This is a genomic window from Acidovorax sp. LjRoot129, from assembly GCF_964253765.1.
GTDB lineage: Bacteria > Pseudomonadota > Gammaproteobacteria > Burkholderiales > Burkholderiaceae_C > Acidovorax.
Genome location: NZ_CAXUSE020000001.1, coordinates 55,383 through 110,839 on the forward strand (window position 1 = coordinate 55,383; position 55,457 = coordinate 110,839).

The window sequence follows — 55,457 nt, forward strand, 5'->3', positions numbered from 1 at the left end:
CCTTCCCCCTGAGGGGGACGACGCCCTTGCTGCGGGGCGGCCCTTGCTCGGCGTCCCTCGCCTGGGGCGCGCCAGTTTTTACCGTTGTGGCCCAAGAGTAGAAAGGTGTTCGCCCAAATCGGCCAGCGGCGGCTGCCCGCGTCCACGCGACAATCGGGGCCACCATGACCCACGCACACCGCTCCGCCACACCGATTTCTACCCACGACACGACGCGCATTGACGACACGCGCATCAAGGCCGTGCGCCCGCTCATCACGCCCGCCCTGTTGCAAGAGTGGCTGCCCACGCCCGGCGCCGCGCAGGCGCTGGTCGAAACCAGCCGCACCGCCATCTCGCGGGTGTTGCAGGGCCAGAACGACAGGCTCATCGTCGTGGTGGGGCCTTGCTCCATCCACGACCATGGCCAGGCAATGGACTACGCCCGCCAGCTCAAGGTGCATGCCGACGCGCTGCAGCAAGACCTGCTCGTCGTGATGCGCGTGTATTTCGAGAAACCGCGCACCACCGTGGGCTGGAAGGGTTACATCAACGACCCGCATCTGGATGGCAGTTTTGCCATCAACGAAGGTCTGGAACTGGCGCGCCAGCTGCTGCTGGACGTGTTGGCCCTGGGCCTGCCCGTGGGCACGGAGTTCCTCGATCTGCTGTCGCCGCAATTCATCAGCGACCTGGTGAGCTGGGGCGCAATCGGCGCGCGCACCACCGAAAGCCAGAGCCACCGCCAGCTGGCCAGCGGCCTGAGTTGCCCCGTGGGCTTCAAGAACGGCACTGACGGTGGCGTGAAGGTGGCCAGCGACGCCATCCAGGCGGCGCAGGCATCCCACGCCTTCATGGGCATGACGAAGATGGGCCAGGCCGCCATCTTTGAGACGCGTGGCAACCAGGACTGCCATGTGATCCTGCGCGGCGGCAAGCAGCCCAACTACCAAAAGGCCGATGTGGATGCGGCATGCGCCATGCTCAAGGCAGCGGGTCTGCGCGAGCAGGTCATGATCGACGTGAGCCATGCCAACAGCAGCAAACAGCACCAGCGCCAGATCACCGTGGCCGACGAGGTGGCCCAGCAGGTAGCGGCGGGTGACCGGCGCATTACCGGCCTGATGATCGAAAGCCACCTGCAGGAAGGCCGCCAGGACATCGTGCCCGGCCAGACGCTGCAGCCCGGCGTGTCCGTGACGGATGCCTGCATCAGCATGGCGCAGACCGTTCCGGTGCTTGAAGGCCTGGCGGCAGCGGTGCGGCAACGACGGTCCCACGCGCGGGCGTAGGCGGCGCACGGCGGGGGGCTCGACCGCGTCAGGCAGCTTGATTCGCGGGCCCCACGGGTGGGGTCACGCTGCGGCCCTGTCGCAGTGGACTGAAGGGTCAGTGCGGTCCCGGGGTGCGGCCCGCTTGCCGCTCGGCGAGGGCCGCCATATCCATGTTGCGGGCCGTGGCCAGCAGCGTGGCACACAGCGTCTCCTTACCATCCGCGTCCACCGCAAACACGTCGGACGCGCAGACGGTGAGCAGCCGCGCTGCATCCACCACCCGCCCCCTTGCCCGCAGGCATACGCCGCGCGCGGGCGCCACGATTTTCACGGTAGCGTCCACGGTGGCATTGACCCAGCCCGGTGGCAGCACGCTGCCGGCTGCGCCCACCGCAGCAAAGTCGGCTATGGCGAACACGGCGGTGGCCTGGAGTTGCCCGGGGCGAAAACAGAACGCCTCGCTTATCGGGATTTCCACCTCCACGAGACCAGGCTCGGCGCGGACAAAACGCAGGCCCAGCGTGCGCGCCATGGGCATGGCGAGAACCGCTGCCTGGAGCTGCTCGATGGGTGTGGCGGATGGGGCGGCCGCAGGTGCAGAAGAAGTCATGGCGTTTTCCTTGATCGGCTGGATGGGTTGGTTCGATGGGTACGGGGAACGGGCGTTGAGGGAGTTGGCGAAGCGGGCGCTTCTTGGACCACCGCTGGAGCAGGCGCACCAGCAGACCGCACCCGCGGCCAACCGCCCTGGGGTGCCGCTGGCGGGGGGCGCTTGGCTTTGGCCTGCTGGGCTTGCAGCCAGGCCTGGTGGTCCAGCACACGCGCCTTCTGCGCCTCAAGTGCAGCGATTTGCTGGTCCAGCGCCGCGGCGCGCTCGCTCAAGGCTTCCACCATGGTGTTGATGCGCAGCGTGCCGGCGCGGTAGGCCCCCAGGCGCTCCGCGATCTGCGGCAGGGAGAAGCCGAGCTGGCGCGACATGGCGATGAAAACCACCTCGCGCTGCAGGGCCGCGGGGTAGTCGCGGTAGCCGTTGGCGCGGCGGCGCGGCTGTAGCAGCCCCAGCCGCTCATAGTGGCGCAGCGCATGGACGGACACGGCAGTGCGTTGTGCAAGTTCAGAGATCTGCATGCCACCACACTAGCAAGCATGGCGCTGCACCAAGGTTGCCCAGGTGACTGCGTTTGGGGCAAACCCGCATGGCATGCGCCGCCGTGCAACGGGGTCTGCGGTGTAGCATCCATGGTTCGGGGTGGCAGGCACGGCTTTTTTGCCCAGCAGCGGGGCGACAATGCAGTGCGGGCTGCCCCCGTCCTCCTCCGGTTTCCTTCAACTGCCCGACCCTTTGACGACGACGCTGCTTCCGTTTGATGGCAACGACCTCCAGGCCGCCCGGGCTCTGGCGTCGAGGCGCGCGCCAGCAGGCACAGCGATCGCATTGGCCTGACCATGCCTTCCGCCCACGCACCCGACGAGGCAGCGCGGCTCAAGGCTCTGCAGTCCTACGCGATCCTGGACACCCCCTCCGAAGAAGGTTTTGACCAGCTGGCCACACTGGCCGCCCGCGTGTGCGATTGCCCCATTGCAGTGGTCAATTTTCTGGACGGCGAGCGCCAGTGGTTCAAGGCGGCCGTCGGCGTGCCGTTTCAGCAGACCGAGCGCGCGATCGCGTTCTGCGCCCATGCCCTCAGTGGCAGCCGCGAGCCGGTGATCGTGACCGACGCCACGCAGCACCCTGTGTTTGCCGGCAATCCGCTGGTGACAGGCGAGCCCCACGTGCGTTTCTATGCCTGCGTGCCCCTGGTCACGCCTGAGGGCTTTGCGCTGGGGACCCTGGCGGTGGTGGACACCGTGCCCCGTGCCCTCGAAGACGGGCAACTCGAGGGTCTCAAGATTCTGGCCGGCCAGGCGATGGTGCAGCTGGAGCTGCGCCGCCAAAAGCGCCTTCTGGCGCAGTTGGTCGAAGAGCGCGACCAGATGCACGCCGAGATGCTGGCCCAGGGCGACGCGCTGCGCGCCGCAGGGCGCATTGCCCGCATCGGCGGCTGGACGCTGGAGCTGCCTGGCCTGCAGTGGACCTGGTCGCAGGAGATTGCAGCGGCCTACGGCCTCGGCCAACGGCAAAGCCATCTGCCGCAGGTGCTGCAGCTTTTTGGCCCGCCACACCGGGCCGTGGTGCAGCGGGTGCTGGACGATTGCATCGAACACGGCACGCCGTTCGACATCGAAGCCGAAGCCCTGATGCCCGGTGACCGGCGCCTGTGGGTGCGCGCCGCGGGGCAGGCTGCACGCCATGCCGACGGGAAGATCGTGCGCATCCAGGGTGCATTCCAGGACATCACCGACCAGCGCCGGGCGCACCAGGCCCAGCGCGAAAGCGAGGAGCGCTTTCACCTGGTGTCGCGCGCCACGGCCGATGCGGTGTGGGACTGGAACCTGATCACCGACCACATCTGGTGGAGCGAGGGCATGCAGACCTTGTTCAAGGTACCGCCCGACCAGTTGCAGGCGGACAGCAGCTCCTGGACCTCGCGCCTGCACCCCGAGGACCACGACGTGGTCGTGGCCGGCATCGACGCCGTGATCGATGGCCAGGACAGCCACTGGTCGCACGAGTACCGCTTCAGGCGGCAGGACGGCAGCTACGCCTGGGTGCTCGACCGCGGTTTTGTGATCCGTGATGGCGCCGGCAGTGCGGTGCGCATGGTGGGCGGCATGACCGACATCAGCGCCCAGAAGTTTGCCGAACTCGATGCGCTGCGCGACGCGCAGAACCACGCTGAATTGCTCCAGGTGCAGCAGCGCATCTCGTCGATGGAGCTGCCCATGCCCGAGGCATTGCAGCTGGTGGCCGACACGGTGCTGCGCCAGACCCTGGCCAGCGGCGCGCTGGTGGAGCTGCTGCGCGACCAGCAGCTGGTGGCCCAGGCCGCGGCGGGTGACCACGTGCGCCCCGTGGGCCACCTGCTGCCGGTCAACCAGAGCCTGCTGTGGCCGGCGCTGCGCGAAGGCCGCACCGTGGTGTGCAACGACACCGAAGCCGAGGGCTGGGACATGGCCTCGCTGCCGCACCGCCACGGCGTGCGTTCCGTGATGGCCGTGCCGCTGCGCACGGCCGATGGCGTGGTGGGTTCGCTCAAGGTCATCTCGGACAAAGTCAACGCGTTCTCGCGCCGCGACCTGGCGCATCTTGAGATCCTCACCGAGTCGCTGGGCGCCATGGTGCAGCTGCGCCACGTGGCCGGGCAATTGAAGGCGTCGGAGCAGCAGTACCGCATGCTGTTTGACGAGCACCCGCACCCGATGTGGGTGTACGACAAGGAAACACTGCGCCTGCAGGCCGTGAACCAGTCGATGGTGACGCACTACGGCTACGCCGAGGCCGAGCTGCTGGCCATGCAGATGACCGACCTGTGGCCCGCCGAGCGCCGCGCCTTCATCAAGGCCAGCATCGACGCGATCCCGATGAGCCAGCGCAACAAGCCGGTCATCAGCCGCCACCAGAAGAAGGACGGCGCGATGATGGACGTGGAGATCACGGCCGGCAGCATCAGCTTCAATGGCCGCGCCGCGCGCCAGGTGCTGGCCACCGATGTGACCGAGCGCCTGCGCACCGAGCGCGAACTGGCGCGCATGGGCCGCGCCCAGCGCCTGTTGAGCGCCTGCAATGAGACCCTGGTGCGCGCCACGTCGGAAACCGCGCTGCTGCAGGCCATCTGCCAGATTGCGGTGGACATCGGCGGCTACCGCATGGGCTGGGTGGGGTTTGCGCTGGACGACGAGCGCAAATCCATCGAACCCGTGGCGCACGCAGGGCACAACCAGAACTACCTTGAAAACCTGAGGCTCTCCTGGTCCGAAGACGACCCCAACGGCCACGGGCCGGCGGGCCGGGCCGTGCGCTCGGGCAAGCCCGTGATCGTGCAGGACATCCGCACCGACGGTGACTTTGGCGAGTGGACCGGGCGCATGCTGGAGCACGGCTTTCACGGCCTCATTTGCCTGCCGCTGCGCCACCGCGATCGCGACCGTGAGCGCACCTTCGGGCTGCTGTACCTGTACGCGCCAGAAATCGTGCAGATCAGCCCGGACGAAGCTGCACTGCTGCAGCAGCTCTCCAACGACGTGGCCTTCGGCATCACCAGCCTGCGCGCGCACCAGGCGCAGCAGCGCATGCAGGCCTCCGTGCTCAAGGTGGCGGCCGCGGTGTCGGCCAGCACCGGCACCGAATTTTTTGTGCAGCTGGTACGCAACATGGCCGATGCCCTGGGCGCGCAGGGCGGGTGCGTGGTGCGGCTGCAGCCCACCACCGAGGGCAAGGCCCCCCGCGTGACCACGCTGGCCGCGGTGCTGGACGGGCAAATGCTGCCCAACGACGAGTACGACCTCACGGGCACCCCCAGCATCCTGCTGCTGACCCAGCGCGAGTACGTGGTGACCGAGAAGGTGCAGCAGGCGTTTCCGGATGCGCCAGTGCTGCGCGCGGTGGGCGCCCAGGCCTACGCGGGCCAGCAGCTGTGCAATGCCGACGGCGAAGTGGTGGGCATCGTGTTTGTGCTGTTCCGCCAGCCCATTGCCGAGACGGATTTCATCACCTCCACGCTGCAGATTTTTGCCGCGCGTGCCTCGGCCGAAATCGACCGCCAGCTGGCCGACGCGCGCATCCGCCACCAGGCCTCGCTGCTGGACAAGGCGCAGGACGCCATCCTGGTGCGCGACCTCGAGCACCGCATCATCTTCTGGAACAAAAGCGCCGAGCGCCTGTACGGCTGGTCGCAGCTGCAGGCGCTGGGGCAGTCGATCGAAACGCTGATCTACGACGACCCCACCCATTTCCGCCACGCCACGCAGACCGTGCTGGACCAGGGCGAGTGGACGGGCGAGATCATGCAGTACCACCGCGACGGCAGCACCATCGAGGTCGAAGGCCGCTGGACGCTGGTGCGCGGCGACGACGGCCAGCCGCAGTCCATCCTGGCCATCAACACCGACATCCGCCAGCGCAAGGCGAGCGAGCGCGAGATCCAGCGCCTGGCGTTCTACGACGCGCTCACCGGCCTGCCCAACCGCATGCTGCTGATGGACCGCATGGGCCATGCGCTGGCCAACGCCCACCGCCGCCACCAGGGTGGCGCGCTGCTGTTCATCGACCTCGACAATTTCAAGACGCTGAACGACACCCTGGGCCACGACCAGGGCGATCTGTTGCTGCAGCAGGTGGCGCAGCGCCTGAACACCTGCGTACGCAGCGTGGACACGGTGGCGCGCCTGGGCGGCGACGAGTTTGTGGTGATGCTCGAAGAGCTCAGCGCCAAGCCCCACGAGCTGGCGCTGCACGCCCGCGGCGTGGGAGAAAAAATCCTCACCATGCTGGCCGTGCCCTACGCCCTCGCGGGCTACCAGTACCGCAGCACGCCCAGCATCGGCATAGCACCGTTCACCGGCGAGCAGACCAGCGTGGGCGAGCTGCTCAAGCAGGCGGACCTGGCCATGTACCAGGCCAAGACGGCAGGGCGCAACACGCTGCGCTTTTTTGACCCCGACATGCAGGCCGTGGTGACGGCGCGCGCGGGCCTGGAGACCGACCTGCGCGCCGCCTTGGCACAGGATGAATTCTTGCTGCACTACCAGCCCCAGATGCACCAGTCGGGCCGCTGCGTGGGGGTAGAGGCGCTGGTGCGCTGGGCCCATCAGCAGCGCGGCATGGTGTCGCCAGCGCAGTTCATCCCGCTGGCCGAAGAAACCGGGCTCATCTTGCCGCTGGGCCGCTGGGTGCTGCACACCGCGTGCAAGCTCTTGGCCACCTGGCAGAGCGACCCGGCGCTGGCCCACCTGACCATGGCCGTGAACGTGAGCTCGCGCCAGTTCCGCCACGCCAGCTTTGTGGACGACGTGGCCCGCGTCATCGCCATCACCGGTGCGCCCGCCCACCTGCTCAAGCTCGAGCTCACCGAAAGCCTGCTGGTCGAGGACATGGAAACCACCATCGCCACCATGAGCGCGTTGCGCTCGTACGGTGTCGGGTTCTCGCTGGACGACTTCGGCACCGGGTATTCGAGCCTGAGCTACCTCAAGCGCATGCCGCTCGACCAGCTCAAGATCGACCAGAGTTTTGTGCGCGACTTGCTCACCGACCCGAACGATGCCGCCATCGTCGACACCATCATCGGCCTGTCGCGCAGCCTGGGCCTGGAGGTGATCGCCGAAGGGGTGGAAACCCCGGACCAGCGCGAACTGCTGGCCCGCGCGGGCTGCCTGCACTACCAGGGCTACCTCTTCAGCCGTCCGCTGTCTGCAGACGCGCTGGCGGGCTTTCTGAAGCCTTCGGCCGGCTGATCACGGCGGAGCGGGCCGGCCCCTTTCGGGCTGCGCCGCTCGCTGGTTCCTTTTTTTCCACTGGTTGCGGGCGTTCGCATGGCTTGCGCGCTGGCGCTCAGAGCCCCGAGCAGCGCCTGGGGCGGCTGGCATGGGGGAGGGGGCCTGTTGATCTCATCCAAGCGCCTGCTGACCCTCTCAGCCACGCTCTGCTCACCCACTGCGGGCTGAAGGCCTTCCACTGTCCAGGCCAAGGACCCTTCAGTTGACGGCAATGCGCCGACCCGAAGCTTCCCGAAGTTCTCCTCTGTCTTCTTATTGAAGTTCTTATAAATACATAGTCGTAGTAGTAGAGGCTGCCTTGCCGTGTGGACAACCCGCTTTTCCGGCGGCCAGTCAAGCACTTGCGTCGCTCGCAACCCTGTGCGCACCAGCCTCTTCCCGCTGTCGCGCCGGCGGGGACAAAAGAGGAAGAACGCCCCCGTCTGTGGATAACAGGCCAGTTGTGCCAGAACTATCCCCAGTCTTACGCACCGAGCCATGTCAGCATTTTTTTCGATAAAAATGGCCGCTAGCGCTTTATCTATAAGCGCTTATAGCTATCAAATTTGTAGCTACCGAGTCTGCTGACATGTTGAACAAGCGTTTGCAATCGCCATGGAGGGCCGGTTTGACCGCTGAGCCGCCAAGGTGTCCTGCCAAGTCAACCAAGCCTTTTCTTCACCGCGCCCACGGACCGTCATCAGCTTGGCCGGGCCCCGGGTTGGACTTTCTGTTATTCATTAATAGTTCTATTGATAAATAGCAGTAGTAGTAGAGCAAGCCACTTTCTGTGGACAAGGCTGGTTTCCTGAACCCTGGCGCGCACTTGCGTCGTTCCAAAGTATGTGGGGCGCAGGCCCTGAACTCCGGGGCTCGCAGACAACAACTTCCGGCGGCCGAAGTTTTCTGTGGATAACCATGCGGTTGTGCCAGAAGGGCCCCCAGGGTTATCCACAGGGCGGCTGAATTGACCCCAGCGGCCCGCGCCGGCACACGCGGACGCGCCCGTGCCGACCCTTGCGCCACCGACAGACAGCAAAAAGCCCGGGGCCCTTTCCAGGACCCCGGGCAGCCGGATGCGTGGCGTCTTGGCCGCGCTATTTACTTGGCCGGCGCGGCAGTGGCGGGTGCAGCAGGTGCTGCGGCCCGGCCGGTGTCGCCACGGTGGTGCCGCTCGCCGCCCATGCCATGGCGGCCCTCGCCTCCGCCGTGGGCGCCGCCACGATGGTGGTGGCGGTGTGCCTTGGCATCAAAGGTCTTTTGTTGCTCGGGCGTCAGCGTGGCGTAGAAGGCCTTGGTCGCTTCGCCGCGGCGGTCGGCCTCGGCGGCATGTTGTGCGCGCAGGGCCCGCATGCGGTCAATGCGCTCGGGCGTGGTCAGCTTGTCCATGTCCTTGCGGTCCAGGCGGGCGCCGCGTTCTCCGGGTTGCATGGCGCTGCTGAAGGTGGCCCAGGCCGGTTCTTGCGCCGGGGTCAGCTTGAGCTGGTCCTTCAGGGCGGCCATGCGCTGGGCCTTGTGGGCCTGGTGGCGTTCCCGGTGGTCGCGGCGTTCGCCTGCGGGCTTGGCATGGCGGCCTTCGGGGGCCGTGGCGCCGGCCGCCGGGGCAGCAGGTGCCGCAGCGGGCGTGGTCTGTGCCAGGGCCGGCAGGGCCAGGGCGGCGATCATGGTGGTGGCGGCAAGACGGTGTTGAAACTTGAAAACCATGGTGCAGGTCCTTTCTTTCTCTATCTCACGGGGTTGGAAGCTCGCCGGGACGACCGTTCCAGCGATGAAGTTCAGTGTCTGCGCCGCATGTATCGCCGCCGTGCGCACTCGGTGAGGCTGTGTAAAGTTGTGACAAGAAGCTCGGCAGCGTTTCGGCCGGTCGGACAAATAATTTCCGGCCCCACGCTTGTTCCAAGGTGTCGGTCAGCTATGAAAATTGAAGCGTTTGCTGCTCCATGCCCCCGGATGGCCGTTGGGTAGCGGGCCGCTGCCGCCGCGTCCCCCCGACAATGGTGGGTTCGACCCGTGCTGTCACCAGGTCTGCCAGCTTGGGTTTGTTGTTTGTCTAACGATTTCGCTACCGAGGGTTTTCCGTGTTCAAGAACATGATCGTGTACCGCATTGCGCCGCAATGGCAGGTGGAATTGACGCAAGTCGAAGACGCGTTGGCAAAGGCCCCTTTCACCGAATGCGGCGCCACGCAAGAAAAATCTCTGGGCTGGGTGCCCCCCCGCGGTGATGCCCACGGCCCGCTGGCCGAATCGGTCGGAGGGCAGTGGATCCTGCGCTTCATGGTCGAATCCAAGGTGCTGCCGGGCAGCGTGCTGGCGCGCAGGGTGAAGGAAAAGGCCGAGCGCATCGAGCAGGAAACCGGCCGCAAGCCCGGCAAGAAGGAAAGCAAGGAGCTCAAGGACGAGGCCAAGCTCGACCTGCTGCCCATGGCCTTCACCAAGCAGGGCTCGATGTGGATCTGGATCGACACGGCGTCCCGCCTGCTGGTGCTCGACACCTCCAGCCAGGGCCGTGCCGATGAGGTCGTCACGCTGCTGGTCGAATCGCTGCCCGGCCTGTCGGTGTCGCTCATCAACACCCAGACCAGCCCGCAGGCCGCCATGTCGCACTGGCTCAAGGAGCAGGAACCCCCCGTGGGTTTCACCGTGGACCGCGAGTGCGAACTCAAAAGCGCCAGCGAAGAAAAGTCCGTGGTGCGCTACGCCCGCCACGCGCTCGACATCGAAGAGGTGCAGGCCCACATCGACGCCGGCAAGCTGCCCACCAAGCTCGCGATGACCTGGGATGACCGCGTGTCGTTCATGCTCACCGAAGGCTTCCAGATCAAGAAGGTGTCGTTCCTCGACACGGTGTTTGAAGGCACCAAGGCGGATGACGGTGGCTTTGACACCGACGTGGCGATTGCCACAGGCGAGCTGGTGAAGCTGATTCCCGACCTGATCGAGGCGCTGGGGGGCGAGGCAGAGAGCGGTGTGGCCAGCGCCGCCCAGGCGGTGGCGGCGGGTGGTGACAGCGCTCCGTCATCAGCCCCGGGTTCAGGCTCCGGCCTGGCCGCCGCCGTGCCAGCGCCGCCCAAAGGCAAGGACGTGGCGGGCCGCGCGATCACCGGGCCAGCCACGGCACCGGTGGACACGGACCCGGAATCGGCGCCGTTCTGACGCCCCTCGCCGGAGCCGAGTTCAACACCGGGGAGGCGCTCTCAACGCCCGGTGAACTGCGGGCTTTGGCGCGCATAGAACGCATCGACCCCTGCCTTGAAGTCCTGCGTGCCCGCGCACTGCACGAACGCTGCGGCCTCGGCCGCCAACTGCTCGGGCAGGCTGCGGTCCAGTGAATCGCGCATCAGCCGCTTCATGGCGCCGTAGGCCAGCGTGGGGCCGGTGGCAAAGCGTGCTGCCAGGGCGGCGGTGGCGGCATCCAGGTCCGCCGCAGGCACCACACGGTTGACAAGGCCCAGGCGCAGGGCCTCGTCCGCCGTGAAGGCGTCGCCCAGCAGGGCAATCTCCAGGGCCTTGCGCACCCCCACCAGCCGCGGCAGCGCCCACGATGCGCCCACGTCGCAGCTGGTGCCCAGGTTGATGTAGGCCAGGTTGAAGCGCGTGCCCTCCGCCACCAGCACGTAGTCGGCCATCAGCAGCAGGCTCAGGCCCGCGCCCGCCGCCACGCCGTGCACCTGGGCGATCACGGGGGCATTCATCTGCGCCAGCAGCGGCAGCGCCTGGTTCAGCGGCGTGAGGATGTCGATGGCGCCCTGCACCGGCTGGGCCCGGAGCGTGGCCAGGTCGCCACCGGCCATGAAGCCCCGGCCGTTGCCGCGCAGTACCACCGCGCGCACCGTGGGGTCGGCGGCAAGGGTCTGCACGGCGGCCAGGAAGGCGTTGGCCAGGGCCACGTCGATGGCGTTGAGCGCATCGGGTCGGTTAAAGCGCAGCGTAGCGATGGGGCCGTCGCGTTCCAGCAGCACGGGGGCGGTGGGGTCGGTTGCGGTGTTTTTCATGTCAGTTGGGCTCTAGCACTGGATGGATAAACGCAGGTAGCTCCTGTTTTTATAGCGATTTCAACAGCGAGCGACGCACACCTGCGGCACTTGGCGACGATGATGCATTCCTTGGTGAGGGGCTACCCTTCATGGTGTTCCCGATCTCCCATGGTGTGAGGTTTTTGCCGCCGGCTGGGATCATGATGTCCTTGAGCCGGTGCACGGTCTTGAGCTGACCCTGTTCCTCGCGCACTACGCCCCCCCGTGTGCAGCCAGCCGTCGATGATGCTCGTGGCCGCGGCCTCCGGGTGAGACCACCGTTGGCAACTACGACGATGCCCGCGGGCCCCTGGCGCGGCGTTGAACAGGCTCTAATACGCAAATGACCAAGACGACCCCTGCTGCGCCCAAGGCACCTAGGAGGAAAAGCGCTGCGAACCCCCCCGCCCCGGCCTCACCGTGCCCCCCGGGGTCGCACCGCGAACGCCAGCGCGAAGCCAAGCGCAACGCCGTGCTGCAGGCGGCGGCGCAGCTGTTCAACGAGCGCGGCTTTCATGCCACCTCGCTCGACGACATCGCCGCGCGCCTGAACGTGACCAAGCCCACGCTCTACTACTACGTGAAGAACAAGGACGAGATCCTGCTGCAGTGCGTGAGCCAGGGCTTGACCATGATGCTGGAGGGCATAGACGCCTCGCGCGCAGCGGGCGGCAAGGCCGTCGACCAGCTCATCACCTGCATGCAGGTCTACGCACGCATCGTCACGCAGGACTTCGGCATGTGCCTGATCCGCATCGGCGACGAGCAGCTGCCGCCCGTGGCCCGCAAGGAACTGCGCCGCCTCAAGTCCGCCATCGACCAGGAGTTCCGCCGCCTGGTGGCCGACGGCGTGCAAGAGGGCTCGCTCGCGCCTTGCGATCCGAAGATGACGGCGTTCGTGATCGCGGGTGCGCTCAGCTGGATCGGCCGCTGGTACAAGCCCGGTGGCGAATACACGCCCGAGCAGGTCGCGGCGCAGTGCATCGATACGCTGCTGGGCGGGGTGCTGCGCAGGGCGGACGGGGCCTTGCCGGAGGTGAAGGCCCCTGTGCCGGCTCGGCGCAAGAAGGTGTCCTCGGCCTGAGGGCGGCACGCCGGGACGTCCACGCGTGCGGTGGTGTAGCACGGGGCGTCAGTTTGAAGATTCTTCGGCTCTAGCGCTTGTCTAGTAAGCGCTGTTAGCTATCAAATATGTAGCGAGCAGCGTTTAGCCCGCTGCAGGCTTGGCCAAGTCATCCAGGATTGGGCAGTCCGGCCGGTCGTTGCCTTTGCAGCAGGACACCAGTGTCTGCAGCGAGCGTTGCATGGCCTGCATGGATGCAATGCGCTCGCTCAGGTCGTCAATGTGGGTCTGGGCGATGCGCTTGACCTGGCTGCTGGCGCGGCTGCGGTCGTGCCACAGAGCGAGCAACTCGGCGATTTCTTCCATCGAAAAACCCAGGTCGCGGCTGCGGCGGATGAAGTGCAGGGTGTGCACGTCGGTCTCGGTGTACTGCCGGTAGCCGCTGTCGGTGCGGCCCACGGTGGCAAGTAGCCCCAGCGACTCGTAGTGGCGCACCATGCGCGGCGAGATGCCGGCGCTGCGGGCGGCCTCGCCGATGGTCAGCGGCCGGCCGCTGGGGGCGGGCCGGGCACCAGCGGAGGGTGTGCGGCGGGGTACCGGGGCAACAGCGGTCACGGCGGGCGGCCGAGGGGCAGGTGCGCTCATGGCTTGACCGTGTAGCCTTCTTCGGCAATGGCGGCGGCCAGCGTGGCGCGCGGGGTGTTGGTGTTGCCCACCTCCACGCGGCCGGTGCTGCGGTCGATGCGCACGGTGGCGTCGGGGTCGGCGGATTGCACGGCCTGCGTCACGGCGCGCTCGCAGTGGCCGCAGGTCATGCCCTGCACGTCGAAGAGTTGGGTGGACGCGGGTTGGGTGGTGTCGTTCGTGGTCATGGTGGCTCCTGAAAGTCCTGCAAGGGGGTCCGACGGGCATCGGAAAGGTTCAGGACGCCAGCGTAAACCTTCACACAATGGCAAGGTCAAGACCTGTGCAGCGACCCCATGGCGTTTATGCAGGCCGGTTGTGGGCGTACGTGCCTTTTGCTATTAAAAATATAGCTATTGGCGCCCTTTCATCCAGCGATGGAGCCCTTTTTTATTCAAATTACTTGGGCCGGGGGCGGCGCACGCCGGCGTCGGGTTGCACCAGCCGGCCGGCGCGCAGCTCGGTGATGGCCACGGACAGCGCCTCGGCGGCGCCGCGCACTTCGGCCTGCATGGCGGTGTCGCGGTCGAGCACCTCGTGGCTCTGCGCGTAGCTTTCGTAGTAGCCGATGTAGCGATCCAGCCGTGCCTTCGGGCCGGCGTCGATGAAGCCCATCCAGTCGAGCCAGTCCGACAGGCCCCGGCGCGTCATCTCGATGCCGGCCACGTCGCCGTGCACGGCCAGCGCGTAGGCGCGTCCAGCCAGGTGCTTGGGGTAGTCCCAGCCGGCCAGCTCCAGCGCCTTGGCTTCGGTGGCCTTCTTGCCGTGGGTGCTGGTGGGGTCGGGGTTGCCGCCGTCGGCGCACACCAAGCGGTCGATCATGAGCTTGAGCGGGCTCGGGGCCTGGTACCAGTACACGGGGGTGATGATCATCACGCCGTGCGCGGCAGTAAAGCGCTCGTAGATCTCGTTCATCCAGTCGCCGGTCTGGCGCTCGGCGTGGTTGGGGTAGCAGCTGCACGGAAAGTGGCACAGCGGCATGGCGGTGGAGACGCAGCCCTTGCAGGGATGGATGTGTCGTCCGTAGTCGGAGGTGACGCGGCTCAGGTCGAGCAGGTCGACCTCGATCTGCGCGCCCGCCAGCACGTCGCGCGCCATGTTCAGCATGCGCCAGCTCTTGGAGATCTCGCCGGGGCAGGTGCCGTCGTTGCGGGCCGATCCGCACACCAGCAGCGCGCGCGACGGCGCGGCCTTGTCGGCCCAGCGGCTGCGGGCGGCGTCAATGCGCTCCTTGGCCTCGATCCAGTCCACGGACAGGTCGTAGTCCGGGTCGGCATAGCCCGGGCCGGCCTTGCGGGTGCGCGGGGCCTTGCGGCCTTCGTCGTAGTTGCGCCAGGCGATGGCCTCGATGCGGTCGAGCTCGTCGCGGGCCTCGTCGGCAAAACGCGGGTCGCGGAAGTCCTGCAGAAAGCGCTCGCGGAATTCGGCGCGCTCCAGTGGGGGCGGGGCCTGGCCGGTGCGAGGCTGTGGCGGCGTGATGTGCTCGGTGGGTGTACGGCCGATCGTCATGCGACCATTGGGCGCCACACGGCACGGTGGTGCTATCGGACAACATGCCGTAAAGCGCTCGAAGCCGCTTGACCTTGCCATCATGTCAAGGTGTACCGTGGCTGCATGTCGATACCCAAAGCTTTGACCACCACCACCGATCGCTCCGCCGCTTCTGCGGCCCCGCCGCCCCTGGACTTGGGCATTGGCGGCATGACCTGTGCCAGTTGCGTGTCGCGCGTGGAGCGCGCGCTGCGCAAGGTGCCCGGCGTGCTGGACGCCACGGTGAACCTGGCCACCGAGTCCGCGCGTGTGGCGTGGTCACCTGCCACCGCGGACGGGTCCCCCGATGCCGCAGCGGCCATGGATGTGCTGCTGCGCCGCGCAGTGCGCAACGCCGGCTACGAGCCGCGCGCGGCGGGGCCTGCTGAAGCGGCTGAGGACCTGTCGCCCTGGGCGGGCTTTCAGCCCGTGGGCGTGGGCCTGCTGCTGTCTTTGCCGCTGGTGTTGCCCATGGTGCTCGGCGCCTTGCCGGGTGCCTGGGGGGACTTCTTGGGACAGCAAATGATGCTGCCCGCCTGGGTGCAGTTTGCGCTGGCCACGCCGGTGCAGTTCATTCTGGGCGCGCGTTTTTACAAGGCCGGCTGGCATGCGTTGAAGGCCCTGGCGGGCAACATGGATCTGCTGGTGGCGCTGGGCACGAGCGCGGGATGGGGGCTGTCGGTGTGGCTATGGCTCACGGCGCCCACCGACCACGCGGGGCATGTTCCGCATCTGTACTTCGAGGCCTCCGCAGTGGTGATCACGCTGGTACTGCTGGGCAAGTGGCTGGAGGCCCGCGCCAAGCGCCAAACCACCTCCGCCATCCGCGCATTGCACGCGCTGCGGCCCGAGGTGGTGCATTTGCTGACCCGCGCCGGCGAGGTGGATGTGCCCGTGGCCGAGGTGATGGTGGGTGACCGCTTGGTGGTGCGCCCGGGCGAGCGTTTTCCGGTGGACGGCACGGTGCACGAGGGCCACACGCAGGTCGATGAATCCATGCTCACCGGCGAACCGCTGCCCGTGGTGCGCGATGTGGGTGCGAGCCTGACCGGCGGATCGATCAATGGCGATGGCCGCATCGTGATGGCAGTGACGGCCGTGGGCGCGGAGACGGTGCTGGCCCACATCATCCGGCTGGTGGAAGACGCGCAGGCGGCCAAGGCGCCCATCCAGCGCATGGTGGACGAGGTCTCGGCCATCTTCGTGCCGGTGGTGCTCGGGGTGGCCCTGCTCACCCTGCTGGGCTGGCTGTGGGTGGGCGCGGGCATGGAGGTGGCGCTGATCCATGCCGTGGCGGTGCTCGTGATTGCCTGCCCCTGCGCGCTGGGGCTGGCCACACCTGCGGCCATCATGGCCGGCACCGGGGTGGCGGCGAAGCACGGCATCCTCATTAAAGATGCGCAGGCGCTGGAGCTGGCGCACAAGGTGGACACCGTAGCCTTTGACAAGACCGGCACGCTGACGGTGGGACGGCCTCGCCTTACCGCGTTTGAAATTGCCAAGGGGCAGGACGAAAGTGCGCTGATGGTGGCTGTGGCCGCGGTGCAAAGCGGCAGCGAACACCCGCTGGCGCGCGCGGTGGTGGCTGCTGCCCAAGAGCGCGCGTTGGCGCTGCCCCCGCCCGATGCCGTGCGCGCCGTGCCTGGACGCGGCACCGAGGGCGAAGTGAACGGCCACAGCTACCTGGTGGGTAGTCTGCGCTGGATGGAAGAACTGGGCGTGGACCTGGGGCCCCTGGCCGCGCGCGCGCAGGCATTGCAAGCCGAAGGCGCCACGGTGTCGGTCGTGGCCCAGCGCACGGGGCCGGCGCAAGTGCCGGGGCCTTCGCTGGAGGTGAGGGCGCTGATGGCCTTTGGCGACGAGCCCAAGCCAGGTGCGCGCGAGGCCCTGGCGATGCTCAAGGCCCGCGGCATTCGGACCGTGATGATCTCGGGCGACAACCGGGGCGCGGCCGAGGCCATGGCCCGGCGCCTGGGCCTCAGCCCCGAGGCGGGCGAGGTGATGGCCGAGGTGTTGCCGGGTGGCAAGGCGGCGCAGATCGTCGCCCTCCAGCAAGGGGCGCACGACGAGCGCCGCCGGGCCGCCCCAAGGCGCGAGGGCCCCCTGGGGGGGCAGCGACCCAACGCAGTGGCGGAGCGTGGGGGCCACATCGTGGCTATGGTGGGCGACGGCGTAAACGATGCCCCGGCGCTGGCCGCCGCCGATGTGGGCATGGCCATGGGCAACGGCACCGATGTGGCCATGCACGCAGCCGGCATTACGCTGATGCGCGGCGACCCGAAGCTGGTGGCAGCGGCGCTCGAGATCTCGCACCGCACGGTGATGAAGATCCGCCAGAACCTGTTCTGGGCGTTTGCCTACAACGTGGCCGGGATTCCTTTGGCGGCGTTCGGTTACCTCAGCCCGGTGGTGGCCGGTGCTGCCATGGCATTGAGCTCGGTCAGTGTGATGGCGAATGCCCTCTTACTGAAGCGGTGGCGCATGTGATAAACACGTACTAGGCAGTCACGGATGTCTGGCAAACTGCAACGCTTTGTTGCATGCCGGTGGCCGCCTTGCGCGGTGGTGCGGCACCTCTATACCGATAAAAGGACGACACATCATGAATATCTTCTCGTTCATGCGGCAGTTCACCATCCGAATGCGCATGCTTGGGGCCATTGGCGTGGTGTTGGGGCTGCTGGGGCTGCTGGGCGGCGCAGGCATGCTGGGGATGTTTCGCATCCACGACATGAGCCAGAACTTCATGGACAACTCGTTCGCCAAGGTGGGCTACATGGCCGAGCTGCGGGGCGAGATGGGTGCGATCCGCCAGTTCGAAAAGGACATGATCATTGGTTATGAAAAGCCCGAGGCCGTGAAGGCGTCGCACACCAAGTGGCTGCAGAGCCAGGACAAGGCCAAGAAGATCGCGGCGAAATTCCTGGAGGGCGAGGACGACGCCGACAACGTGGTGGTGCGCAACATCGTGACCAAGCTGGACAGCTACCGCGAACTGTTTGCGCATGTAGCCCGCCAGCTCGAAGCCAGCGGCTACGACACCGCCACCATCGCCAACCGCATGAGTGGCAAGGCCGTGGCCGAGTTCGATCAGGCCGACAAGCTGGTGGCCGAGCTCGATACCGTACTGCGCAACGAAGTGGCCAAGGCCGTGGAGCAACAGGGCCGCGTGTCGGACGAGACCAAGTGGCTGTTTGTGCTGGCGGTGCTCATCACGGTGGTGGTGGTGGTGCCGACCACGCTCATGAACATGAACTCCATTTGCAACCCGCTCGAAGACGCACGCCGGATGGCGCAGGCGATTGCAGGGGGCGATCTGTCGCAGCCCATCCATGCCGAAGGCAAGGACGAGGTCGCTGACCTGCAGCGCGCACTGCGCGACATGCAGCAGGGCCTGGGCTCGCTGGTGGCGCAGGTGCGTGATGCCAGCGGCAACATCGCCACGGCCAGCCAAGAGATCGCCATGGGCAACCAGGACCTGTCGCAGCGCACCGAGCAGACCGCCAGCAACGCGCAGGAGGCCGTGTCGTCGCTGTCCGAACTCACGTCCACCGTGCAGCAGACGGCCTCGTCATCGCAGATGGCCAACCAGCTCGCCGCATCGGCGTCGAACACCGCCACGCACGGCGGCTCGGTGGTGCAGCAGGCGGTCTCGAGCATGCAGGAGATCTCGGCCTCCAGCCGCAAGATCGGCGACATCATCGGCCTCATCGATTCCATCGCATTCCAGACCAACATCCTGGCGCTGAACGCGGCCGTGGAAGCCGCGCGCGCAGGCGAGCAGGGCCGCGGGTTTGCCGTGGTGGCCAGCGAAGTGCGCAGCCTGGCCCAGCGCAGCGCGGCGGCGGCCAGCGACATCAAGGGCCTGATCCACAACAGCGTGGCGGCCGTGGACGGCGGCGTGCGCCATGTGGAAGACGCGGGCAAGGCGATGAAGGAGATCGTGGCCAGCGTGCAGCGCGTGGGCGACATCATTGGCGAGATCACCGCCGCTGCGTCAGAGCAGTCGGCCGGCATCGGCCAGGTGAACCAATCGGTCGGCGAGATCGACCGCATGACGCAGCAGAACGCCGCACTGGTCGAGGAATCGGCGGCGGCGGCCGAGTCGATGCGCGAACAGGCCGCGCGCCTGTCGCAGGTGGTGCAGCAGTTCCGGCTGGCCGGGGCGCAGGACGGCCGCCCAGGCGCGCATTCTGCGGCCGGCACGGGCTACCAGTCGCCGCAGCAACAGCACCCCCAGGTGCTGGCGGGTGCTTCGCGGGCTCTGCTCACACGCTGATCTCGTCTGTGCGGCTGCGGTCTTTGGACCGCGCCAGCCTTACAAAGCCCTGCCGGTGTACCGTGCAGGGCTTTTTTTCATGGGGCTGTGCGGGCGGGTTACTGATGTTCTGGCTATGGCGGGGCGCGGGGCATGCCACCCGTTTGCCTAACCTTTGACCTGCGTCATGGCCGGGCAAGCCCGTGCGTGCCACGCTTCGGGGTCTGTCTTCCTCCCCTGGAGCGTGCTGCCATGTCATCCATCAGCCTGCGGACCATCCGCGAAGAGCACGCGTCGCTCGCGGCCGTGCTGCACTCCTTGCGCCTGCTGCTCGACCAGGGGCCGGGCGACGACCCCTCCGCGTTTTTTGACGTGATGCGCGCAATGCTGTTCTACATCGACGAGTTTCCCGAGCGGCAGCACCACGTCAAAGAGTCGCAGTGGCTGTTCCCCAAGGTGGCCGAGCGTGCGCCCGAGGCGGTTGCCGCCATTGCCCAGCTGGAGCGCGAGCATGCCGGCGGCGAGGCCGCGGTGCGCGAGCTGCAGCACCTGCTGCTGGGCTGGGAGCTGATGGGCGACGCGCGCCGCGAGGTGTTCGCCGAGGCGCTGCGGGCCTACGTCCGTTTTTACCTGGAGCACATGCGGCTGGAAGAAACCGTGGTGCTGCCAGCGGCGCAGCAACACCTGAAGGCTGAGGACTGGACGGCCATCGACGCGGCCTTTGCGGGCAACGCCAATCCGCTGGCCGAGGGGCCGGCGCGAGACCCAGCCTACGACCGGCTTTTCACGCGCATCGTGATGCGAGCGCCCAGTCCCATCGGGCTGGGCTGATCCATTGCCCGGGTGGTGGGCAGCCGTCCAAAAGGAAAAAACTGATCACGCTGAGCCGGTCGTAGCGCCGCGTGGAGCGTCGACCTGCTCAGCGCAAACGACAGCGGAGGATGGCGGCTACTTTTAAGCTGCCAATTTAAGCAGCCAGAGCTGGGTAGTCCGTGTACCCCTCGGCCCCGCCGCCGTACAACGTGGCGCGATTCACTTCGTTCAGTGGCGCACCGCGTTCCAGGCGTTGCACCAGGTCCGGGTTGGCGATGAACGGGCGGCCAAAGGCCACGATGTCTGCGCCGTTGGACAGCGCCGTTTCGGCCAGCGCCTTGTCGTAGGCGTTGTTCACCATCCAGGCGCCCTGGCCACCCGCCGCGCGGTACGCAGCCTTGAGCGCGGCGTAGTCGAAGGGGCGGTCGGCAATCTCTCGCGGGCCTCCTGTGGCGCCTTCGATAACGTGGATGTACGACAGGCCCCGCGGGCCCAGCTGGCGCACCACGTAGTCGAACAGGGGCTGGGGATCGGCGTCCACCACGTCGTTGGCGGGGGTGACGGGCGACAGGCGGATGCCGGTGCGGCCACCGCCGATTTCCGCAGTGATGGCGGTCACCACTTCGAGCAGCAGGCGGGCGCGGTTCTCGATGCTGCCGCCATAGGCGTCGGTGCGGTGGTTGGCGCCGGTCTTGAGGAACTGGTCGATCAGGTAGCCATTGGCGGCATGCACTTCCACGCCGTCAAAGCCGGCTTCGATCGCTGCACGCGCGGCGCGGCGGTAGTCGTCGACGATGCCGGGCAGCTCGGACAGCTCCAGCGCGCGGGGCAGCGAGGTTTCGGTGAAGGTGGGCACGCCGTCCTTGATCAGCACGGTCTTGGTCTTGGCCTGGATGGCCGAGGGCGCCACCGGTGCGGCGTTGCCCGGCTGCAGGTCGGTGTGCGAGACGCGGCCCACGTGCCACAGCTGCACCACGATCTTGCCGCCCGCCGCGTGCACGGACGATGTGACCTTCTTCCAGGCGGCAATCTGTTCTGGCGCATACAGGCCGGGCACGTCGGCGTAGCCCTGGCCCTGGTGGGAGATGGCGGTAGCCTCGGAAATGATCAGCCCGGCGCTGGCGCGCTGCGTGTAGTAGGTGGCCACGAGGTCGGTGGGCACGGCGTTGGGCGAGCGGTTGCGCGTGAGGGGCGCCATGGCGACGCGGTTGGCCAGCTTCAGGTCACCAGCTTGGATGGGGTCGGACAGAAAAGGCATGCGAGGCTTTCAAAAATGAGGTGGACGCGTTTGCAACCGACCGCGAAGGGTAATGCTGCAGCGCAAAACGTGCAGCGCACTGGCGTCAACATGGGCTCTGGTTTTGTGCTATGGCCTGCACGGCCAAGCCGCCTGGCTACACGGCCGGCGAGCTGGGATGGCGTGCTGTAAATTGGCCGCCATGTCATCCGAGCCACTTCCCAGCGCGACCGGCGCGCCCGCTGCTCTTTCGCCCCTCCCTTCGCCTGGGCCCCTGCCCGCGCTGTGGCTGGCGGTGGCCTTGTCGATGGGCGCCGCGGTGTCGTTGGGCATCACGCGTTTTGCCTATGCGCTGCTGCTGCCGCCCATGCGCGAGGACCTGGGCTGGACGTACACGCTGGCCGGGGCCATGAACACCGTCAACGCACTCGGCTACCTGCTGGGCGCCTTGGCCACTCCGTGGCTGCTGCAGCGCGTGGCGCCGGGCAAGGTGCTGGTGGTGGGCTCTGTACTGGCTTCGGTGTTCATGGGGCTCAGCGGCTTTTTTGTGGAGGCCGCGCCACTGCTGCTGCAGCGCCTGCTGGCCGGTGTGGCGAGCGCGCTGGTGTTCATTGCCGGTGGGCTTCTGGCTGCCCGCCTGGGTGCGCACGCGGCCGGGCAGGGCGGGCTGCTGCTGGGGCTGTACTACGGCGGCACGGGGTGGGGCATCAGCCTGTCTGCACTGCTGGTGCCTGCCGTGCTGGGCGCTGCATCCCCGCCGCATGCATGGACCTGGGCCTGGTGGGCACTGGCCATTGCCTGTGCGGGCGCCACCGCAGTGTTGCTGTGGCCTGCGCGCCGCCTGCGGACCTTGGCTGCGCCTGCACCGGTTGCCACGCCGTTCAACCTGCAGCACCCACCCGCCCGGGTGAGCTGGCGGGCCCTGGCGCCCGCGTTGCTGGGCTACGGCCTGTTCGGCGTGGGGTACATCGGCTACATGACGTTTGTGGTGGCGCTGCTGCGTGAGCAGGGCGCCAGCGCGGTGGCTGTGACCTGGTTCTATGCACTGCTGGGGCTGGCAGTGTTGTTGTCCTCGCGCATCTGGGCGGGGCTGCTGGACCGGGCGCGCGGCGGGCAGGCGCTGGCGCTGCTCAACGGCCTGTTGGGTGTGGCGACGGTGCTGCCCGCGCTGACCTCGGCGTGGCCGGTGGTGCTGGGCTCGGGCCTGCTGTTCGGCGGGGTGTTTTTGTCCGTGGTTGCATCTACCACAGCCCTGGTGCGGCACAACCTGCCCCAGGTGCTTTGGGCCAGCGGCATCAGCGCATTCACCATCGTGTTCGCGGCCGGGCAGATCGTCGGGCCCACGGTGGTCGGCTGGATCGCCGACGGCCCGGGCGGCCTGGCGCGCGGGCTTGTGTTTTCTGCCTGTGCGTTGTGGGCGGGGGCGGTGGTGGCATCACGGCAAAAACCGCTCTAGAGCCCGTATTCCTTCGCGAGCACGGCGGCGGTCGAGTTGCTGCCACCGAACTCATCGCCCGCCCGCCTGACGACAACCGCTCCCAAAGCGCGCGCAAGACTGCGCGCTCAGGCTTACTTCAGCAGGCCTTCGGCCTTCATTGCTTCCTGCACCGCAGGGCGGGCAGCTACGCGCTCGCGGTAGGCCGCCAGGTTCGTCAAAGCGGAGATGTCCAGATTGGTCGGCTTGGCCCAGTTGGTCACGGTGAACAGATAACCGTCAGCCACGGTGAACTGATCGCCCATCAGGTACTGCTTGTCGGCCAGCTGGCTGTCGACCCACTGCAGGCGTTGCAGCACTTTCTCGCGCGCCATGGTCTTGTATTCCTCGGGCGTGGCGGGGTTGAACAGGGGGCTGAAGCCCTTGTGGATCTCGGTGCCGATGAAGGTCAGCCACTCCTGCAGGCGGTAGCGCTGCAGCGAGCCGTTGGTGGGCGCCAGCATCTTGAGGGGCACCTGGTCGGCGATGTACTGCACGATGGCCGGGCCTTCGCGCAAGCGCGTGCCGTCGTCCAGCTCCAGCATGGGCACGTAGCCCAGCGGGTTGATGCTGTAGTAGTCGGTGCCATCCTGCAGCTTGTGGCTCTTGGTGCTGGCCAGCACGGGCGTGAAGGCCAGGCCCGCTTCGTGCAGGGCGATGTGGGGAGACAGGGAGCAGGCGCCGGGCGAGTAGTACAGCTTCATGGAGAGGTCCTTCAAAAAAGTGACGGGAAACCCCGCATCCTATGCCTTGCGCATGACCCTTGCCGTCGTCTTGGTGTGCGCAGTGTTGTGGGACGCACCCCCCAATGTCAGCTGTCGTAGCCGGGGGCCTCGCGCTGCACCTTGCGCAGCAGCGCAGGCCACGCAAACGCGCCGCCCAGGCCCCCGGTCTGCACGCGCATGGCCTGGGCCACGCCGCTGACGATCTGCGGGTTCACGACCGTAAGCTCGCCGCCCGCCTGCGCGTCGATCTGGATGCGGCAGGTGTTCTCGAAGGTGTACATCGACAAAAACGCGTCGGCAATGGTCTTGCCCACGGTGAGCAGTCCGTGGTTGCGCAGCATGAGGAAGTTGGCCTCGCCCAGGTCGGCCTGCAGGCGCGGCTTTTCCTCGTCGCGAAAGGCCACGCCTTCGTACCCGTGGTACGCCAGCGAGCCCAGCACGAAGGTGCTCTGCTGGCTGATGGGCAGCACGCCGCCCCTTTGCGCGCTCACCGCCACGCCCGCGCGGGTGTGGGTGTGCAGCACGCAGCCGGCTTCTTGCCGGGCCTCGTGCACGGCGCTGTGGATCACGAAGCCCGCGGGGTTCACAGGGAAGGGCGAGTCGTGCAGTTTGTTGCACTGCATGTCCACCTTGATCAGGCTCGACGCCGTGATCTCTTCGAACATCAGGCCGTAGGGGTTGATGAGGAACTGGTGCTCGGGCCCAGACACCGATTCGGGCAGCTTGGCGCTGATGTGGGTGAAGACTAGGTCGCTCCAGCCGTAGAGGCTCACGAGCCGATAGCAGGCGGCCAGGTCGCAGCGCAGCTGCCATTCTTCGGGGCTGACGCTGGCTTTGAGCGAAGGGATGTCGAGCATGGGGCTTGTCTCCGGATGTTGTGGCTGGAAACGTCCACTGTAGGCCGCCTGAGCCCTGGGGACTGTCCGGCAGGCTACACAGAGGCCTGGTTCTTGGGGCTTTCCCGCAATGTCGCCGCTGTTCCATTGCGTCGTGAGAACCTCCAATCGCCGCGCGGGGTGCGTCCCTAAAGTTCATTCATCCATCCCATCAGTCGGTGGGAGGGAACAACCGGACTTCTGGAGATCACCACCATGCGCAATCCCACATCGAAGATCGCGAGGCTACTGGCCTCGTTCGCCGCCGCCACCTGCCTGTCCGCGCTGGGGCTGTCGGCCCACGCCCTGGAGACCGTGGACAAGGGCGCCTTCACCATCGCTTTCTCGGGCGACATGCCCGGCACCGGCTACCAGGACGGCAAGATGGTGGGCTACGACGGCGAGATCCTGCAGCGCATTGCGCAGGCGCTGCAGCTCAAGGTCAAGCCCGCGCTGATGGAGTGGTCGGGCACCATCGCCTCGGTGCAATCCAAACGCGTGGACGTGATGGCCGGCACCATGGGTTGGACCGAGCAGCGCTCCAAGATCATGGCGCTGAGCGACCCCATCCACTATTTCAAGAACGGCATCACGCAGTCGGACAAGACCGACTGGAGCAAGCTGAAGGACCTTGAAGGCAAGAAGGTCGGCACCATCACCGGCTTCTCGTTCATCCCCGAGCTGCGCAAGATCAACGGCCTGCAACTGGCGCTGTACGACACCTCGGACGCCGCCGTGCGCGACCTGCTGGCCGGGCGCATCGACGCGGTGATCGGCGACCCGCCGGTGATGCAGTACGCCATCTCGCAGAACCCGCAGTGGAAGATCAAGTTCAATGCCTTCAGCGATGCATCGCCTGACTACCCCTTGCTCACTGGCCTGGGCCAGGTGGTGTTCGGCCTGAACAAGGACAACCCCGAGCTGGTGAAGGCCGTGAACGCGGAGATCGCCAAGCTCTGGGGCAGCTGCGACCTGCGCAAGATCGGCAAGACGTATGGCCTGGTGCAGGACGTGTGGTACATCCCCGTGGGCCAGAACGCCCGCGCCGGCGTGGACCGTGCGGCGGACTGGAAGCTGCCGTCGTGCAAGGGATGAACTAGTGCCAAGTCGCATCGTCGGCCGCCCGATGGGGCCTCGGCGAATTGCCAAGCCGCATGCTGTCAGAGGCATGCGGCTTTTGTTTTTGGCCCGGCATTGCGGGGCCGCCAGACATCGCTGTGGGGCAGCGCTGTGCGCCGTCAGACCTCCACCGTGCCGGCCTGCAGCGCCTTGCGCATGCGGCCCGGCGGCATGCCGTACAGCTGCTGGAAGTGCCGGATGAAATGCGATGCGTCGGCAAAGCCGCATTCATACGCGATGGTGATCACCGGCAGGGCGGTGCTGGTGAGCATCCATTTGGCGTACTTCAGACGCGCATTGCGGTAGTACTCCGACGGCGTGGTTCGCGTCTCGGCCAGGAACACGCGCTCGAGCTGGCGGCTACTCGAATCCACCAGCCGCGCGATGACCCCGATCTCGAGCGGCGTGCCGATGTTCTTTTCCATGAGCACGATGGCCTGGCGCAGCTTGTCGTGGTCGGTGGTGCCGTAGCCCAGCGCGTGGCGGCGCGCCACATGCGTGTGGCCGGCCGAGGGGTTCACCGTCATCTGGTGCACCACCTTGGCCGCGCGGTCGGGGCCGCAGTGCAGGCGCACCAGCTCGGCCGTGAGCTCCACGATGGAGATGCCGCCCGCGCAGGTGACGCGGTCGCCGTCGAACAGGTAGTGCGCATCGGTCACGTACGGCAGCGTGGGGAAGGCCTGCTGCCAGTCTTCCACATGGTAAGGGTGCACGCAGGCGCGCCGCTGCGCCATCAGGCCCGCATGCGCCAGTGCGAACGAGCCTGTGCAGATGCCGATGAGCGGCTTGCCCAGCGACGCGGCGTACTGCAGAAACTCGCGGTAGCGCGGGTGGGCCAAGGGGATGGCCGGCAGCAGCCCGCCGATGACGGCGATGTAGTCGTAGTCGCAGTCGGACGAGAGCGATTCCTGCACCGGCACCTCGACACCGCAGCTCGCAGCCACCGACTGGCCGGGTATGCCCAGGATGGTCCACGAGCAGCGGATCTGCCGGCTCTGGTCGCCCACGTCGGCCGCGTGGCGCAGGCCGTCGCACAGGCCCGCCAGCGACAGCAGCGGGAACTGCGGCCACAGCAGGATGCCCACGCGCAGTTCGGAGGCCGAGGCCTTGCGCCGTGGCGTGGTGGGCCGCGATGCCACGTCGAGCTTGCCGATCAGTGCACCAATGTCGCCTGTGTTCTGTGCACTGAGCTGGTGCGCGTTGGCACCGATTTCGACGCTAGAAGCTTTGCGCTGGGTAATTTTGGGAGGCACCGGGTTTTCCCTGCATGTCGCATACGTTCAATATAGCTGCGGCCGCCTCCAATGAACAGAGGGTCTTCATTCCTAGCATGGAGGCACTGGGTAGCGAGACCTGCGGCTGCAAGGAGCGTGCCGCAGCGCCCGCACACCACTGTCTGGAGAACCATGCTGTGAACGACGACCATCCACCCCTGCTGCGCGTGAGCGGCCTCAAGAAAAGCTACGGCCAGACCGAGGTACTCAAGGGCATTTCCTTCGACCTGAAAAAAGGCGAGACGCTGTCGCTGATCGGGCCCAGCGGCTCGGGCAAGTCCACCTGCCTGCGCTGCCTGAACTTCCTGGAAAAGCCCAACGGCGGCGAAGTGCTGCTACAGGCTGAACGCATCGGCCAGGTGCCTGCGCGCAAGGGCGGCGGCTGGCGCCTGATGAGCGACACCGAGATGGCACCGCAGCGCCGCGAGATCGGCATGGTGTTCCAGCTGTTCTACCTGTGGCCGCACCTCACGGTGCGCGACAACGTGGCGCTGGCGTCCATCAAGGCCGGCGGCATGCGGCGCGACGAGGCCCATGCACTGGCCGAAGACATGCTGGAGAAGGTGCACCTGCGCCACAAGGCCGACGCCTACCCCGAGCAGCTGTCGGGCGGCCAGCAGCAGCGCGTGGCCATCGCGCGCACGCTGGCGCAAAAGCCCAAGCTCATCCTGTTCGACGAGCCCACGTCCGCCCTGGACCCCGAACTGGTGGGCGAGGTGCTGGGCGTGATCCGCGAGCTGGCCGACGAAGGGCGCTCGATGATCCTGGTGACGCACGAGATCCGCTTTGCGCGCGATGTGGCCGACCGCGTGATCTTCATGGACGGCGGCCACATCGTCGAAGAAGGCCCCGCCGCGCAGGTGATCGACACGCCGCGCATGGAGCGCACGCGCAGCTTCCTTGGGCAGGTGGGCCGCGAAGCCAGGCTGGGTGGATGACCATGCCAAGCCTCGATACCTTCACTTTGATCGCACTCACGCTCTTGCGGGGTGCGTGGACGGCGGCGCAGGTGTCCGCAGGCGCTGCGCTGATTGCCGCGAGCCTGGGGCTGCTGCTGGCGTTGCTCGTGGTCTTTGTGCGCCACCGTGTGCTGCAGGTGACCATTGCGGCGTACATCGAATGGATGCGCAATGTGCCAGCGCTGGCGCATTTGTTCGTGCTGTATTTCGGGCTGGCGTCGGTGGGGGTGCGGCTGTCGCCGCTCACGGCCGCGGTCATCGGCCTGGGCTTGGTGGGCGCGGCCATCCTGTGCGATGTGTTTGCGGCGGGCCTGCGCTGCCTGCATGTCGGCCAGCGCGAAGCGGCGCTGGCCGTGGGCCTGACGCCCGCGCAAACGCTGCGCTGCGTGCTGCTGCCGCAGATGCTGCGCGTGACGCTGCCGTCGCTGGGCAACTACGCAAGCCAGCTGGTCAAGGACACGTCCATCGCGTCGGCGATTGCGGCGCCTGAAGTGATGTTCTATGCCCGCAACCTGGTGACGTCCACCTTCGAGACGCCGCTGATCTACCTGACCGCCATGCTGCTGTACGCGGCGATGGTGCTGCCCATCAGCTGGGCCTTCACGCGCCTGGAGCGCCACACTGCCAGGGGGGCACGATGACCGCATTTTTTGCAACCTATGCCGAGTACATGGGCGAGTGGTGGCCGCGCCTGCTGGGTGCCGCCCGCGTCACGGCCGAGCTGTCGGCCATCGGCTTTGCCATCGCCATCGTGCTGGGCGCGCTGCTGGTGTGGATGCTGCGCAGCGGCGTGACTGCATTGCGCCGCTCCGCGCAGGGCTTCATCCAGCTGCTGCGCGCCATACCGCTGCTGGCGCTGCTGCTGGCCATCTACTTCGTGCTGCCTTCGTTCGGCATCACGTTGTCAGGCTACTGGGCCGGGGCCCTGGGCCTGGGGGTGCACGGCGCGGCCTATGTGGCGGAGATCCTGCGGGGCGGGCTGCAGTCGGTGCACGGCGGCCAGCGCGAGGCGGGCCTGGCGGTGGGCCTCACGCCGCGCCGCGTGTTTTTGCATGTGACGCTGCCGCAGGCGGCGCGCGTGATGCTGCCGCCGTTGCTGAGCAGCTATGTGGCGCTGCTGAAAGACAGCTCGCTGTGCGCGCTGATCGCCACCAACGAACTCATGCTGGCTGCCAAGGCGATGTCCAGCGAGTACTTTTTGCCCTTGCACATCTTCATCCTGGTGGGGCTGTTCTATTTCGCGATCGCTTTCCCGCTGTCCATGCTCTCGCGCTGGCTGGAGCGCCGCCTGGCGCAGGGCCGCCGCACGCTGGGGGTCGCATGACGAGCATCGATTCAACCGTGCCCTCCATGGTCTACGCGCCGCTGACAGAGCAGGCCGCGGCCATCCGTGCGGGCAGCTTGTCGAGCGAGGCGCTGGTGGAGGCGCAGCTCGCGCGCATCGACCGGCATGGCGCACAGCTGCATGCCTATACCGAGGTGTACGCCGACGAGGCGCGCGCTGCTGCTCAGGGCCTGGACCGCATGGCCCGTGCAGGCGTCTTCGTCGGGCCGCTGCACGGCGTGACGGTGGCGGTGAAGGACTTGTTCGAGGTGCAGGGCAAGGCGATTGCGGCGGGCTCGCGCGCGCAGCCGGCGCGCATCTCCGCCCTGAATGCGACGGTGGTGCAGCGCCTGCGTGCGGCTGGCGCCATCGTGGTCGGCAAGACCCACACGGTGGAGTTCGCATTCGGCGGCTGGGGCACCAATGCGGTGATGGGCACGCCCTGGAACCCGTGGGATGTGCACACGCACCGCACGCCGGGCGGCAGCAGCAGCGGCTCGGCCGTGGCGCTGGCGGCAGGGCTGTGCAGTGCGTCCATCGGCACGGACACGGGCGGGTCGGTCCGCATACCGGCGGGGCTGTGCGGCGTGGTAGGCCTCAAGACCACGCGCGGCCTCGTCAGCCGCCACGGGCTCATCGAGCTGTGCCCCACGCACGACACGGTGGGGCCGCTAACGCGCACGGTGCGCGACAGCGCGCTGCTGCTCGAGGTGCTGGCAGGCGGCGACCCGCACGACGCGGTGTCGCTGCAGGCGCCCGTGCGCTCGGTGCTGCCGCAGCTTGAACGCGGCGTGCAGGGCCTGCGCGTGTGGGCGCTGCCCGAGGCCGAGCGCCACGATGTGGATGCGGATGTGCTCGCGGCCTGCGACGCTGCGGTGCAGGTGCTGGTGTCGCTGGGCATGCAGCGCGTGGAGCGCGCGCTGCCGCAAAGCTGCGCCGAATCGATGCGCGTGGCGGGCAGCCTGATGAGCGCCGAGGGCTACGCCAACCTGGGCCCGCTGTTCGAGCAGGACGGGCTGGAGTTCGACCCGCATGTGCGCCGCCGCATCTTGCTGGGGCGCGACATCGATGCCGCGCAGTACATCACGCTGCTCAAGCTGCGCGAGCAGGCCAAGGCCGACATGCTGCGCGCGATGGACGGTGTGGATGTGTGCGCCTTTCCGACCAATGCGATCGCCGCCATCCCTGTGAATGCGGTGGACGAGCTGGCGACGCCGCTGTCGCGCTTTGGCCGCTTTGTGAACCTGCTGGATCTGTGCTCGCTGGCCGTGCCTGCGGGCTTTACGCAGGAAGGCATGCCGGTGTCGCTGCAGGTCATCGGCCGGCCGATGGACGAGCCGACGATCCTGCGCGTGGGCCATGCCTTCGAGCGAGCCACCGACTGGCACCGCGCGGTGCCGCCGGGCTGGGATTGAGCGGCGCACCCCTCCACAGTTCTACAACCCCCCCAGGAGCTTTCACCATGCCTGCGTTGTCCCCACGAGCGCCCCTGGCGTGCCTGCTGGCGCTCACCCTGCTGTGCGCTGCGGCGGCCGCCTCTGCACAGACACCGGCCCGAAGCGGTGTCTCGGCGCTGGAGCGCATTGCGCGCAGCGGGGTGGTGCATGTGGGCTACATCCCCACGCCGGGCACCTTTGCGTTCCGCGACGCGGCGGGCGACACGGTGGGCTACTCCATCGACGTGTGCCAGCGCTGCGCGTGGAGTTCCGCCCGCTGGAGGCGGCGCAGCGCATACCGCTGCTTAAGGCCGGCAGCATCGACATCGAGTGCGGCGGCAACACCAACACCGTGGGCCGGCAAAAGGACGTGGACTTCTCGCACACGCTGTTCACCACGGGCGTGCGGTTCCTCGCGCGCCAGGCGGTGCTGATCGACGGCGTGGCCAGCCTGTGGCGGCGGCGCGTTGCAGTGAGCAAGGGCACCACGGCGCAGGAGACCATGGCGCGTGTGCAGCGCGAGCAGGAGCTGCAAGTCGTGGTGGTGGCCACCGACGCCGAGGGCGTGCGCCTGGTGGAAGAGGGCACGGTGGATGCGTTCGCGCAGGACGACATCCTGCTGTACGCGCTGCTGGCCGCGTCGCCGAAGAAGGACAGCCTGCACGTCACGGGCCGCCACCTCACCGTGGAGCCGTATGCCTTCATGCTGCCCAAGGGCGATGCGCTGCTGCGCGAGGTGGTGGACCGCACGGTGCTGGCGCTCATGCATTCAGGCGAGCTGGCCGCCCTGTACCGCAAGTGGTTCGACACCGATGCGCTGCGCATCCCCATGAGCGCGCACATGCGCGAAAACATCCGCTACCCCAACAAGTACGGCATTCCCTAAGCGCGCGACGGCATTGCCGCCGTGGCCTTTTCAGTCCCTTCATCCCAGAGCTTTTCATGAACACCAGCATTCCCTTCATCAGCGACCGGCAAGTGGCCCAGGCGCTGGATTTCGCATCGGTGGCCACCGTGCTCGGCGAGGCCTTTGCCAGCCTCGCAGCGGGCGGTGCCGCGGTGCACCAGCGCCAGCGCACCGACTGCCGCGACCTGCGGCTGAGCACCATGGGCGCGGTGTGGGCCGAGCGCGGCGTGGCGGGGGTCAAGGTGTACCCCACGGTGCGCGGGCAGTTCAGCTTCTCCATCCTGCTGTTCGACCTGGCGACCAACCAGCCGCTGGCGGTACTGGACGGCAACGAGATCACGCGGCTGCGCACGGCGGCCATCACGGCGCTGGTGGCGTCCAAGGCCGGCCCGCTGCGGCCGCGCAAGCTCGCCGTCTTCGGAGCGGGCCTACAGGGCCGCGCGCAGGCCGAGGCTTTGAGTGGCTGGTTCGGCTTCGAGGAGATCGCGCTGGTGGACCCCGCGGGCGACCCGGCGTGGGCGCAGACGCTGGCGGTGCAGGCGGGCTGCCCGGCGGCCTTCACCACGCCCGAGGCGGCAGTGCGCGGTGCCGACATCGTGGTCACCGCCACGCGCTCGGCCACGCCAGTGTTCGATGGCGCGTGGCTTTCGCCCGGCGCCTTCGTGGCCGCCATGGGCATCAGCGCACCCAAGGGCCGCGAGCTGGACGACACCACCATGGACCGCGCGGGCCGCATCATTTTGGAATGGCTGCCGCAAAGCCTGGCCGAAGCCGGCGAGGTGGTGCTGTGGCAGGGCCGCACGGCCGCTGCGCCGCTGGTGGACCTGCCGCAGCTCTACGCGAGCGATGCACCGTGGCGGCCCGAGGCGCCGGGCATCACCGTGTTCAAGTCCGTGGGCATCGGCCTGGCCGATGTGGCGGTGGCGCAGCTGGCGGTGTCGCGCATCCTGCAGCGCGCGCCCGCACTGGCAGGTGCGCTGCCATGAAGGTCTGCGTGATCGGCGCGGGCGTGATCGGCTGCGCCACGGCCTACGAACTGGCGCGCCAGGGGCACGAGGTGCACCTGCTGGACGCTGCGCAGGCGCCGGGCCTGGGCACCAGCTACGCCAACGGCGCGCAGCTGAGTTACAGCTATGTGGAGCCGTTTGCGTCGCCCGCCACGCTGCGTGGATTGCCCAAGATGCTGCTGTCGCGCGGCTCGGCCGTGCGCTTCTACCCGCGTTGGGATTGGCGGCAGTGGGTGTGGGGCCTGCAGTTTCTGCGCGCCTGCTCAACCCGCCAGTCGCTTCGGGGCACTGCGCAGCTGCTGCAGCTGGCGCAGGCCAGCCGCCTTGCGCTGGCGCAGTGGATGCAGGAGGAGGCCTGGTCCTTTGGCTTTGAAGAAAACGGCAAGCTGGTGCTGTGCCCCACGCCACAGGCGCTGCGCCAGCAACAGCGCCAGGTGACCGTGCAGGCTGCCATGGGCTGCCGGCAAGAGGTGCTGAGTCTGCGCGAATGCCTGGACAAGGAGCCCGCGCTGCAGGCGGCGCCCGGTCTGCCCTGGGCCGGTGGCGTATGGACCCGCGACGAATGCATCGCCGACCCGCACCGCCTGTGCCAGGCCATGGTGGCCAGCCTGCGCCAGCGCGGTGGCACGGTGTCTTTCGGTGTGAAGGCGCGGTCGTTCGTGCGGCACGCGGGCCGGGTGAGCGCGGTGGCCACCGACCAGGGTGACATCGCTGCCGATGCCTTTGTGCTGGCCACAGGGCCCGCTGCAGCGCCGCTGGCCGCGCGGTTGGGCATCCACCTGCCCATTCATCCCATCAAGGGCTACAGCATCACCGTGCCGTTTCGGGACGGTGTGGTGCGGCCCCGCGCGAGTGTGACCGACCTGGGCCGCAAGACCGTGTTTGCACCGCTGGGCACGCACCTGCGCGTGGCAGCGATGGCCGAGGTGGGCGCCACGGGCCTCGACGTGCCTGCAGACCGCGTGCGGACGATGGTGGATGCGGTGGTGCAGACCTACCCGGGCCTGTGCGATCTGGAGGCCCCGACCGTGTGGGCCGGGCTGCGGCCCGCTACGCCCACGTCGGTGCCCATCGTGGGCCGCTGGCGCGACAGCAACGTGTACCTCAACGTGGGGCACGGCGCACTGGGCCTGACGCTGGCTGCTGGCAGTGCGGTGGCGCTGTCGCAGCAGATGCAATCAGCGCAGACTGCGTAGCTCGCCCGTGGGCGGGGATGCCTCAGGCCACCACCGGCTTTTCAGGAATCGGCGCGCGCATGCCCGCGTTGATCAGGTTCCAGGCGTTGATCACGCCGATGGCAAAGCCCAGCTCGGCGATCTCGGTGTCGTTGAACTGGGCCTTGAGCAGCGCGAATTCCTCATCGCTCGCGTCGCTGTGGGGCGTGGCGGTGATGACTTCGGCCCAGCGGAAGGCGGCGCGTTCGCGGTCGCTGAAAAAGGGGGCCTCGCGCCAGCCGGCGACGGCGTTCAGGTGGCGCGGCTCCATGCCGTCCTTAACCAGGTACGACCAGTGCATGTCCATGCAGTAGGCGCAGCCGTTGATCTGCGAGACGCGCAGGAAAACCAGTTCGGCCAGGCGGGCGCCGATGGTGCCTTTCTTGATCGTCTCCGAAAGGTTCACCAGACCCATGAAGGCCTTGTTGGCGAGCTGGTGGTAGGGGACGCGGGCGGTGTGCTGGGACATGACAAATTCCTTGGTGGTGAAGGGACTGAAGAGATGAAAGGCAGAACAGCATCGAAGCGGACATCGCTTTGTTCGATGGCTCGTTCGTTGTTGCCTTCCATATCTATCAAGACGCGTCGGATACGCGGGCTGTGACAGCCCGCTCCAATTTTTTGTCCCTCAATTCAGCGTGAGCGGGATGCCCGCCAGCTTGTCCGGGTTGCGCACGGCATAGATGGCGACGATGCGCTCGCCATCGGTCACCACCGCCTGGGCCGATTCGAGGCGGCCGTCCAGATAGCGCAGCAGGCCCGGCTCGCCGTTGATCTGCACGATGCGGTAGACCGCCTTGTCGGCCAAGCGCCGCCACAGCGCCCAATACAGGTTGGCGATGCGAAAGGCGCCCAGCAGCGGACGCGGGAAGGACTGCACCTTGCCGCCGCCGTCGCCGATCAGCATCGCGTCTTCGGACAGCAGCGCCTGGATGGCCTGGCGTTCGCCGCTGTGGGCAGCGGCCACAAAACGCGCGAGCAGCTGGTGGTGCATGGGCTGGGGCACGTCAAACCGGGTGCGCGCCTGCTGCACGCGTTCGCTTGCCCGGTGCACCATCTGCCGGCAGGCGGCTTCGCTTTTGCCGAGCTGAGCCGCCACTTCGGGGTAGTCGTAGTCAAACACCTGGCGCAGTAAAAATGCCGCGCGTTCCTCCGGGCCCAGGCGCTCGAGCACGTACAAAAAGGCGACCGACAGCTCGCCCGCCAACTCCGCTGCGGCTTCGGGCGTGCGTTCGTCCAGCGACTCCACCAGCGGCTCGGGCAGCCACCAGCCGACATAGGCCTCGCGCTCGGCTTTCAGTGCGCGCAGCCGGTCGATGGACAGGCGCGTGACCACGGTGACCAGCCAGGCCTCGGCCGACTGCAGGGTGCTCGCATCGGTGCGGCTCCAGCGCAGCCAGGCGTCCTGCAGCACGTCCTCGGCGTCGGCGCGTACGCCCAGCATGCGGTAAGCGATGCCAAAGAGCCGGGGGCGCAGGGTGGTGAAGGGGTCGTCGGCGGTGGGGGCGGGCAGGGTCATGGCGTCAAAGGCTGGTGTGAGGTTGTGCCAGGGGCTGGCGAGGCCAAGGAGACACGATGCACCTGTGCGGGGGCCTTAGCGTGCCTTCATTGTCTGGCGGATACCTCACAGACGGGGCCGGCGGCCGGTTTGTGACAGGGGAGGCGCACCGTGCTATTGAATTGGTAGCTATCAGGCGTTGTGGATAGAGCGGTAGCGGCAATTTTTGGCATAGGGCGACCGCTGCGCCGCTATAGTTGGCTCGCAGCCACTCACCACCAAGATCATGGGCATCCATCTGCGTATTGCGCGCCCCGTGTCGGACCTGCGATCCGCTGTCGACCGGTACAAACAAGGACTTGGCCTGAAAGAACTCGCGCACTTTGAAGACCATGAGGGCTTCGATGGAGTGATGCTCGGTTTCCCCGGCGCGGATTTTCACTTCGAATTCACCGTCTGCCGCACGCATCCAGTGGCGCCGCAGCCGACTCCCGAAGACCTGTTTGTCTTCTATGTACCCGACAGCGCTGCCTGGGCGGAACGTTGCCAAGCCCTGCGTGACGTTGGCTTTCAGGAAGTCGAGCCGTTCAATCCGTACTGGAGCCAGCAGGGCCGTACGTTCGAAGACCCGGATGGGTACCGGGTGGTCATCCAACGCGGGGCCTGGGTCACCCGCTGAGTGCTCTGAAGGCAGATGCCGAGCTGTAGGCACCGTGAAATGTGGATTTGTGAATCGCCAAGCTTGCTGATCGGTAGCGCACCACGCATGCACGCTTCGAGCTCTCCCGGTAGAAACGCGTGCAGCACCACTGTCGGTGTCTTTAAAGCGCTGGTTGCGTCAGCCACTCCAGCCGTTCCAGAAAGAGCATGGCCTGCTCGGTGCTGGTGCCACACATCTCGGCCGAGGGCATGAGACCGCCGCACACGGCCGGGCGGTCGGCCTGCCCGAAGATCATGCAGCGGTCATCGGGCCCGAGCTGAATGCAGCGCACCCCCGCCGGCTTGCCCTGCGGCATGCCCGGGATGGGGGAGCTGATGGAAGGTGCGGTGCAGCACGCACCACAGCCAGGGCGGCAATCCATGGTGTTGCTATGATTTATGTAGCTGTTGGCGCTTATGTATCAAGCGCTGGAGCCCTATTTGGCTCAAAATTTGGCATTCACGCGGCGGCGCTGTTGCCGTGCAGCCGGCCCGACGCCCAGAGCACTTGGTCCACCACCGCCCGCACGCGGTCGCGGTGGGCTGGTTGAACCAGGTTGCCGGCGTCGTCAAACGCGCTCCCGGCCGAACCCAGTGCAAAGGCCTTGGGCGCCAGCCAGCATTCCAGGTTGATGAGCAAGGGCGCCAGGTGGCTTTGCGAACGCAGGCCGCCCAGGCCGCCGGGCGACGCGCTGAGCATGCCCACCACCTTGCCGCGAAAGGGCTTGGTGCCGTCCTGCCAATCAGCGTGACCGTGGACCGGGCTGGAGGCCCAGTCGATGGTGTTCTTGAGCAGGGCGGTGTAGCTGCCGTTGTACTCGGGCGAGCAGATCACCCAGGCGGGGTGCTGCCAGAGGATGTTCTTGAGCCGGACCACGTCGGCGGGTGTGCCCTGGGCTTCCAGGTCGGCGTTGTACAGCGGGATGTCGAAGTCCGACAGCTCCAGCAGCGTGACCGCCGCACCGGCATCGCGTGCGATGTCGGCCGTGGCGTGGGCCAGCTTGCGGTTGAAGGAATGCTGGCGGGTGCTGCCCGCAAAGATGAGGAGGGAAGGGGCGGTGTGGGGCATGGTGCCAGGATTGGAGCACAGGCCCGCGGCAGGAATCCTGCAAGAACGCGCTGCTTGCGGGGGGCCGCGACGGCCCGTAGCTAGCGGATGGAGGGTGGCACCGCGCCTGCACGGTGCGTGGCGCAGCGCCACACTAATGTGGCCAGGGATGCAGCAAATGCGGCCAAGCTCAGCAGGGCACGCCACAGGTTGGCGGCGCTCCACTGGTCGCGCACCTGAGCCCAGTCAGCAGGCAAGGCCTTGGGGTCCCAGGCTTCGGTGGCGTAGTTGAGCGGCAGGTTCACCTGTTGGGTGAAGAACACGATGCCGAGCACGTAGGCAACGCCTACCAGTCCGAGCACGCGCCACCACGCGGCGCGGTGCTCGCGCCAGGCGGCCAGCAGGGCGAGGGCACACCACACCGGCGGGCCGAAGAAGAGGCTGAAAAAGAGCGCATGCCGCACGTTCTGGTTGAAGGCCGACTGCACGGTGGCGTAGGTCGCGCCGTCCATCTGCAGCATGGCAAGGTTGACGTTGGCGCTGTAGGTGCCGAAGAACCCGGCCATCAGGCCCAGCCACAACACGGCAAGGGCGTGGGGGATGAGAGCCAGCACCGAGGGCTGGGCGAGGGCTGCGGATGTGGAAGGGCGCTGCAGCGCGGGAGTGGTGAGGGATGGCATGGGCGGCTTTCCAAGAGTGGGGCGACGTGCTGTCCGCACTGTCGCCGCCCTTGCCGCGCTGCGCCTTATCCTTTGATAAGACCGAGTTCGCTGCGCACCCGTGAGAGCGTCACGTCCGTCATGCCCAGGTACGACGCAAGGTGGCGCAGGGGTATGCGCTCGGCCCACTGAGGGTGCTGGCGCATCAACTGTTCGTAGCGCTGGCGGGCGCTCAGCTGCAGAAACTCCTGCTCGCGCTGCATCTTGCCGTCGAGCAGGGCGCACAGGGTGCGGTGCTCCAGCTGCGACCATGCGGGCCAGTCCGCGGGAGGGGCGCCATCCGGTGGAATCGGCAGCGCCCACACTGTGCTGTCTTCCATCGGTTCCACGTGAAACATCACGGGTGCCTGCCGGAGCGTAGGCGTCACCGGCCAGAGTATCGACCGGTCGAGGAAGAAGTTTTTGTTGGACTCGCCGCCGTCGCGGTCCAGGTAGTACAGGCGCAGGGCGCCGCGCTCTACCCACCACAGGTGCTGCCAACGCTCACCCGCCCGGAGCAGGGGCTGGCCGCGCTGCAGCTGAAGGCACTGGGCGCTGGCCCACCACGCTTCAATCGGCGCGGGCGGCGCGCCCAGCACCTGGGTCAGGAAGAGGGTGAGGGGCGTAGAAACAGACACGGCCTGCGCAAAGTGGGAAAATCATGGGTTGCCCGCTGGGCGCCGGGCCTTGCGCCGGCGGCTTGGGCGGGGCCGCGGGGTGTTTGCCACCCGTGGAGTTTTCATTATCGGGCCCGCCGGGGCCCCGGAGTTGTCCCATGTTGTACCCCCAGGAATTTGATGTGATCGTTGTCGGCGGTGGCCATGCAGGCACCGAGGCCGCGCTGGCTGCCGCGCGGATGGGCAGCAAGACGCTCCTGCTCACGCACAACATCGAGACGCTGGGGCAGATGAGCTGCAACCCCAGCATCGGCGGCATCGGCAAGGGACACTTGGTCAAAGAGGTGGACGCGCTCGGGGGGGCCATGGCGCTGGCCACGGACGAGGGCGGCATCCAGTTCCGCATCCTCAACAGCAGCAAGGGTCCGGCCGTGCGTGCCACGCGCGCCCAGGCCGACCGCATTCTGTACAAGGCTGCCATCCGGCGCATGCTGGAGAACCAGCCCAACCTGTGGCTGTTCCAGCAGGCAGTAGACGACCTGATGGTGGAGGGCGACCGCGTGGTAGGCGCGGTCACGCAGGTGGGCATCCGCTTTCGAAGCCGCACGGTGGTGCTGACCGCCGGCACCTTCCTCGACGGCAAGATCCATGTCGGCCTGAATAACTATGCCGCGGGCCGGGCAGGGGACCCTCCCGCAGTGTCGCTGTCGGCGCGGCTCAAGGAGCTGAAGCTGCCGCAGGGCCGCCTGAAAACCGGCACCCCACCACGGCTGGACGGTCGCAGCATCGACTTCTCGAAGTGCGCGGAGCAACCCGGCGACGGCATGCCCGGCGGCGTGAACGAGGGCACGGTGCCGGTCTTCAGCTTCATGGCCCACGCGTACGGTGGTGCTGCGATGCACCCCCGCCAGATGCCCTGCTGGATCACCCATACCAATGAGCGCACGCACGAGATCATCCGCAGCGGCTTCGACCGCAGCCCCATGTTCACCGGCAAGATCGAGGGCGTGGGTCCGCGCTACTGCCCAAGCGTCGAGGACAAGATCAACCGCTTTGCCGACAAGGAAAGCCACCAGATCTTCCTGGAACCCGAAGGTCTGACGACCCACGAGTTCTACCCCAATGGCATCAGCACCAGCCTGCCGTTCGACATCCAGTACGAGCTGGTCCGCAGCATGCCGGGGCTGGAGAACGCCCACATCCTGCGCCCGGGCTATGCCATCGAATACGACTACTTTGACCCGCGCTCGCTCAAAAGCAGCTTCGAAACGCGGCAGATCCAGGGCCTGTTTTTTGCCGGCCAGATCAACGGCACCACCGGCTACGAAGAAGCCGCGGCCCAGGGTTTGTTCGCCGGCATCAACGCGGCTTTGCAATGCCGTGGCGAGGATGCCTGGCTGCCCGGCCGTGACGAAGCGTACCTGGGGGTGCTGGTCGACGACCTGATCAACAAGGGCGTGACCGAGCCCTACCGCATGTTCACCAGCCGGGCGGAATTCCGTTTGCAGCTGCGCGAGGACAACGCGGACATGCGCCTGACCGAAGCAGGGCGCCGCATGGGCTTGGTGGACGATGCGCGCTGGGAGGCTTTCAGCCGCAAGCGGGACGCTGTTTCACGTGAAACAGAACGCCTCAAGGCCACTTGGGTGAACCCACGCAACCTGCCCGCCGCGGAATCCGAGCGCGTGCTGGGCAAAAGCATTGAGCACGAATACAACCTGTTTGAACTGCTGCGCCGGCCGGATGTGAACTATGCCAACCTGATGTCCATGGATGGGGGTAAGTACGCGTCGCATGATGTTTCACGTGAAACGTTGGGCCCGTTGAGCGAGCCTGTGGTGGAGCAGGTGGAGATTGCTGCCAAGTATTCGGGCTACATCGACCGCCAAAAGGACGAGGTCGGACGCGCCGCGCATTTCGAGAAGTTACGCCTGCCCGCCGACCTGGACTACATGCAGGTCACAGCCCTGAGCTTTGAAGCCCGCCAGGTGCTCAGCCGCCACCGGCCTGAGACGTTGGGCCACGCCTCGCGCATCACGGGCATCACGCCCGCGACGATCTCGCTGCTGATGGTGTATTTGAAGAAGGGTGGGTTCAAGGAATTTGCCGTGGTGCCGACCGCACCGGGATTGCCGATCAAGGCAGAAGGCGAAGTGGCGGCATGACGACGACCATGGCTCCCAATGACACGCTGCGCGCGCAGCTCCAGGCCGGTGCCAGAGCCGTGGGGCTTGATCTGGCCGACGCGCAGATCAACCAGCTCATGGACTTCTTGGCGTTGCTGCAAAAGTGGAACAAGGTGTACAACCTGACGTCCGTGCGAGACCCGCAGGAGATGTTGACGCACCATCTGCTCGACAGCCTGGCGGCCGTGGTACCACTGCGCGGGCACGTGGCTACGCTGGCGCAGGGCGGGGCGGGCGATACCGTGCGGTTGCTGGATGTAGGCTCTGGCGGCGGCTTGCCGGGCGTGGTGTTTGCCCTGTGCTGCCCCGATGTGGACGTGAGCTGTGTGGACACCGTGGGCAAGAAGGCGGCGTTCATCCAGCAGGCGGCTGTAGCGCTCAAGCTGCGCAATCTGCATGGCCTGCACGCTCGGGTTGAGACGCTGACGACACCGTTCGACATCATCAGCTGCCGTGCCTTTGCCTCGCTGCCCGACTTTGTGACCTGGTCGCGCGGCGCGCTGGCTGACCACGGCATCTGGTTCGCGATGAAGGGCAAACACCCTGATGAAGAGATCGCGGCCCTGCCCGCCAGCGTGTCGGTGTTTCACGTGGAACAGCTGGCCGTTCCCGGCCTGGACGCCGAGCGCTGCATCATCTGGATGAAGCCTGCCTGACCGTTGAACCGGTCTGCACGGCTCCTCTGCCAAGGGGTCGCGTAAACTCGGCTCCTCACCACGGGCGCAACCTTCACCGCGCCCATCCAGCGCACCGGGAGGAATCATGTTTGGCATCGCAGACTACGGCGCTTTTGTCGCCGCCATTGTGTTGTTTCTGGCCATTCCGGGCCCTGGCAATCTGGCCTTGATCACCTCCACCAGCAAGGGCGGCATCCGCGGCGGGCTGGGCGCCACCTGCGGGGTGATCGCTGGTGACCAGGTACTGATGTGGCTGGCGGTGGCCGGTGTGGCGGCGCTGCTCAGCACCTATCCGACGGCTTTTAACGCCGTGCAGTGGCTGGGCGCCGCGTACCTGGCGTGGCTGGGTTTCAAGATGCTCACAGCCAAGCCAGGCGATGCACCGGTGCTCACCATCCACCCGCGCCACTACTTCAAGCAGGCAGCGCTTATCACCTTGCTCAACCCCAAGGCCATCGTGTTCTACATGGCGTTTTTCCCGCTGTTTGTCGACCCGGCCCGCCACCAGGGCATGCTGACCTTTGGCGTGATGGCGGCCACCGTGGCGGCGCTGACCTTTGCGTACGGCCTGATCGCCGTGCTGCTCACGCACTTTTTGGCCGAGCGCATGCGCGCCAACCCACGCATCGGCCGGGGGCTGGAGAAGCTGGCGGGCGTATTCCTCATCGGCTTTGGCATCAAGCTGGCCATCTCCAAATAAACCCTACTCACCCATATGCATACGAACGGACAAACCAGTTTTGCCGCCGGGCCGCCCCAAGGCAAAACGCGGCCCCCTCGGGGGGCAGGGAGTGACACGAAGTGCACGACCGTGGGGGCGACATTCTGATGGCCAAAATTTTTTGCGTTGCCAACCAGAAGGGTGGCGTTGGCAAGACCACCACCACCGTCAACCTGGCCGCGGGCCTGGCCAAAATCGGCCAGCGCGTGCTGATGGTGGACCTGGACCCGCAGGGCAATGCGACGATGGGCTCGGGTGTGGACAAACGCAGCCTGGAGCTCACGGTGTACGACGTGCTGCTCGAATCCGCCTCGATCAAGGAGGCGGCCGTGCTGGCCGAAAAGTGTGGCTACTGGGTGCTGGGCGCCAACCGCGAACTGGCTGGCGCCGAGGTGGAGCTGGTGGCCCTGGAACACCGCGAAAAGCGCCTGAAGGCCGCGCTGGCCGAGGTGCAGGCGGACTACGACTTCGTGCTCATCGACTGCCCGCCGTCGCTGTCCATGCTCACGCTCAACGGCCTGTGCAGCGCGCACGGTGTCATCGTGCCGATGCAGTGTGAATACTTTGCGCTCGAAGGCCTGACGGACCTGGTCAACACCATCAAGCAGGTGCACGCCAACCTCAATGCCGACCTGCAGATCATCGGGCTGCTGCGCGTGATGTTCGATCCGCGCATCACGCTGCAGCAGCAGGTGAGCGACCAGCTCAAGGGCCACTTTGGCGAGAAGGTGTTCAACACCGTGATCCCGCGCAACGTGCGCCTGGCCGAGGCTCCGAGCTATGGCCTGCCCGGCGTGGTGTTCGACCCCGCGGCCAAGGGCAGCCAGGCGTTTGTGGAGTTTGCTCAGGAGATGGTCGAGCGGGTGCAGACCATGCCTGCAGCAGCAAATTCAGTAGCCAAAATGGCTGCCAGCGCTTGATACATAAGCACTGGCAGCTATTAATTTGATAGTAATGAAGGCGTCCAATATTTTGGTGCTGCCGGGCTGGCAGAACTCAGGCCCCGGCCACTGGCAAAGCCGCTGGGAGGCCCTGCACGGCTACCACCGCGTGGAGCAGCACGATTGGATGCGCCCGCTGCGCGGCGACTGGTCGGCGCGGCTGGAGGAAACCGTGGTGGATGCCGACGGCCCCGTCGTGCTGGTGGCCCACAGCCTGGGGTGCATCCTGACCGCCTGGTGGGCCGCGCACTCATCCAACGCGCGCCGCGTGGTGGGTGCGTTGCTGGTGGCTCCGGGCGATGTGGAGCGGCCCGACTTGGCCGCACAGATCCACGGCTGGGCGCCCATTGCGCGCCAGCGCCTTCCTTTCCCGGCCGTGCTGGTGGGCAGCCGCAACGACCCGTACTGCAGCCTGGAGCGCGCCGAAGGTTTGGCCGAGGCCTGGGGTGCGCGTTTTATCGACTACGGCGAGCGCGGCCACATCAATGCCGAATCGGGCCTGGGCGACTGGGAAGAGGGGCATGGCTGGCTGCACGAACTAGCCGGTGATGCCGCATGAAGCTGCGGACCTTCTGGCGCAAGCCAGCATCGGCTGAGCCGCTCGCAGCGCCACCGCCGCGAAGGCTCGATCCCGTCTGGATCGAGGCGCCCCTCACCATGCTCTCCTGGTTCCTGCCCGGCGGGGCGGTGGTGGTGGGCGCGCTGGGGCAGTTCATGCTGGCCTTGGTTCTGTTGATGGTGGCGTTTGGTGTGTGGTTGCGCCTGTGGCGCAGCCGCAAGAAGCGTCGAGCCATGGGCCAAGCCATGGGCCGCCCCCCGCGTTGACAACCCCACTTTCCAATCCATGTCCCAAATCCAACTCGCCTCCATCGCCGCCCAACTGCCGTACGCCTGGCGCTCCACCATCGTGGGCCAGGCGGCCGGTGCCAACGTCAAGGTGCTTCGCATGGACGCCTTGGCCTACCCCGATGAAACGCACGACTTCGACGAAGCGCTGCTGGTGCTCGACGGGCAGATGAACCTTGACCTGCAAGGCCGGCGTGTGCAAGTGGCCGCAGGCGAGGTCTACATCGTGCCCGCCGGCGTGCCGCACGCGGTGGCCCAGGGCAGCCACGGCACGCTGGTCATCATCGACCGCTGAGCGGCGCTGGCCCCCTTCATTCAATTTCCCACCCGGACAACATCTCCATGGTCACCAAGAAACCCAAGGGCCTCGGCCGCGGCCTCGAAGCCCTGCTGGGCCCCAAAGTCGCTGAAAAAGTAGAGCAGGCCCAAGCCGCCGAGGCCGGCCTGCCCAACACGCTGCCGCTGAGCGAGATGGTGCCCGGCATGTACCAGCCCCGCACCCGCATGGACGAGGGCGCTTTGTACGAGCTGGCCGAGTCCATCAAGGCCCAGGGCATCATGCAGCCGATTCTGGTGCGCCGGCTGGCCGAGGGCGACAACGCTGGCAAGTACGAAATCATCGCGGGCGAGCGGCGTTTTCGCGCCGCCCGCCTGGCGGGCCTGGACACCGTGCCGGTGCTGGTGCGCGACGTGCCCAACGAGTCCGCCGCGGCGATGGCGCTCATCGAGAACATTCAGCGCGAGGACCTGAACCCGCTGGAAGAAGCCCACGGGCTGCAGCGCCTGATCCGCGAATTCGGCCTCACGCACGAGCTGGCGGCCCAGGCCGTGGGCCGCTCGCGCAGCGCTGCCAGCAACCTGCTGCGCTTGCTGAACCTGGCCGACCCGGTGCAGACGATGCTGATGGCGGGCGACATCGACATGGGCCATGCGCGTGCGCTGCTGTCGCTCGACCGGGCCGCGCAGATCACCGCCGGCAACCAGATCGCGGCCAAGAAGCTGTCGGTGCGCGAGGCCGAGGCCCTGGTCAAGAAGATCGGCGCCGAGTTCAGCCTGGTGCCGCAAAAGCCCAAGAAGGAAAAGTCGCGCGACATGAAGCGCGTGGAAGAAGAGCTTTCTGACCTGCTCATGGCCGAGGTGGAAGTGCGCGTGAAAAAACGCGTCAAGCGCCACGGGCGCTTTGAGGACATGGGCGAGCTGGCAATCCAGTTTGGCTCGCTCGAGGCGCTCAATGGGCTGATCGAGCGGCTGCGCAAGTAGGTCGCTTGTGGGCGCCACCCAGGCGGCGTGTTGCTGGGCCGATGCGTGAAATAGCGCACACAAGGAGTTTCCACACGTAACCGGCGCAGGCAAAATGCGCGGATGCCGGGCCTACACTGCGCTGCGTTCAACACCCCCGGGTTGACCGCTAGGCCCCTTCGGTACAGCCATTTTCTCCATGCTGTGCTGCGGCCCACGATGGTTTTGCCGGGTGATCGATGCATCTCCTGGAGCAGACCCACCATGACCTCTTTGCGCTTTGTCTTCACCGCTGCCGGCCTGTGCCTGGCCACACTGGCCGCACAGGCCCAGACCACCAAAACCCCCAAGGTCCAGCTGTGGATGGACGTCTCCACCGGCACCATGGCCGGCATGCCCGAGATGGACAACCTGCCCACCGGCGGCGGCATGCTCGGTGGCATGCTGGGCGGTGGCGGCAGCGCCCAGGGCATGGGTGGCAGCAACACCAGCTACGGCAATGCGCGGGCGATGGGCGTGATGCCGCCGCGCGTCATAGACATTGCTTTGCACAACACGCTGCGCCCCGGCGTGGAAGCCAGCCAGGCCATCCCTGCCGGCATGCGCATGGGCGAATCGCTGCCGCTGCTGCCGCCGCGCGCGCAGCCCGCTCAGAACGAGCCCGGCGAGATCCCCAAGGAATACCAGCAGCACCAGCCCAAGGGCCGCATCCTGATCTACTGGGGTTGCGGGAGCGCAGTGCGTGCTGGCCAGCCCCGCGTGGTCGACCTGGCGCGCGCCAAGGCCACGGACTATGCCCAGGCCTTTGCCGGCCGCGCCGTGCCCGACCGCGCGCCCCGCGTGGGCCCGGCCTATGCGCTATATCCCAACGAGCGCAACCAGGTGAACCTGTCCCGTGACAGCTCGCTGGTGGGCGAGCACCAGGTGCGCGGCGACGGTGTGCCCGCCTCCCTGAAGTTCACGCTGGGCGCGGCGCAGGATGTGATGCCCGCCATTGACCTGCGCACCACCGGCAAGCCGCAGGACAGCATGGGCACGGGCTGGCAGCCGGTTCGCAACGCGCGCGCCTACTACCTGCATGCCATGTCGCAGAACGGAGACGACCTCGTCATGTGGTCCAGCGCCGAGACGCCCGACACCGGCATGGGCCTGTTCGACTACCTGCCACCGGCCACCATCGACCGCTGGCTCAAGGACCGCGTGCTGCTGTCGCCCGAGACCACGCAATGCGCCATTCCGCAGGGCATCTTTGCCGGTGGGCGCGACGCTACGCCCATGCTGCGCATGATGGCCTACGGCGGCGAAAGCCACATCGTGCACCCGCCGCGCCCGGCCGACCCCAAGGCCGCCTGGGAGCCCGAGTGGGCCGTGCGCGTGCGCGCCAAGTCGCACACCCTGGCGATGCTGGGGCAGGACATGCCGCAGGGTGCGCGCAGCCCCATGGGCGCGCCGGCAGGGGCATCCTCTGGCGGTGCGTATTCCAGCGGCATGGGCAGCAATGCAAGTGGCCAAGCAACAAGCGATGGCGGCTCCGACGCAGCGGGCAACGTGGTCAACCCCGTCAATCTGCTGCGCGGAATCTTCGGCCGCTGAACCCCGCCACCACCACCATCCGCCCACCCACCACGAGCTTTTCGCGATGCTGTCCCTGCGCATGCCCTGGCCCCTGCCCGCGTTGATCGCGTGGGCCTGCGCGTGGTTGATCTTCGTGGCCCTGCAGCGCGCGGCCGTATCGCCCGTGGCTGCGCTGGGCGTCGCCTGCATCCTTGGCACGGCCGCCAGCGTGCTAGGCGGCAGCTGGTGGCGCCGTGGGCTGATTGCCGCGGGCTTTCCCCTGTCGCTGGCCTTGCTGGGCGCTGCGGCCCTGCCGACCTGGGCGTGGCTGGTGCCGCTGGCGTTGCTGCTGTTGGTCTACCCGCTCAATGCCTGGCGCGATGCGCCGCTGTTCCCCACGCCGCACCATGCGCTCAAGGCGCTGGCGTCGCAGGCACCGCTGCCGCCGGGTGCGCGCGTTCTGGATGCCGGCAGCGGCCTGGGCGATGGGCTCAAGGCGCTGCGCCAGGCCTACCCCGCCGCGCAGCTGGAGGGCCTGGAGTGGAGCTGGCCGCTGCGCCTGCTGTGCGCGCTGCGCTGCCCCTGGGCGCACGTGCGCCGGGGCGACATGTGGGCCGCGGATTGGAGCCCTTATCACATGGTGTATTTGTTCCAGCGCCCCGAGAGCATGGCCCGCGCCGCGGCCAAGGCCCAGGCTGAGCTGGCCCCCGGCGCCTGGCTGGTAAGCCTGGAATTCGCCGTCCCCGACGTACTGCCCAGTGCACAACTGCGCGAGCCCGGCGGGCGCGTGGTGTGGTTGTACCGCATGCCCCTGGGGCAGGGAGCCGTGTCATGAGATGTTTCCGCGCGATTGAACCTGTTGGTGTCGGTTACAGAAAAGATACAAGCTTTTGCTACATTGCGTCCCTGGCTACAACCCCATACAAAACAATCAGGAAACTCACAGCCACAGGGGGCTGCCAGCAGCACGCAAAAGCGCCGGGAGGGGACGCACGTGCCGCCAGCGCCTTTCTTGTCCGTTGCTCCCATTTCGCACGACCTAGCAGCCCCCGCGGCATCCACGGCACACGCGCCCGTTCGAGTGGCGTATCCGTGGAGCGGGGCTGTGGTGCGTTTGGGCAGTGGCGGGGCTTCCTGGTGCACTACCGACCGATCTGCAAGGAGCATCCATGACCACCCCACTGTCCCGCCGTTTCCGCCCCCGCCTGCTGTGGGTGCTGACGCTGAGCGCGGCCCTCACCGGCTGCGCCACCATGCAGAGCCACGACAAGCTCGCCACCGACATGCAGACCGCAGGCCGTTCGGGCGGCGTGCCGGCTGCGCTGGCGCAGCTGGAAAGCAGCGCCAAGTCCGAAGAAGAAAAGACGGCACTGCTGTACAACATGGAACGCGGCGAACTGCTGCGCATGGACCGCCGCTACCCCGACAGCACCAACGCCTTCCTGCTGGCCGACACCAAGGTCAAGGAATGGGAAGAAACCGCCAAGACCAACCCGAGCAAGCTCATGGGCACCGTGGGCGCTGCGCTGATCAGCGAACGCCTGAAGGTCTACGAAGGCCAGGATTACGAAAAGGTGTGGGTGACCACGCGCCTGGCGCTCAACCGCATGGCCGTTGGTGATTTCGACAACGCCCGCGTCGACATCAAGCGCACCCACGAACGCGAAGCCATCATTGCCGAGTTCCGTGCCAAGGAAACGCTGGCGGCTGAAGAAGAAGCCAAGTCCAAGGGCGCCACCTCGGGCGGCAAGGAGCTCAACGGCTACCCCGTCGAGACGCTCAACGACCCCGAAGTCCTGGCCCTCAAGAACGGCTACTCGAACGCGCTCAGCCACTACCTGGCCGGCTTCCTGTACGAAATGCTCAATGAGCCCGGCCTGGCAGCGCCCGGCTACCGCAAGGCCATCGAACTCAAGCCCAACACGCCCGTGCTCGAAGAAGGCCTGCGTGGCCTGGACAACCGCACCGGCTTCACCTGGAAGCGCCGCCAGCGCATGACGGACGTGCTCTTCATCGTCGAAGCGGGCGACGCGCCAGCGCGCAAGCCCAAGGCCTTCACCCTGCCTGTGCCCACGGGCCGTGGCATGGTCACTGCCAGCATCTCCTACCCGGTGATCGAGCCGTCCAAGGACGCACTGCTCACCACCATTTCGGCTGCCGGCACCGACCTCAAGCTGGAAAAAGTGGTCGACGTGAACGTGATGGCCCGCCGCGCGCTCAAGGACGAAATGCCCGGCATGGTGCTGCGTGGCTTCACCCGCGCCGTGGCCAAGGGAGTGCTGCAAAACGAGCTGCAAAAGCGTGGCGGCCTGGTTGGCGGCCTCATCGGCGCGGCAGCTTCGGTGACCACCGAACAAGCCGACGACCGCATGTGGCGCATGCTGCCCGGCCGCGTGTACGTGGCCCGTGGCTACCTGCCACCGGGCGAGCACATGGTCAGCGTGAACGGCCGCCAGCTGCCCCAGCCCATCAAGATCGACGGCCAGTACGCCCTGGTGCCCCTGCGCATGTACGACAACAGCGTGCTGACCGGCGACGTGGCCATGCTGGGCCAGCTGCCCACGGTGGCCGCCGCCTCGGCGCCCCAGCCTGCCGCGGAGGCCCCGGTGCGCACCACCACCAACAACCGCACGCGCTCGGTGCCCAAGTCGGCGGTCAAGTCGACCTCGGCCACCCCTGCCGCCAAGAACTGAACCCCACCCTATCCCATTTCCAAGGAGTCTTTGGCATGAGAAACCGTTTTGCCCTTGCCGCTGCGCCCGCCCTGGTGTGCGCGGCCCTGACCCTGACCCTGGCCACCAGTGCCAGCGCCCAGCTGCACGACCCGGCCACCCCGCTGGCCGTGGCTTCCAAGGTCGCCTTGCGCGGCGAAGCCAACAGCATCGCCGTGCGTGAGATGCGCATCGTGCGCAAGAACGACATCCTGGTCGTGCAGGCCGATATGGCCAACATGGGCCGCACCGACCGCACCGTGTTCTACCGCTTCAAGTGGCTGGACAACGTCGGCAACCAGGTGGGCGATGGCGAATCCTGGAAGCAGATGAGCGTGCTGGGCCTGGGCCAGCAAACGGTCAAAAGCGTGGCGCCCACCGCGGCAGCGGTCGACCTGCGCCTTGAAATGAATGTGGAGCCGCGCTGAACGGCGCCGCACTATCCAGATTGTTGAGTGAGGAGTTGAAAACCATGACAAAAAACACCATCCAGCGCACTGCGCTTATCCTGGCTTTCGCAGCCAGCACCCTGGCCCTCTCGGCCTGCCAGAACTTGTCCTCGCCCACCGTGCGTTTTGACCGCCAGGTCAACTACGGCGACGCCAAGGCCGTCGAGCTGGTGACCAACGAGTTCGGCTCCACCGACCTGCAGATGATTGCCGAGAAGATGACCGGCGGACTGCTGGAAACCGGCATCTTCCAGGGCCGCCCCACGGTGACGATCTCGACCGTGAAGAACAAGACCAGCGAGTACATCGACACCACCAACGTGATGAACTCGATCCAGACCGCGCTGGTCAAGTCGGGCAAGGTGCGCTTCGTGCGCTCCATCAACGAAATGCAGCAGGGCGTGGACGAGCTGCAGCGCCAAAACCAGAGCGGCCTGTACAAGCAGGGCACCACCGCCAAGGTCGGCCAGATGACCGCCGCCAAGTACAGCATGGAAGGCGAGCTGACCAGCATCGTCAAGCAGAACAACGCGACCAAGGACGTGTACTACAAGTTCACGCTCAAGCTGTTTGATGTGCAGGAAGGCACGATCGAATGGCAGGACGAAAAAGAGATCCGCAAAACGAGCAAGCGGTGACATCCCCCTGAGGCGCTGCGCGCCTTCCCCCTTCTCTCGGCTTCGCCGGGAAGGGGGACGACGCCAGCGCGGCGGGGCGGCCCTTGCGCGGCGTCCCTGGTCTTATGCCCCGCCGGTATCGAACGTTGGATGGCACGCCGGCCCCATTTGTTGATTGACCCCTAAATTTCCGATAGCTCACAAGGAGCACACCATGCAACGCAGAACCACTTTGCACACGGCCCTGGCCGTGATCGCCGCCACCACCATGGCCTGGGGCGGCAACGCCCTGGCGCAACAGCCCGGCGCGGCGCCCAAGATCGCCGTGACCGACCTGGCCTACGCCCAACGCGTATCCGAGTATTTCGTCGCCGGTGCCTACCAGCGCAGCAGCCAGATGAGCGCGCAGGGCAGCCACAGTGGCGGCCACAGCCACGGCATGTACGGCGGCGGCGGCTCGTACTCGGGCCAGCAGTCCATGCAGGCGTCCGAGCAGGCCAGCGGCACCTTTGTGGCCGGCCGCTACAGCTACATCGAGCAGCGCGAGCTCGGCGGCTACACCAACGACATCAAGGGCGCGATCCTGCAAGGCACGTACTTCCGCCTGGTGCAGGGCAAGGGCTTTGACGCCGGCAAGCCGCAAAACAGCAAGGCCGAGCAAGTGCTCAACCAGGTGCAGACCGGCAAGATGGTCAAGCCCCAGGTGCAGCCCCAGGTCAACGACGTGATCAGCCGCATCAAGAAGGGCGAGTTCAACGGCGCCGACTACGTGCTGTTCGGCGTGGTCTCCAGCATCGACTTCACCGACGCGCTGTCGCCCCTGCAGGGCACCTCCAGCGCCACGCGCCAGTACGGTCTGCAGCTTCTGGTCGACTTCTCGCTGATCAACACCAGGACGTATGAGATCAAGGCTGCGTTCTCCGCCCAGGGCGAAGGCAACGACACCAAGATCCTGTCGGTCCGCGGCGACATCGCACCGCCCAACCGGGCCAAGGTGATGCGCGAAACCTCGCTGTCGCTGGCGCAGGACGTGTACCAGCAGATGGCCATGCAGCTGGGCTACACCGACGCGAACCTCGCGCGCGGCGTGCGCCCTGCACCGGTGTACCAGCAGGGCGGCCAGCCCATGCCCATGCCACAACCTCAGCAGCCTGAGCAAGTCATCATCCTGAAGTAAGAAGGAAGCGACCTTCCATCGGCGCCGCTGGATGCGGCCGCCGAAGTCGGCAACTCCTCGGGGGCCGTCCAAGCTTGCGCAGCGTGGACGGCCCTTGGTGCTTTTGGAAGGGTGCAAGGTGCCCGGTGCGGCTTGCACGGGCAGGACGGACAGCCCAGCCCCGCGCCGACGGCAAGAGGCCCCTCGGTGCGCTGCCGGGCAGCTTTGCCGGGCATCCCGGCTCGGCGCGCAGTCATGGGCGCAGTGGGACCGGGCCCGAAATCCAGTTCCAGCGCGCAGTCATGCCAGACTTCGGCTGTGCTCAACGTTCAACGCCCTCTCGCTGGTGCCGCTTTATTGCGGCCCCTGGCCTTTTTTGTGGCCACCGCTGCGGCCGTGGTGCTCGGTGGCTGCGCCGCATCGCCACCTCCGTTCTACGCGGCGGCTGCGTCCGAATCGCTTGTGAATGTGTACGGCCCGGAAGCGGCTGCGGACGCCCCTCCGGCGCCCGCCCAAGCACCCGCTGGGCAGGCACCCACTCCTCCCACTGCATCCCCGCCGCAAGTTTTTGTGCTGCGCCCGCTGCCCGGCGCCGATGGTGCCGTGCTCAAGGCCCTGCAGCGCAGCGAGCGCACCGCACCGCTGCGCTACCGCGTCATCGTCATCCCCGGCTCCGGCTGCGCGGGCATGGGGCCGATTGCCGAGCGCTACTTTGCCGGCCTGCTGCATGCGCAGGTGCTGGTGCTGCACAAGCCCGGCGTGGACCCGCAGGCGCGCACCGCCCCCGGCGACTGCGCGCATGATTTTGTGCAGCAGGACCGCCTTTCCACCTGGCTGGCCCACGCACGCGCTGCGCTGGTAGCCGATGCGCAGCAGCGCGAGCGCGACGGAGCTGCACCGCTGCCGCAACTGCTGGTAGGCATCTCCGAAGGGGCCGAGCTGTTGCCTGCGCTGGCCCCCGAAGTGCCGCAGCTGGCCGGCCTGGTGCTGCTGTCAGCCAGCGGGCTCGACCCGCAGGAGGCCGGCACCTTGCAGGCGCAGCGCCTGGGGGCCGAGGAAGACTGGGCCGAACTGGCCCGCGTGGTGGCCGGCCGCCGGCCCGACAGCGCCGTGGCGCAGGGCCGCAGCCTGGGCTACTGGCGCGACCTGTGGAGCTGGCCCCTGACGCTGCCCCTGGTGCGCAGCCCCTGGCCGCTGCTGCAGGTCTGGGGCGCCGACGATGCACTCGTGCCTGCGGCCGCCTACGAACGTTTTGCCGAGCTCGCATCCGTGCGCACCGTGCCCTATTGCGCGCGGCGCTTGCCCGGCGCGGACCACGGACTGCAGCGCCGCATGGCCGGTGGCGAGGGCGTGGACGGCGTGCAGCAGGTGTGGGCCTGGACGGAACAGTGGGCGCGCGAGCCCACCGCCGGCCTGTGCGCGCCGTTGCTGCGGTAGCCCGCCATGCAGCCCATGGCACCACCGCCTGCAACCGCCGACCTGGCCCGGCAGCCCGCCGGGCGCTTGCGGCGCCGCAGCTTCGCAGGCATCGCGGCGCTGGGCCTGGCGCTCCTGGCTCCCGCTGTGTGGGGCCAGCCCGTCACTCCGTGCGGCGATTTCCTTGCCGCGCAGCAGCGCAAGCCGCCGGGGCTGGAATGGGTGGGCTGCACCGAAGGCCACGACCACCAGCTGCGCGCACTGATTGCCACCTACCGCGTGCCGGGCGCGCAGGCCGCTGCCGTGGAGCGTTACCTCATGCGCCACACCGCCATGGCGCCCCTGCGTTTTGTGTGCTGCGGTTGGGAGCCCCGCGTTCGCCGTGGGCAGCCGGGCCAGGGCCAGCTGCCGGGCCGGGCGGGAATCGCGATGCGCGTGGACATGCATTCGGGCGAAACCCTCATCACGCGCCGCAGCGGCTGGCCACAGATCCCGTGGTTTGAGGTGCGTGTCACGCTGCCGCTGGAATTGCCCTAGTGTGGTGTTGGATGCCTGACGGCACATTGAAAGCCGACGGATTTTTGGTCAGGGCAAGGCGCAAACCACAGCCATACCGGTAGGTATCGCGAGGATTTGCAACGCGGCTCTGGCCGAAAAGACGCGGTTTGAAATGCCGGATAGTGTGCAACGCCACACGAGTTGGCTTGGGTCGCCAGATCGCTGGCGTCAACGTGGCGGGGCCATGGAGCAGCTTCCGGCGTGCCGAACCGCCGCTTGAAGGCTGCAAAACAGACGCTCAACCCGCCTGCGGCCCGGGGGGCACAGGGTTGGCATCGGCCTGCGCCTGCAGCCAGGCGCAGAACACGTCCAGCCGGGGCAGGGGGCCGCTGGCGCGGCGGCGCACCACGTAGTCATACCCAGACGCCACAAACCCCAGCGGTGCCACCAGCCGGCCCGCCAACACATCGTCCATCACCAAATGCCAGGGCGCCACGGCAATGCCCAGCCCGCGCACGGCGGCCTCCAGCGTGAAGTAGTAGTGCTCGAACTCCGGCCCCGACTGCGCAGGTGTGGGCACGGGCACGGTAGCGCCCGCCGCCGTCCCCCACATCGCCCAGGCATTGCGCCGCGTGCGGGTGTGCAGGCGCAGAGGTGCCAGAGCAGGGTCCGCCAGGTCGGCGGGTTGCTTCAGCGCCACCCGCTGCGCCAGTTCGGGGCTCAGCACCGGGCCGAGATGTTCGGCAAACAGACGCTGCTCCCTGCTGGCATCCAGCGGACCGCTGGCCTCCTCGGCGGTGATGGCCAGGTCGCCGTGTTGGCGCTGGGCATCGGTGCCAGCGTCAGTGGTGCGCAGGCGCACCTCGATGCCCGGGTGCCGGGCCTGGAAATCGAACAGCCGGGGGATCAGCCACTTCACGGTGAATGTGCTGAAGCAGGCCACGTCCAGCGGCCCCCGGCGGGGGTCGCTGACCTCGCGCACGGCATCGGCGATGTGGGCAAATGCATTGGACAGCACCGGCTGCAGCACATGCGCCGCCGGGGTGAGGGTGGGGCGCGCCTTGCTGCCGTCAAACAGGGCCACGCCCAGGTGCTGCTCCAGCTGCCGCACCTGGCGGCTGATGGCGCCGGGCGTGACCGACAGCTCGTCCGCCGCCGCCGTCATGCGGCCGAGGCGGGCTGCGGCTTCGAACGCGCGCAGGGCGCTTAACGGGGGCAGGCGGTGGCTCATCTATGTGATTTTAAAGCACATAAAACCAGCCAAATCATCGCTTTTCAATCGCGGAATTGATAGCAACAATCGGCTGGATATTAAGCGGCAGCGGCTTGAAGTGCTTGTAGTTTCGCCACCACCGGCCCGGATGCCTTATTTGATTTGAATGAACATAGGAGAAAACCATGCCCTTTATCCGCACCAACGTCCCGCACGACACCCCGGCCGCCACGCGCAATGCCATCGTGCAAGGCATCCACCAGGCGTTGGTGGATGGCATCGGCATGCCGCCGGACGAGCTGTTCAACCTGGTGGCCGGCTACGCCCCCGGTGAATTTGCCTGCAGCCCCACCTTCAACGGCGTGGCCCGGTCCGACCGCGTCGTGGTGGTCGAGATCACGCTGCGGCGCGGGCGCAGCGACGCGATGAAGCGCGCCCTGTATGCCGCCATCGCACGCAACCTGCAGGCCATGGCGGGCGTGGCCCCGGCCGATGTGTTTATCTTCATGCACGAGAACGACTATTCCGACTGGTCCGTGGGCCATGGCCGGTTTGCGATGGACCTGGTGCAGAACCACGCGGCAGCCTGAGCGCTGCGACCAGCGCGGAGCTGAGCTGAGCTGAGAAGCCGCTTACCGCGGCCGGTACATCTTGAACAGCTGCTCCGGCCCCACCGTGAAGTAGTCGGCCGGGCCGCCCGCGCGCAAGATGTGCCCGGCGTTCGCGGTGTCGTACACGCCGTCCTTGAGAAGGCTCTTGTCGATGTGCACGACCACCACTTCGCCCAGCACCAGCCAGGTGGGCACCTGCACGCCATCGGCGCCCTGCAGCTGCACGATCTGCGTGCTGCGGCACTCGAAGGTGACGGGGCTCTCGGCCACGCGGGGCGGGCGCACCTGTGTAGAGGGCCGCGGCGTGAGGCCGGTGAGCGTGAACTCGCTGACCTCGGGCGGCGCGTTGGCGCAGCTTTGGTTCATCAGCTCGGCCAGATCGCGCGTGGCCAGGTTCCACACAAACTCGCCGGTCTCCTGCACGTTGCGCACCGTGTCCTTGAAGCCGATGCTGGCAAAACCCACGATGGGCGGCACGTAGTTGAACGCGTTGAAAAAACTGTAGGGCGCGAGGTTGGTGGCGCCCGCCGCGTTTTGCGTG

The 55,457-nt window shown here is 67.2% G+C and carries 53 protein-coding genes and 1 pseudogene (1 of these 54 only partly in view); 34 read left to right on the top strand and 20 right to left on the bottom strand.

The annotated features are described in order from the left end of the window. Window positions 1–164 precede the first annotated feature (164 nt). Window positions 165–1,271: a 3-deoxy-7-phosphoheptulonate synthase gene (locus ACSQ3Q_RS00275; protein ID WP_436132440.1), complete on the top strand. Its 1,107-nt coding sequence runs from the start codon at window positions 165–167 to the stop codon at window positions 1,269–1,271. 97 nt (window positions 1,272–1,368) lie between these two features. On the opposite strand, the gene ACSQ3Q_RS00280 is transcribed toward ACSQ3Q_RS00275, so the two are convergent. Together ACSQ3Q_RS00280 and ACSQ3Q_RS00285 are read right to left on the bottom strand one after the other, a co-directional pair. Beyond that, window positions 1,369–1,863, bottom strand: a complete 495-nt coding sequence (locus tag ACSQ3Q_RS00280) for a PaaI family thioesterase (protein WP_436132441.1) — start codon at window positions 1,861–1,863, stop codon at window positions 1,369–1,371. Beyond that, the gene (locus tag ACSQ3Q_RS00285; RefSeq protein WP_436132442.1) at window positions 1,860–2,381 is read right to left on the bottom strand and encodes a MerR family DNA-binding transcriptional regulator; all 522 of its coding nucleotides are present in this window, start codon (window positions 2,379–2,381) and stop codon (window positions 1,860–1,862) included. Before ACSQ3Q_RS00285 ends, ACSQ3Q_RS00280 begins: the two co-directional genes overlap by 4 nt. 318 nt (window positions 2,382–2,699) lie before the next feature. On the opposite strand from ACSQ3Q_RS00285, the gene ACSQ3Q_RS00290 reads away from it, so the two are divergent. Further along, window positions 2,700–7,586 carry an EAL domain-containing protein gene (locus ACSQ3Q_RS00290; protein WP_436132443.1) on the top strand — a complete coding sequence of 1,629 codons (4,887 nt, stop codon included), beginning with the start codon at window positions 2,700–2,702 and terminating at the stop codon, window positions 7,584–7,586. A gap of 1,122 nt (window positions 7,587–8,708) precedes the next feature. Here the strand turns inward: ACSQ3Q_RS00290 and ACSQ3Q_RS00295 are convergent. Next, complete coding sequence (locus tag ACSQ3Q_RS00295; RefSeq protein WP_436132444.1) at window positions 8,709–9,311, bottom strand: Spy/CpxP family protein refolding chaperone; 603 nt, start codon at window positions 9,309–9,311, stop codon at window positions 8,709–8,711. Window positions 9,312–9,685: 374 nt separating this feature from the next. On the opposite strand from ACSQ3Q_RS00295, the gene ACSQ3Q_RS00300 reads away from it, so the two are divergent. Continuing rightward, a complete protein-coding gene (locus tag ACSQ3Q_RS00300) occupies window positions 9,686–10,762 on the top strand; it encodes a recombination-associated protein RdgC (protein WP_436132445.1) in 1,077 nt (358 codons plus the stop codon). Window positions 10,763–10,803: 41 nt separating this feature from the next. Here the strand turns inward: ACSQ3Q_RS00300 and ACSQ3Q_RS00305 are convergent, their stop codons facing one another. Both ACSQ3Q_RS00305 and ACSQ3Q_RS00310 read right to left on the bottom strand, forming a co-directional pair. Then, on the bottom strand, window positions 10,804–11,601 hold the full coding sequence (locus ACSQ3Q_RS00305; protein ID WP_436132446.1) for an enoyl-CoA hydratase/isomerase family protein: 798 nt from the start codon (window positions 11,599–11,601) through the stop codon (window positions 10,804–10,806). Window positions 11,602–11,645: 44 nt separating this feature from the next. After that, window positions 11,646–11,900: pseudogene (locus tag ACSQ3Q_RS00310) on the bottom strand (long-chain fatty acid--CoA ligase); the annotation flags it as partial. 65 nt (window positions 11,901–11,965) lie between these two features. Between ACSQ3Q_RS00310 and ACSQ3Q_RS00315 the strand changes: the two are divergent. Then, entirely contained in the window at window positions 11,966–12,706 is a 741-nt protein-coding gene (locus ACSQ3Q_RS00315; protein ID WP_436132447.1) for a TetR/AcrR family transcriptional regulator, read from the top strand. 123 nt (window positions 12,707–12,829) lie between these two features. On the opposite strand, the gene cueR is transcribed toward ACSQ3Q_RS00315, so the two are convergent. The 3 genes from cueR to ACSQ3Q_RS00330 form a co-directional block, all read right to left on the bottom strand. Then, window positions 12,830–13,330, bottom strand: coding sequence for a Cu(I)-responsive transcriptional regulator (cueR, locus tag ACSQ3Q_RS00320; RefSeq protein WP_436132448.1), 501 nt, complete (start codon window positions 13,328–13,330; stop codon window positions 12,830–12,832). Next, on the bottom strand, window positions 13,327–13,557 hold the full coding sequence (locus ACSQ3Q_RS00325) for a heavy-metal-associated domain-containing protein (protein WP_436132449.1): 231 nt from the start codon (window positions 13,555–13,557) through the stop codon (window positions 13,327–13,329). The genes cueR and ACSQ3Q_RS00325 overlap by 4 nt, the downstream gene beginning before the upstream one ends. Window positions 13,558–13,768: 211 nt before the next feature. Then, on the bottom strand, window positions 13,769–14,878 hold the full coding sequence (locus tag ACSQ3Q_RS00330; RefSeq protein ID WP_436132450.1) for a flavodoxin family protein: 1,110 nt from the start codon (window positions 14,876–14,878) through the stop codon (window positions 13,769–13,771). 105 nt (window positions 14,879–14,983) lie between these two features. On the opposite strand from ACSQ3Q_RS00330, the gene ACSQ3Q_RS00335 reads away from it, so the two are divergent. From ACSQ3Q_RS00335 to ACSQ3Q_RS00345, 3 genes are all read left to right on the top strand, one after another. Then, window positions 14,984–17,386 carry a heavy metal translocating P-type ATPase gene (locus ACSQ3Q_RS00335; protein ID WP_436132451.1) on the top strand — a complete coding sequence of 801 codons (2,403 nt, stop codon included), beginning with the start codon at window positions 14,984–14,986 and terminating at the stop codon, window positions 17,384–17,386. Window positions 17,387–17,501: 115 nt separating this feature from the next. Further along, window positions 17,502–19,178 carry a methyl-accepting chemotaxis protein gene (locus ACSQ3Q_RS00340; RefSeq protein ID WP_436132452.1) on the top strand — a complete coding sequence of 559 codons (1,677 nt, stop codon included), beginning with the start codon at window positions 17,502–17,504 and terminating at the stop codon, window positions 19,176–19,178. A gap of 231 nt (window positions 19,179–19,409) precedes the next feature. Further along, entirely contained in the window at window positions 19,410–19,988 is a 579-nt protein-coding gene (locus ACSQ3Q_RS00345) for a hemerythrin domain-containing protein (RefSeq protein WP_436132453.1), read from the top strand. 136 nt (window positions 19,989–20,124) lie between these two features. Here the strand turns inward: ACSQ3Q_RS00345 and ACSQ3Q_RS00350 are convergent, their stop codons facing one another. Beyond that, complete coding sequence (locus ACSQ3Q_RS00350) at window positions 20,125–21,228, bottom strand: alkene reductase (RefSeq protein WP_436132454.1); 1,104 nt, start codon at window positions 21,226–21,228, stop codon at window positions 20,125–20,127. A gap of 181 nt (window positions 21,229–21,409) precedes the next feature. On the opposite strand from ACSQ3Q_RS00350, the gene ACSQ3Q_RS00355 reads away from it, so the two are divergent. Further along, the gene (locus tag ACSQ3Q_RS00355; RefSeq protein WP_436132455.1) at window positions 21,410–22,663 is read left to right on the top strand and encodes a YbfB/YjiJ family MFS transporter; all 1,254 of its coding nucleotides are present in this window, start codon (window positions 21,410–21,412) and stop codon (window positions 22,661–22,663) included. A gap of 113 nt (window positions 22,664–22,776) precedes the next feature. Here ACSQ3Q_RS00355 and gstA read toward each other — a convergent pair whose 3' ends face one another. Then, window positions 22,777–23,385, bottom strand: coding sequence for a glutathione transferase GstA (gene gstA / locus ACSQ3Q_RS00360; protein WP_436132456.1), 609 nt, complete (start codon window positions 23,383–23,385; stop codon window positions 22,777–22,779). Window positions 23,386–23,492: 107 nt separating this feature from the next. Next, complete coding sequence (locus tag ACSQ3Q_RS00365; RefSeq protein WP_436132457.1) at window positions 23,493–24,263, bottom strand: class II aldolase/adducin family protein; 771 nt, start codon at window positions 24,261–24,263, stop codon at window positions 23,493–23,495. A gap of 234 nt (window positions 24,264–24,497) precedes the next feature. On the opposite strand from ACSQ3Q_RS00365, the gene ACSQ3Q_RS00370 reads away from it, so the two are divergent. Then, window positions 24,498–25,376, top strand: coding sequence for an ABC transporter substrate-binding protein (locus tag ACSQ3Q_RS00370; protein WP_436132458.1), 879 nt, complete (start codon window positions 24,498–24,500; stop codon window positions 25,374–25,376). Between the two features lie 143 nt (window positions 25,377–25,519). On the opposite strand, the gene ACSQ3Q_RS00375 is transcribed toward ACSQ3Q_RS00370, so the two are convergent. Further along, window positions 25,520–26,653: a GlxA family transcriptional regulator gene (locus tag ACSQ3Q_RS00375; RefSeq protein ID WP_436132459.1), complete on the bottom strand. Its 1,134-nt coding sequence runs from the start codon at window positions 26,651–26,653 to the stop codon at window positions 25,520–25,522. 158 nt (window positions 26,654–26,811) lie between these two features. Between ACSQ3Q_RS00375 and ACSQ3Q_RS00380 the strand changes: the two genes are divergently transcribed. From ACSQ3Q_RS00380 to ACSQ3Q_RS00410, 7 genes are all read left to right on the top strand, one after another. Further along, window positions 26,812–27,612: an amino acid ABC transporter ATP-binding protein gene (locus tag ACSQ3Q_RS00380; protein ID WP_436132460.1), complete on the top strand. Its 801-nt coding sequence runs from the start codon at window positions 26,812–26,814 to the stop codon at window positions 27,610–27,612. Then, the gene (locus ACSQ3Q_RS00385) at window positions 27,609–28,274 is read left to right on the top strand and encodes an amino acid ABC transporter permease (protein WP_436132461.1); all 666 of its coding nucleotides are present in this window, start codon (window positions 27,609–27,611) and stop codon (window positions 28,272–28,274) included. Before ACSQ3Q_RS00380 ends, ACSQ3Q_RS00385 begins: the two co-directional genes overlap by 4 nt. After that, window positions 28,271–28,957, top strand: a complete 687-nt coding sequence (locus ACSQ3Q_RS00390) for an amino acid ABC transporter permease (protein WP_436132462.1) — start codon at window positions 28,271–28,273, stop codon at window positions 28,955–28,957. Before ACSQ3Q_RS00385 ends, ACSQ3Q_RS00390 begins: the two co-directional genes overlap by 4 nt. Continuing rightward, window positions 28,954–30,372, top strand: a complete 1,419-nt coding sequence (locus tag ACSQ3Q_RS00395) for an amidase (RefSeq protein WP_436132463.1) — start codon at window positions 28,954–28,956, stop codon at window positions 30,370–30,372. Before ACSQ3Q_RS00390 ends, ACSQ3Q_RS00395 begins: the two co-directional genes overlap by 4 nt. Window positions 30,373–30,640: 268 nt before the next feature. Beyond that, a complete protein-coding gene (locus ACSQ3Q_RS00400) occupies window positions 30,641–31,279 on the top strand; it encodes an amino acid ABC transporter substrate-binding protein (RefSeq protein WP_436132464.1) in 639 nt (212 codons plus the stop codon). 56 nt (window positions 31,280–31,335) lie between these two features. Beyond that, window positions 31,336–32,286 (top strand): ornithine cyclodeaminase family protein, encoded by a 951-nt coding sequence (locus ACSQ3Q_RS00405; RefSeq protein WP_436132465.1) that lies wholly within the window; start codon window positions 31,336–31,338, stop codon window positions 32,284–32,286. Then, the gene (locus tag ACSQ3Q_RS00410) at window positions 32,283–33,503 is read left to right on the top strand and encodes an FAD-dependent oxidoreductase (protein WP_436132466.1); all 1,221 of its coding nucleotides are present in this window, start codon (window positions 32,283–32,285) and stop codon (window positions 33,501–33,503) included. Before ACSQ3Q_RS00405 ends, ACSQ3Q_RS00410 begins: the two co-directional genes overlap by 4 nt. Window positions 33,504–33,525: 22 nt before the next feature. On the opposite strand, the gene ACSQ3Q_RS00415 is transcribed toward ACSQ3Q_RS00410, so the two are convergent. After that, entirely contained in the window at window positions 33,526–33,990 is a 465-nt protein-coding gene (locus ACSQ3Q_RS00415) for a carboxymuconolactone decarboxylase family protein (protein ID WP_436132467.1), read from the bottom strand. Window positions 33,991–34,149: 159 nt separating this feature from the next. Further along, the gene (locus ACSQ3Q_RS00420; protein ID WP_436132468.1) at window positions 34,150–35,040 is read right to left on the bottom strand and encodes an RNA polymerase sigma-70 factor; all 891 of its coding nucleotides are present in this window, start codon (window positions 35,038–35,040) and stop codon (window positions 34,150–34,152) included. 265 nt (window positions 35,041–35,305) lie between these two features. On the opposite strand from ACSQ3Q_RS00420, the gene ACSQ3Q_RS00425 reads away from it, so the two are divergent. Further along, complete coding sequence (locus ACSQ3Q_RS00425; RefSeq protein WP_436132469.1) at window positions 35,306–35,698, top strand: VOC family protein; 393 nt, start codon at window positions 35,306–35,308, stop codon at window positions 35,696–35,698. A gap of 142 nt (window positions 35,699–35,840) precedes the next feature. Here the strand turns inward: ACSQ3Q_RS00425 and ACSQ3Q_RS00430 are convergent, their stop codons facing one another. From ACSQ3Q_RS00430 to ACSQ3Q_RS00445, 4 genes are all read right to left on the bottom strand, one after another. Further along, entirely contained in the window at window positions 35,841–36,101 is a 261-nt protein-coding gene (locus ACSQ3Q_RS00430) for a YkgJ family cysteine cluster protein (protein ID WP_436132470.1), read from the bottom strand. Window positions 36,102–36,178: 77 nt separating this feature from the next. Continuing rightward, entirely contained in the window at window positions 36,179–36,787 is a 609-nt protein-coding gene (locus ACSQ3Q_RS00435) for an NADPH-dependent FMN reductase (RefSeq protein WP_436132471.1), read from the bottom strand. Between the two features lie 80 nt (window positions 36,788–36,867). Continuing rightward, on the bottom strand, window positions 36,868–37,446 hold the full coding sequence (locus tag ACSQ3Q_RS00440; RefSeq protein WP_436132472.1) for an anthrone oxygenase family protein: 579 nt from the start codon (window positions 37,444–37,446) through the stop codon (window positions 36,868–36,870). 65 nt (window positions 37,447–37,511) lie between these two features. Then, entirely contained in the window at window positions 37,512–38,102 is a 591-nt protein-coding gene (locus tag ACSQ3Q_RS00445) for a Crp/Fnr family transcriptional regulator (RefSeq protein WP_436132473.1), read from the bottom strand. A gap of 137 nt (window positions 38,103–38,239) precedes the next feature. On the opposite strand from ACSQ3Q_RS00445, the gene mnmG reads away from it, so the two are divergent. The 16 genes from mnmG (at window position 38,240) to ACSQ3Q_RS00525 (ending at window position 53,131) form a co-directional block, all read left to right on the top strand. Beyond that, entirely contained in the window at window positions 38,240–40,246 is a 2,007-nt protein-coding gene (gene mnmG, locus ACSQ3Q_RS00450; RefSeq protein WP_436132474.1) for a tRNA uridine-5-carboxymethylaminomethyl(34) synthesis enzyme MnmG, read from the top strand. Between the two features lie 8 nt (window positions 40,247–40,254). After that, the gene (gene rsmG, locus ACSQ3Q_RS00455; RefSeq protein ID WP_436136907.1) at window positions 40,255–40,923 is read left to right on the top strand and encodes a 16S rRNA (guanine(527)-N(7))-methyltransferase RsmG; all 669 of its coding nucleotides are present in this window, start codon (window positions 40,255–40,257) and stop codon (window positions 40,921–40,923) included. A 106-nt stretch (window positions 40,924–41,029) separates the two neighbouring features. Beyond that, the gene (locus ACSQ3Q_RS00460; RefSeq protein WP_436132475.1) at window positions 41,030–41,644 is read left to right on the top strand and encodes a LysE family transporter; all 615 of its coding nucleotides are present in this window, start codon (window positions 41,030–41,032) and stop codon (window positions 41,642–41,644) included. 128 nt (window positions 41,645–41,772) lie between these two features. After that, window positions 41,773–42,585, top strand: coding sequence for a ParA family protein (locus ACSQ3Q_RS00465; protein ID WP_436132476.1), 813 nt, complete (start codon window positions 41,773–41,775; stop codon window positions 42,583–42,585). Between the two features lie 34 nt (window positions 42,586–42,619). Further along, window positions 42,620–43,165: an RBBP9/YdeN family alpha/beta hydrolase gene (locus tag ACSQ3Q_RS00470; RefSeq protein ID WP_436132477.1), complete on the top strand. Its 546-nt coding sequence runs from the start codon at window positions 42,620–42,622 to the stop codon at window positions 43,163–43,165. Continuing rightward, the gene (locus ACSQ3Q_RS00475) at window positions 43,162–43,431 is read left to right on the top strand and encodes a hypothetical protein (protein WP_436132478.1); all 270 of its coding nucleotides are present in this window, start codon (window positions 43,162–43,164) and stop codon (window positions 43,429–43,431) included. Before ACSQ3Q_RS00470 ends, ACSQ3Q_RS00475 begins: the two co-directional genes overlap by 4 nt. A gap of 19 nt (window positions 43,432–43,450) precedes the next feature. Beyond that, complete coding sequence (locus ACSQ3Q_RS00480; protein WP_436132479.1) at window positions 43,451–43,747, top strand: cupin domain-containing protein; 297 nt, start codon at window positions 43,451–43,453, stop codon at window positions 43,745–43,747. Window positions 43,748–43,794: 47 nt separating this feature from the next. Further along, window positions 43,795–44,712 (top strand): ParB/RepB/Spo0J family partition protein, encoded by a 918-nt coding sequence (locus ACSQ3Q_RS00485; protein ID WP_436132480.1) that lies wholly within the window; start codon window positions 43,795–43,797, stop codon window positions 44,710–44,712. Between the two features lie 243 nt (window positions 44,713–44,955). After that, window positions 44,956–46,284, top strand: coding sequence for a hypothetical protein (locus ACSQ3Q_RS00490; protein ID WP_436132481.1), 1,329 nt, complete (start codon window positions 44,956–44,958; stop codon window positions 46,282–46,284). Window positions 46,285–46,330: 46 nt separating this feature from the next. Further along, window positions 46,331–47,080 (top strand): class I SAM-dependent methyltransferase, encoded by a 750-nt coding sequence (locus tag ACSQ3Q_RS00495; RefSeq protein WP_436132482.1) that lies wholly within the window; start codon window positions 46,331–46,333, stop codon window positions 47,078–47,080. Window positions 47,081–47,414: 334 nt separating this feature from the next. Beyond that, window positions 47,415–48,938, top strand: a complete 1,524-nt coding sequence (locus tag ACSQ3Q_RS00500) for a COG3014 family protein (RefSeq protein ID WP_436132483.1) — start codon at window positions 47,415–47,417, stop codon at window positions 48,936–48,938. 35 nt (window positions 48,939–48,973) lie between these two features. After that, entirely contained in the window at window positions 48,974–49,384 is a 411-nt protein-coding gene (locus ACSQ3Q_RS00505; protein ID WP_436132484.1) for a YcfL family protein, read from the top strand. 44 nt (window positions 49,385–49,428) lie between these two features. Next, window positions 49,429–50,043 (top strand): penicillin-binding protein activator LpoB, encoded by a 615-nt coding sequence (lpoB, locus tag ACSQ3Q_RS00510; RefSeq protein WP_436132485.1) that lies wholly within the window; start codon window positions 49,429–49,431, stop codon window positions 50,041–50,043. A 193-nt stretch (window positions 50,044–50,236) separates the two neighbouring features. After that, complete coding sequence (locus tag ACSQ3Q_RS00515) at window positions 50,237–51,199, top strand: hypothetical protein (RefSeq protein ID WP_436132486.1); 963 nt, start codon at window positions 50,237–50,239, stop codon at window positions 51,197–51,199. Window positions 51,200–51,496: 297 nt separating this feature from the next. Further along, window positions 51,497–52,615, top strand: coding sequence for an alpha/beta hydrolase (locus tag ACSQ3Q_RS00520; protein WP_436132487.1), 1,119 nt, complete (start codon window positions 51,497–51,499; stop codon window positions 52,613–52,615). Window positions 52,616–52,621: 6 nt separating this feature from the next. Continuing rightward, window positions 52,622–53,131, top strand: coding sequence for a DUF4952 domain-containing protein (locus ACSQ3Q_RS00525; RefSeq protein ID WP_436132488.1), 510 nt, complete (start codon window positions 52,622–52,624; stop codon window positions 53,129–53,131). A 259-nt stretch (window positions 53,132–53,390) separates the two neighbouring features. On the opposite strand, the gene ACSQ3Q_RS00530 is transcribed toward ACSQ3Q_RS00525, so the two are convergent. After that, on the bottom strand, window positions 53,391–54,323 hold the full coding sequence (locus ACSQ3Q_RS00530) for a LysR substrate-binding domain-containing protein (RefSeq protein WP_436132489.1): 933 nt from the start codon (window positions 54,321–54,323) through the stop codon (window positions 53,391–53,393). Window positions 54,324–54,490: 167 nt separating this feature from the next. Between ACSQ3Q_RS00530 and ACSQ3Q_RS00535 the strand changes: the two genes are divergently transcribed. Further along, window positions 54,491–54,895 (top strand): tautomerase family protein, encoded by a 405-nt coding sequence (locus ACSQ3Q_RS00535; RefSeq protein ID WP_436132490.1) that lies wholly within the window; start codon window positions 54,491–54,493, stop codon window positions 54,893–54,895. Between the two features lie 42 nt (window positions 54,896–54,937). Here the strand turns inward: ACSQ3Q_RS00535 and ACSQ3Q_RS00540 are convergent, their stop codons facing one another. Beyond that, on the bottom strand, window positions 54,938–55,457 hold the 3' portion of the coding sequence (locus ACSQ3Q_RS00540) for a flavin reductase family protein (protein ID WP_436132491.1). The gene runs 119 nt beyond the window's last position; only the last 520 of its 639 coding nucleotides appear in the window; the start codon falls outside the window, past its right edge — the gene reads right to left on this strand; its stop codon occupies window positions 54,938–54,940.

Coding starts and splice junctions, on each gene's coding strand:
- ACSQ3Q_RS00325 (WP_436132449.1), bottom strand. CDS start 13,557: ATGACCACGAACGACACCACCCAACCCGCGTCCACCCAACTCTTCGAC.
- ACSQ3Q_RS00285 (WP_436132442.1), bottom strand. CDS start 2,381: ATGCAGATCTCTGAACTTGCACAACGCACTGCCGTGTCCGTCCATGCG.
- ACSQ3Q_RS00275 (WP_436132440.1), top strand. CDS start 165: ATGACCCACGCACACCGCTCCGCCACACCGATTTCTACCCACGACACG.
- ACSQ3Q_RS00420 (WP_436132468.1), bottom strand. CDS start 35,040: ATGACCCTGCCCGCCCCCACCGCCGACGACCCCTTCACCACCCTGCGC.
- ACSQ3Q_RS00535 (WP_436132490.1), top strand. CDS start 54,491: ATGCCCTTTATCCGCACCAACGTCCCGCACGACACCCCGGCCGCCACG.
- ACSQ3Q_RS00370 (WP_436132458.1), top strand. CDS start 24,498: ATGCGCAATCCCACATCGAAGATCGCGAGGCTACTGGCCTCGTTCGCC.
- lpoB (WP_436132485.1), top strand. CDS start 49,429: ATGACAAAAAACACCATCCAGCGCACTGCGCTTATCCTGGCTTTCGCA.
- gstA (WP_436132456.1), bottom strand. CDS start 23,385: ATGAAGCTGTACTACTCGCCCGGCGCCTGCTCCCTGTCTCCCCACATC.
- ACSQ3Q_RS00280 (WP_436132441.1), bottom strand. CDS start 1,863: ATGACTTCTTCTGCACCTGCGGCCGCCCCATCCGCCACACCCATCGAG.
- mnmG (WP_436132474.1), top strand. CDS start 38,240: ATGTTGTACCCCCAGGAATTTGATGTGATCGTTGTCGGCGGTGGCCAT.
- ACSQ3Q_RS00350 (WP_436132454.1), bottom strand. CDS start 21,228: ATGCCTTTTCTGTCCGACCCCATCCAAGCTGGTGACCTGAAGCTGGCC.
- ACSQ3Q_RS00525 (WP_436132488.1), top strand. CDS start 52,622: ATGCAGCCCATGGCACCACCGCCTGCAACCGCCGACCTGGCCCGGCAG.
- ACSQ3Q_RS00330 (WP_436132450.1), bottom strand. CDS start 14,878: ATGACGATCGGCCGTACACCCACCGAGCACATCACGCCGCCACAGCCT.
- ACSQ3Q_RS00480 (WP_436132479.1), top strand. CDS start 43,451: ATGTCCCAAATCCAACTCGCCTCCATCGCCGCCCAACTGCCGTACGCC.
- ACSQ3Q_RS00490 (WP_436132481.1), top strand. CDS start 44,956: ATGACCTCTTTGCGCTTTGTCTTCACCGCTGCCGGCCTGTGCCTGGCC.
- ACSQ3Q_RS00415 (WP_436132467.1), bottom strand. CDS start 33,990: ATGTCCCAGCACACCGCCCGCGTCCCCTACCACCAGCTCGCCAACAAG.
- ACSQ3Q_RS00530 (WP_436132489.1), bottom strand. CDS start 54,323: ATGAGCCACCGCCTGCCCCCGTTAAGCGCCCTGCGCGCGTTCGAAGCC.
- ACSQ3Q_RS00295 (WP_436132444.1), bottom strand. CDS start 9,311: ATGGTTTTCAAGTTTCAACACCGTCTTGCCGCCACCACCATGATCGCC.
- ACSQ3Q_RS00495 (WP_436132482.1), top strand. CDS start 46,331: ATGCTGTCCCTGCGCATGCCCTGGCCCCTGCCCGCGTTGATCGCGTGG.
- ACSQ3Q_RS00405 (WP_436132465.1), top strand. CDS start 31,336: ATGAACACCAGCATTCCCTTCATCAGCGACCGGCAAGTGGCCCAGGCG.
- rsmG (WP_436136907.1), top strand. CDS start 40,255: ATGGCTCCCAATGACACGCTGCGCGCGCAGCTCCAGGCCGGTGCCAGA.
- ACSQ3Q_RS00385 (WP_436132461.1), top strand. CDS start 27,609: ATGACCATGCCAAGCCTCGATACCTTCACTTTGATCGCACTCACGCTC.
- ACSQ3Q_RS00425 (WP_436132469.1), top strand. CDS start 35,306: ATGGGCATCCATCTGCGTATTGCGCGCCCCGTGTCGGACCTGCGATCC.
- ACSQ3Q_RS00485 (WP_436132480.1), top strand. CDS start 43,795: ATGGTCACCAAGAAACCCAAGGGCCTCGGCCGCGGCCTCGAAGCCCTG.
- ACSQ3Q_RS00500 (WP_436132483.1), top strand. CDS start 47,415: ATGACCACCCCACTGTCCCGCCGTTTCCGCCCCCGCCTGCTGTGGGTG.
- ACSQ3Q_RS00390 (WP_436132462.1), top strand. CDS start 28,271: ATGACCGCATTTTTTGCAACCTATGCCGAGTACATGGGCGAGTGGTGG.
- ACSQ3Q_RS00435 (WP_436132471.1), bottom strand. CDS start 36,787: ATGCCCCACACCGCCCCTTCCCTCCTCATCTTTGCGGGCAGCACCCGC.
- ACSQ3Q_RS00315 (WP_436132447.1), top strand. CDS start 11,966: ATGACCAAGACGACCCCTGCTGCGCCCAAGGCACCTAGGAGGAAAAGC.
- ACSQ3Q_RS00460 (WP_436132475.1), top strand. CDS start 41,030: ATGTTTGGCATCGCAGACTACGGCGCTTTTGTCGCCGCCATTGTGTTG.
- ACSQ3Q_RS00395 (WP_436132463.1), top strand. CDS start 28,954: ATGACGAGCATCGATTCAACCGTGCCCTCCATGGTCTACGCGCCGCTG.
- ACSQ3Q_RS00290 (WP_436132443.1), top strand. CDS start 2,700: ATGCCTTCCGCCCACGCACCCGACGAGGCAGCGCGGCTCAAGGCTCTG.
- ACSQ3Q_RS00430 (WP_436132470.1), bottom strand. CDS start 36,101: ATGGATTGCCGCCCTGGCTGTGGTGCGTGCTGCACCGCACCTTCCATC.
- ACSQ3Q_RS00470 (WP_436132477.1), top strand. CDS start 42,620: ATGAAGGCGTCCAATATTTTGGTGCTGCCGGGCTGGCAGAACTCAGGC.
- ACSQ3Q_RS00335 (WP_436132451.1), top strand. CDS start 14,984: ATGTCGATACCCAAAGCTTTGACCACCACCACCGATCGCTCCGCCGCT.
- ACSQ3Q_RS00340 (WP_436132452.1), top strand. CDS start 17,502: ATGAATATCTTCTCGTTCATGCGGCAGTTCACCATCCGAATGCGCATG.
- cueR (WP_436132448.1), bottom strand. CDS start 13,330: ATGAGCGCACCTGCCCCTCGGCCGCCCGCCGTGACCGCTGTTGCCCCG.
- ACSQ3Q_RS00505 (WP_436132484.1), top strand. CDS start 48,974: ATGAGAAACCGTTTTGCCCTTGCCGCTGCGCCCGCCCTGGTGTGCGCG.
- ACSQ3Q_RS00465 (WP_436132476.1), top strand. CDS start 41,773: ATGGCCAAAATTTTTTGCGTTGCCAACCAGAAGGGTGGCGTTGGCAAG.
- ACSQ3Q_RS00515 (WP_436132486.1), top strand. CDS start 50,237: ATGCAACGCAGAACCACTTTGCACACGGCCCTGGCCGTGATCGCCGCC.
- ACSQ3Q_RS00305 (WP_436132446.1), bottom strand. CDS start 11,601: ATGAAAAACACCGCAACCGACCCCACCGCCCCCGTGCTGCTGGAACGC.
- ACSQ3Q_RS00345 (WP_436132453.1), top strand. CDS start 19,410: ATGTCATCCATCAGCCTGCGGACCATCCGCGAAGAGCACGCGTCGCTC.
- ACSQ3Q_RS00365 (WP_436132457.1), bottom strand. CDS start 24,263: ATGCTCGACATCCCTTCGCTCAAAGCCAGCGTCAGCCCCGAAGAATGG.
- ACSQ3Q_RS00475 (WP_436132478.1), top strand. CDS start 43,162: ATGAAGCTGCGGACCTTCTGGCGCAAGCCAGCATCGGCTGAGCCGCTC.
- ACSQ3Q_RS00410 (WP_436132466.1), top strand. CDS start 32,283: ATGAAGGTCTGCGTGATCGGCGCGGGCGTGATCGGCTGCGCCACGGCC.
- ACSQ3Q_RS00355 (WP_436132455.1), top strand. CDS start 21,410: ATGTCATCCGAGCCACTTCCCAGCGCGACCGGCGCGCCCGCTGCTCTT.
- ACSQ3Q_RS00440 (WP_436132472.1), bottom strand. CDS start 37,446: ATGCCATCCCTCACCACTCCCGCGCTGCAGCGCCCTTCCACATCCGCA.